Source organism: Agrobacterium sp. SORGH_AS_0745, from assembly GCF_030818995.1.
GTDB lineage: Bacteria > Pseudomonadota > Alphaproteobacteria > Rhizobiales > Rhizobiaceae > Agrobacterium > Agrobacterium tumefaciens.
Genome location: NZ_JAUTBI010000001.1, coordinates 2017767 through 2075437, shown reverse-complemented (window position 1 = coordinate 2075437; position 57671 = coordinate 2017767). Strand labels below are relative to the sequence as shown.

35 protein-coding genes and 2 pseudogenes (2 of these 37 cut by a window edge) are annotated in these 57671 nt (G+C 56.5%); 30 read left to right on the top strand and 7 right to left on the bottom strand.

Annotated features, from left to right (window positions below; translation table 11 throughout):
* Together QE432_RS09325 and QE432_RS09320 are read right to left on the bottom strand one after the other, a co-directional pair.
* Positions 1–175, bottom strand: the 5' portion of a protein-coding gene (locus tag QE432_RS09325) for a nucleotidyltransferase and HEPN domain-containing protein (protein WP_112192225.1). The gene continues 752 nt to the left of window position 1, outside the view; the window shows 175 of its 927 coding nt (coding positions 1–175); the start codon lies at positions 173–175; the stop codon falls past the left edge of the window.
* A gap of 677 nt (positions 176–852) precedes the next feature.
* Entirely contained in the window at positions 853–1884 is a 1032-nt protein-coding gene (locus QE432_RS09320; RefSeq protein ID WP_174065808.1) for an IS110 family transposase, read from the bottom strand.
* A 376-nt stretch (positions 1885–2260) separates the two neighbouring features.
* Between QE432_RS09320 and traA the strand changes: the two genes are divergently transcribed.
* Entirely contained in the window at positions 2261–6052 is a 3792-nt protein-coding gene (gene traA / locus QE432_RS09315) for a Ti-type conjugative transfer relaxase TraA (RefSeq protein WP_306623910.1), read from the top strand.
* A gap of 336 nt (positions 6053–6388) precedes the next feature.
* Here traA and QE432_RS09310 read toward each other — a convergent pair whose 3' ends face one another.
* Together QE432_RS09310 and QE432_RS09305 are read right to left on the bottom strand one after the other, a co-directional pair.
* Positions 6389–6601 carry a hypothetical protein gene (locus tag QE432_RS09310; protein WP_306623908.1) on the bottom strand — a complete coding sequence of 71 codons (213 nt, stop codon included), beginning with the start codon at positions 6599–6601 and terminating at the stop codon, positions 6389–6391.
* Between the two features lie 60 nt (positions 6602–6661).
* Positions 6662–7030: a hypothetical protein gene (locus tag QE432_RS09305; RefSeq protein ID WP_306623906.1), complete on the bottom strand. Its 369-nt coding sequence runs from the start codon at positions 7028–7030 to the stop codon at positions 6662–6664.
* Positions 7031–7582: 552 nt separating this feature from the next.
* Here QE432_RS09305 and QE432_RS09300 point away from each other — a divergent pair.
* The 14 genes and pseudogenes from QE432_RS09300 (at position 7583) to QE432_RS09235 (ending at position 34610) form a co-directional block, all read left to right on the top strand.
* Positions 7583–9046, top strand: coding sequence for a hypothetical protein (locus QE432_RS09300; RefSeq protein ID WP_306623904.1), 1464 nt, complete (start codon positions 7583–7585; stop codon positions 9044–9046).
* Positions 8943–11150, top strand: a complete 2208-nt coding sequence (locus tag QE432_RS09295) for a DEAD/DEAH box helicase (protein WP_306623902.1) — start codon at positions 8943–8945, stop codon at positions 11148–11150. Before QE432_RS09300 ends, QE432_RS09295 begins: the two co-directional genes overlap by 104 nt.
* On the top strand, positions 11147–12898 hold the full coding sequence (locus tag QE432_RS09290) for a phospholipase D-like domain-containing protein (RefSeq protein WP_306623900.1): 1752 nt from the start codon (positions 11147–11149) through the stop codon (positions 12896–12898). The genes QE432_RS09295 and QE432_RS09290 overlap by 4 nt, the downstream gene beginning before the upstream one ends.
* Before the next feature lie 15 nt (positions 12899–12913).
* The gene (locus QE432_RS09285) at positions 12914–14092 is read left to right on the top strand and encodes an AlbA family DNA-binding domain-containing protein (RefSeq protein ID WP_306623899.1); all 1179 of its coding nucleotides are present in this window, start codon (positions 12914–12916) and stop codon (positions 14090–14092) included.
* Positions 14093–14255: 163 nt separating this feature from the next.
* The gene (locus QE432_RS09280; RefSeq protein ID WP_306623897.1) at positions 14256–18554 is read left to right on the top strand and encodes an NACHT domain-containing protein; all 4299 of its coding nucleotides are present in this window, start codon (positions 14256–14258) and stop codon (positions 18552–18554) included.
* 1017 nt (positions 18555–19571) lie between these two features.
* Positions 19572–21788: an ATP-binding protein gene (locus QE432_RS09275; protein WP_306623895.1), complete on the top strand. Its 2217-nt coding sequence runs from the start codon at positions 19572–19574 to the stop codon at positions 21786–21788.
* Positions 21785–22765, top strand: a complete 981-nt coding sequence (locus tag QE432_RS09270) for a hypothetical protein (RefSeq protein ID WP_306623893.1) — start codon at positions 21785–21787, stop codon at positions 22763–22765. The genes QE432_RS09275 and QE432_RS09270 overlap by 4 nt, the downstream gene beginning before the upstream one ends.
* Complete coding sequence (locus QE432_RS09265) at positions 22762–23205, top strand: phosphatase domain-containing protein (protein WP_306623891.1); 444 nt, start codon at positions 22762–22764, stop codon at positions 23203–23205. Before QE432_RS09270 ends, QE432_RS09265 begins: the two co-directional genes overlap by 4 nt.
* A 528-nt stretch (positions 23206–23733) precedes the next feature.
* Positions 23734–25059, top strand: a complete 1326-nt coding sequence (locus QE432_RS09260; RefSeq protein WP_306623889.1) for a DNA cytosine methyltransferase — start codon at positions 23734–23736, stop codon at positions 25057–25059.
* 3 nt (positions 25060–25062) lie between these two features.
* On the top strand, positions 25063–27174 hold the full coding sequence (locus tag QE432_RS09255; protein WP_306623887.1) for a hypothetical protein: 2112 nt from the start codon (positions 25063–25065) through the stop codon (positions 27172–27174).
* Entirely contained in the window at positions 27171–28682 is a 1512-nt protein-coding gene (locus QE432_RS09250; protein WP_306623885.1) for a hypothetical protein, read from the top strand. The genes QE432_RS09255 and QE432_RS09250 overlap by 4 nt, the downstream gene beginning before the upstream one ends.
* Complete coding sequence (locus QE432_RS09245; RefSeq protein WP_306623883.1) at positions 28679–34153, top strand: ATP-binding protein; 5475 nt, start codon at positions 28679–28681, stop codon at positions 34151–34153. Before QE432_RS09250 ends, QE432_RS09245 begins: the two co-directional genes overlap by 4 nt.
* Positions 34146–34439, top strand: a pseudogene (locus QE432_RS09240) (very short patch repair endonuclease); the annotation flags it as partial. The gene QE432_RS09245 and the pseudogene QE432_RS09240, both read left to right, overlap by 8 nt.
* Positions 34440–34445: 6 nt before the next feature.
* Complete coding sequence (locus tag QE432_RS09235) at positions 34446–34610, top strand: hypothetical protein (protein ID WP_306623957.1); 165 nt, start codon at positions 34446–34448, stop codon at positions 34608–34610.
* A gap of 158 nt (positions 34611–34768) precedes the next feature.
* On the opposite strand, the pseudogene QE432_RS09230 reads toward QE432_RS09235, so the two are convergent.
* Positions 34769–35192 (bottom strand): annotated as a pseudogene (locus QE432_RS09230) (DUF1612 domain-containing protein); the annotation flags it as partial.
* A gap of 777 nt (positions 35193–35969) precedes the next feature.
* Between QE432_RS09230 and QE432_RS09225 the strand changes: the two are divergent.
* The gene (locus QE432_RS09225) at positions 35970–37178 is read left to right on the top strand and encodes an MFS transporter (protein WP_306623881.1); all 1209 of its coding nucleotides are present in this window, start codon (positions 35970–35972) and stop codon (positions 37176–37178) included.
* Positions 37179–37278: 100 nt separating this feature from the next.
* Here the strand turns inward: QE432_RS09225 and QE432_RS09220 are convergent, their stop codons facing one another.
* On the bottom strand, positions 37279–38367 hold the full coding sequence (locus QE432_RS09220) for a hypothetical protein (RefSeq protein ID WP_035199154.1): 1089 nt from the start codon (positions 38365–38367) through the stop codon (positions 37279–37281).
* A 347-nt stretch (positions 38368–38714) separates the two neighbouring features.
* Here QE432_RS09220 and QE432_RS09215 point away from each other — a divergent pair, with 347 nt between their 5' ends.
* The 8 genes from QE432_RS09215 (at position 38715) to QE432_RS09180 (ending at position 47330) form a co-directional block, all read left to right on the top strand.
* On the top strand, positions 38715–39158 hold the full coding sequence (locus tag QE432_RS09215; RefSeq protein ID WP_306623879.1) for a hypothetical protein: 444 nt from the start codon (positions 38715–38717) through the stop codon (positions 39156–39158).
* Between the two features lie 123 nt (positions 39159–39281).
* A complete protein-coding gene (locus QE432_RS09210) occupies positions 39282–39791 on the top strand; it encodes a cytochrome P460 family protein (RefSeq protein WP_306623877.1) in 510 nt (169 codons plus the stop codon).
* Positions 39792–39974: 183 nt separating this feature from the next.
* Complete coding sequence (locus tag QE432_RS09205; RefSeq protein ID WP_306623875.1) at positions 39975–41729, top strand: cytochrome c biogenesis protein DipZ; 1755 nt, start codon at positions 39975–39977, stop codon at positions 41727–41729.
* Between the two features lie 46 nt (positions 41730–41775).
* Entirely contained in the window at positions 41776–42534 is a 759-nt protein-coding gene (locus QE432_RS09200) for an alpha/beta hydrolase (protein WP_306623873.1), read from the top strand.
* A gap of 201 nt (positions 42535–42735) precedes the next feature.
* Positions 42736–43782 (top strand): alpha/beta fold hydrolase, encoded by a 1047-nt coding sequence (locus QE432_RS09195; RefSeq protein WP_306623871.1) that lies wholly within the window; start codon positions 42736–42738, stop codon positions 43780–43782.
* A gap of 95 nt (positions 43783–43877) precedes the next feature.
* Positions 43878–44618, top strand: coding sequence for a response regulator (locus tag QE432_RS09190; RefSeq protein WP_003508322.1), 741 nt, complete (start codon positions 43878–43880; stop codon positions 44616–44618).
* Positions 44615–45931: an ATP-binding protein gene (locus QE432_RS09185; protein ID WP_306623868.1), complete on the top strand. Its 1317-nt coding sequence runs from the start codon at positions 44615–44617 to the stop codon at positions 45929–45931. Before QE432_RS09190 ends, QE432_RS09185 begins: the two co-directional genes overlap by 4 nt.
* A gap of 185 nt (positions 45932–46116) precedes the next feature.
* Positions 46117–47330, top strand: a protein-coding gene (locus tag QE432_RS09180; RefSeq protein ID WP_112354636.1) for an IS3-like element IS426 family transposase whose coding sequence is annotated in 2 segments (ribosomal slippage) — positions 46117–46453 and positions 46453–47330 — 1215 coding nt in all. Because the reading frame shifts where the segments join, the coding sequence is not laid out codon by codon here.
* A 479-nt stretch (positions 47331–47809) separates the two neighbouring features.
* On the opposite strand, the gene QE432_RS09170 is transcribed toward QE432_RS09180, so the two are convergent.
* A complete protein-coding gene (locus QE432_RS09170) occupies positions 47810–50173 on the bottom strand; it encodes a hypothetical protein (protein ID WP_306623866.1) in 2364 nt (787 codons plus the stop codon).
* 620 nt (positions 50174–50793) lie between these two features.
* On the opposite strand from QE432_RS09170, the gene QE432_RS09165 reads away from it, so the two are divergent.
* The 6 genes from QE432_RS09165 to QE432_RS09140 all read left to right on the top strand — a co-directional run.
* Positions 50794–51210 carry an organic hydroperoxide resistance protein gene (locus QE432_RS09165; RefSeq protein WP_035199171.1) on the top strand — a complete coding sequence of 139 codons (417 nt, stop codon included), beginning with the start codon at positions 50794–50796 and terminating at the stop codon, positions 51208–51210.
* Between the two features lie 435 nt (positions 51211–51645).
* Positions 51646–52455 (top strand): cyclase family protein, encoded by an 810-nt coding sequence (locus tag QE432_RS09160; RefSeq protein ID WP_035199174.1) that lies wholly within the window; start codon positions 51646–51648, stop codon positions 52453–52455.
* A 754-nt stretch (positions 52456–53209) separates the two neighbouring features.
* The gene (locus QE432_RS09155) at positions 53210–55087 is read left to right on the top strand and encodes a TRAP transporter large permease (protein WP_065663143.1); all 1878 of its coding nucleotides are present in this window, start codon (positions 53210–53212) and stop codon (positions 55085–55087) included.
* A 65-nt stretch (positions 55088–55152) separates the two neighbouring features.
* A complete protein-coding gene (locus QE432_RS09150) occupies positions 55153–56163 on the top strand; it encodes a TRAP transporter substrate-binding protein (RefSeq protein ID WP_003517515.1) in 1011 nt (336 codons plus the stop codon).
* Between the two features lie 76 nt (positions 56164–56239).
* A complete protein-coding gene (locus QE432_RS09145; protein WP_306623864.1) occupies positions 56240–57043 on the top strand; it encodes an SDR family NAD(P)-dependent oxidoreductase in 804 nt (267 codons plus the stop codon).
* Between the two features lies 1 nt (position 57044).
* Positions 57045–57671, top strand: partial view of an IclR family transcriptional regulator gene (locus QE432_RS09140; RefSeq protein ID WP_306623862.1) — the 5' portion only. 237 nt of this gene lie beyond the right edge of the window; the window shows 627 of its 864 coding nt (coding positions 1–627); the start codon lies at positions 57045–57047; its stop codon lies off the right edge, out of view.

Below are 57671 nucleotides of genomic sequence, written 5' to 3'. Positions count from 1 at the left end.
CCCAGGTGCCACGCGCGTAAGAACCGAACAGAATGATTTTGAAAATCCGTCCATCCTTCTTGGCGTCAGACTTGGAGCGGTCCACCAGATCAGCAAACTCTTCCTGAATAATTCCGACGACACGCGCGAGCTCGCGTTGCTTTCGTTCTGGCAAATGTTCAAGGCTGGTCTTCATGTCTGCTCCGCTTATCGACGGTGTCCTGTATGGGCCATTCCAGAGGCCTTTGAAACTCCGATTTTTGGTAGCCACCAAACGAATGCCTGTCTTCCTGGACGATGCACATTCGATCTTGAGGCAACCGGCTCTGATTTGTGCAAATGGTATTGGAATACCCTCATTCCTCAATAGCGAACATTCAATGGTACTTTATCCTAGGTTGTATATCGCGTCCCGGTTTTTCCCAATCGCAGGCGCTCCGGGCGCCATACGGTGGCCGACTGAGTGGAGCGCAGAGGTTACGAAGGACCGTTAACGACGCACCCTTTTGAACCGCTGCAGCCAGATGCCCGCCTGCACTGCCGCTCACTTCGACGCAATTTTGGTAACGCAGTCACGTCAAGAAAGGCACGGTCATGGAGGCGGCCATCACCATCCAGACAGGAGTGCGGGCCGCCCCCTAATTGGAAGCGACCCGCTAGATGGATGATCGAGGGCAAGGCAATTGGAAGCGCTGCATGAGTCTTGACGGCATTACCTTTAAAGATCGCCATTATGCGAAACGCAGAGCAAACGCCTGTATAAAGAACGTATTCTAAATACAACAATATCCTCGGCCTATTCGCTCTCTAGTGCGCTACCCGTTAGCTTACCGCCGACCACCACCTATTCAAACGCCCAAGATTATCGCTGCGTCACGCTGAGGCTTCTCGGCCGTGCGTCAGATCGTAAACTCCCCCATTTGTCAAAAGAGCCCAAATGATGCGCGCGAGACGGTTTGCCACCGCGATAGCGGCAACTTTGTACGGTCGTCTCGCGCGCAATCGAGCGGCCCAACGACCGATTGGAGTTTTCTTATCTCGCATCATGATTACTGTGCCCCCGAGATAAAGCATCGTTCGGAGTTCGCTATTCCCCATTTTCGTAATGCGCCTCAGAACCGAACGACCTCCGCTTGAATGCGTGCGAGGAGTAAGACCCAGCCATGAAGAGAAATGGCGGCCAGACGGAAACCGATGGATATCAGGAATTGTCGCAATAACGCACATTGCAGTTTTCGGGCCAACACCAGGTATCGTCAGAAGCCTACACGCGTTCTCATCGTGTTGGACACGTCGCTCAATCTCTTTGTCTAGTTTCGTGACCAAATCATTCAATCGATGTATCTGGTCGCAAATGTCGGTGAGAGCCTGTTTCATAACTGTCGGCAGGACGGTATCTGCTGCACTTTCCATCAGTTTGAGTAATTTAGAATAATTTTGAATGCCCTTTGCCGCTACCAGGCCGGCCTCCGCTAGGTGCCCCCGCAGCGCGTTTACGAGTTGAGTCCGTTGTGAAACAAAAAGGCTGCGAGTTCGAAAAATCGTAATCGCCGCTTGTTGGTTCAGGGTTTTGACTGGAACGAAGCGCATTGTCTTTTGCGTAAGCGCAACATTGATCGCCTCCGCATCGTTGGCATCGGTCTTGCCCCGTTTCACGAAGGGCTTCACGTAACTGGTATGGATCAACCGCACGTCATGCCCAAATTCTAGTAACTGGCGTGCCCAGTAATAACTTGTAGCGCAGGACTCCATTCCGATCAGGCATGGTTTGAGCTTGCTGAAAAACTCCAGAACGTTCTCGCGTTTGATCTTCGTGTTGAAAAGGGTTTCTCCGCTCGCATCTGCTCCATGCGCCTGGAAAACCTGCTTGGCTATATCAAGCCCTACCGTCGCCACGTCCTGCATCGGCCGCTCCCTTGAAACCCTGGGGATCAATGCCACGATATCATCGCTCGATTTCAGATTGATGATGTGAAGCACATAACGCCGTCTTCGGTGCTCGTTCAGGCCTCGGAGAGCCCGCTGAACACAGTCTCGATGTCCGCTGACATCGACCTGACTGAATGCCCCATTTTTCAGCGCGGAAATTCACCTCTTCAAACTGAGGCGTTTGGCGCCTATTCAAAAACGCGAGATTGTCTTTATTCGACTACTACTTTTAGTAGTCGAAATCACCGTTCGTTGTTGCTAGCGTCGCCACCGGTAAACAGACAAGGGCGCACTTACGACTTGCGGCACGTTTGAGCGTTTGGTCTCCCCGTTTGCGTATCGGAGATTTCGTTTGGCGATTTATCATCTCAGCACCAAACCTGTCTCGCGGTCATCCGGTCGCAGCGCTGTCGCATCCGCCGCCTACCGTTGCGCGGTTCTTCTCGTCAATCATCGCGATGGCCTTGTGCATGACTTCACCCGCAAAGAGGGTGTCGAGCACAGTGAGATCGTGCTGCCGCAAGGCGTGTCTGCCGACTGGGCTTTGGATCGCTCGAAATTGTGGAATGCTGCCGAGTTTGCAGAAAAGCGCAAGGACGCCCGCGTCGCCCGCGAATTCGAAATCGCGCTTCCGCATGAGCTTTCGCCAGAGGGGCGACTGAAGGCTGCACGCGCCTTTGCCCAAGATCTGGCAAACCGCTATGGCGCGGCCGTGGATTTTGCAATCCATTCGCCAAGTGAGCATGGTGATATCAGGAACTACCATGCGCATGTGCTGATGACGACGCGACAGGTTGGCAAAGCCGGCCTTGGCGAGAAGACTGTTCTTGAGCATAAGAACGCACGGCTGTTGGCAAATGGCATGGCGACAACCGACATGCAGCTTCGCGATATCCGGCAGTCATGGGAAGGCATCGCCAACCGTCAGCTGCAACGCGAAGGCCTGGATGTTCGCATCGATCATCGCTCGCATGCGCAGCGCGGTCTTGAGTTGTCGCCGACCGAGCATATGGGCGTGCATGCGTCGCAGATGCAGCAGCAAGGAATGGCAGTCGAGCGCGGGCGACTGGATGACGAGGCAGCACGGCAAAATGCCGCGCTGATCCGCCAAAAACCGGAACAGGTTTTGACGCTGATCAGCCATGAGAAGAGCGTGTTCGATCGCCACGATATCGCCAAAACCTTGCATCGCTACATCAACGATGACGCGCAAACGTTCCAGAACGCCTTTGCGGCTGTTTTGGCATCACCAGCGCTCGTGGCGCTTCAGCCTGAGCGCACCGATGCCGAGACAGGCGAAGTGTCCAAAGCGCGCTATTCGACGCGGGACATGATCGATCTGGAACTTGGCATGGCGCGATCGGCGGAGCGGTTGCACCAAGCGCATTCCCATGGTGTCGATCCTCGCCATGTCGATCGAGCCATGGAGAGGCAGGATAACGCTATTCGGAAAAGCTCCGGCGGAATGTTAGCTGCGAGCGATCCCTCAGCGGGATTGTCGGACCAACAGCGTCACGCGATTGCGCATATTACAGGTCCAGAACGCATCGCCGCTGTGGTCGGGTTTGCCGGCGCTGGAAAGTCCACCATGCTGGCAGCCGCTCGCGAGGCGTGGGAGGCGCAAGGCTATCAGGTCCATGGTGCTGCGCTTAGCGGAAAGGCAGCCGAGGGTCTTGAGGAAAGTTCCGGTATCCAGAGCCGCACGCTTGCGTCATGGTCTTACAGTTGGGACCATGGTCGGGATCTGATCGGTCGCGGTGACGTGTTCGTCATTGACGAGGCCGGCATGGTCGGGAGCCGTCAGCTTGCCCGCTTTATCGGAGAAGCAAAAGAGCGCGGCGCAAAGATCGTTCTTGTCGGGGACCATGAGCAGCTACAGGCGATCGGGGCTGGTGCACCCTTCAGGGCGATTGCCGAGCAGATCGGCCATGTCGAACTTTCAAATATTCGCCGCCAGCGCCATGATTGGCAAAGGCAAGCATCGGTTGCCTTTGCGACCCACAAGACGGCCGAGGGGCTCGCCGCCTATCGCGATCACGGCGCCATCCACTTTGCGGAAAGCCGCGACAAGGCGATGGCGCAGATCGTGCGTGATTATCTTGCCGATAGCGAAGAGCATCCGCACGGCACCCGGGTTGCCATGGCGCATCGCCGAGCCGACGTGCGAGCCCTCAATGCCGCCATCCGCTCCGAGCTTCAGAACAGACAAAAGCTGGAGCGTGGCCCGGGGCTGAGCGACGGTACGGACCGTGGAGACCGTGGGGATGTTGGGGTCGGCAAGGACGGCGGAGAACGCGTGTTCCAGACCAATAACGGCAAACGCGCTTTCGCCGCCGGTGACCGGATCATCTTCCTCGAAAACAACCGAGACCTCCGCGTCAAAAACGGCATGCTTGGCACCGTCGAGCATGTGGAGCCGGGCAAGATCATCGCCCGGCTCGATGGTCGAGGCGGCGACAGTGTCAGCATTCCGACAGACAGCTATCAGGCGATCGACCACGGCTATGCGACGACGATCCACAAAAACCAGGGGGCGACAGTCGATCGCGCTTTTGTGCTGGCGTCGAGCACCATGGACCGGCATCTGACCTATGTTGCCATGACCAGGCATCGCGACGGCGTGCAGCTCTATGCGGACATCCAGGAGTTCACCAATGCGGGCCGGCTGGTTGATCACGGCATTGCGCCCTACGAGCATCATCGCCAGGCGCGAGAAAACTATTTTGTGACGCTGGAGAATGACAAGGGCGATCAGCGCACGGTGTGGGGCGTCGATCTCAAGCGGGCCATGCGAGATGCATCGCCAAAGATCGGGGACAGGATTGGACTGCAGCATGAAGGCGCCACGCCTGTCACGCTTCCGGATGGCACGCAGGCCGAGCGCAATGCATGGCGTGTCGTCAAGGGTGACGCGTTGGCGTACCAGCAGCTGACAAGCCGCCTGTCGCGTTCCGGCGCGAAGGAAACCACACTGGATTACGTCTGGGACTTTGCCGAGCGGCGCGGGATCGCCGGCGACCCGTGGATCGTGAGCAACCGATGGATCGGGCACGAGTTTGGGGTGAGAAGCAAGATTGAACTTGCTTCCGCCAAAGATGAGCGTCATGAGGTCTTGTCCCGTGCGGCCCATCTGCAACGGGAGCAGCAGGGCCGGCCATCAGAACGTCAGCAGGTTTACGAGGAACGTGCCGGCGATCTGGCCGGCCCTGTTCACCGCGAAGATCCTCGCAATCAGTTCGCCCGAACAATCGATGACGGTCGGCGCGACGACCGAATAGAGGACAGCAAAGGATACCGCCGCATCCGGTGGTCCGACCTCATGTCGCAAGACGGCGCCGTCCCTGCCCCCACAGAAACTGTAGTCCAACAATCGCTGATCGAAACCGGTAAGCCAGCTCCGCTGGTGCCAGCGATCACGCGTCATGACCGCAGCATCGAAGAGGTGGCCCGCGAAAGGGCGATGTCCGTCATCGATCACAGATTCGATACGGTGGAGTCAGTTGCGCGGCGCGTGTTCCGTGATCCGGTCGAGGTCGCCGCAAGACTGCGCACCGCGATGACCGAGAAGGAAGGCAATGGAAAAATCATGGCAAAGGCCATGGCCGAGCAGCCTGAGCGCTTCGGAGAGCTCCGCGGCAAGTCAGGTCTGTTCGGAAACAACAAGGAGAGGAAAGAGGCGCTGCAATATGCCAGGCCTTTGTCTGCCCATATTGGCTACGTCTCCGAGGCATGGGAGCGCCGGCTTGGCGAAGAACGTCAAAGCGAACAATGGCAGCGTGAGCAGCGCGATATCCTCGCGGTTCCCGGCCTCACGCCGCGTAGCGCCGAGATCATTGCCAAGGTGGAGAAGATGCCGGTCGAGAAGCGGAGCCAGTTTATCGCGGAGCTGCGATCGACATCTGACGGCCAGGCCGCGCTCGGTGAGGCCAAGCTGGTGGCCGAAGCACTCACACGGCGGTTCGGTAGTTCCGATCCTCGCAGGTTCGCCGAGGAGCTTGCGGCGCGCCCGGAGCTCGCAAAGCAGGCCGAGCAGATCAACACAATCGCCCGCATGGTGCATCGTACACGCCATGCCGAGCTCAGCCATGACCATGCGCTGAAACAGCAGATCAACCGGTCTCAGGGGCTTGGACTGAGCCGATAGTAGGCCAGTCTTCGTGCCCGATCGAATTGCCGTGATGGCTTAACTTGCCAGTCCGACGCTCTTGAGCGGCATCGAACCGCTGACATGCGCTCAAATTTCGCTACATCTCTGAAATATAGGGAACTTCGCGAGAGCTCGGCACTCCCTCGGGCGTAAGCTTCATTCGGGAAGTACGGGGATGCCGTACCGCTGATTAAAGTGCGACTCTGATGCGTCAACAATTCCAAGCTAAATCCAACCGTATCCGAGGATGATCGACAACAGGAGAAGTGCGCTTCTGGTCCAACTATGACACCGACCGCGTGCCGCAATCAGCCCAGCTTAGCGAAAGGTTTTTCACTCGTTGGACTCCACCGAGCGGTAATAGGAGCCAGCAAACTTAGCGCCGGTTCCATAAGGGGTATTTTTGGTATTTTCAGTTACAACGAGGTGGCCATCGCATGTAAATGTCAGTTCAAGCGCCACATCGCCCTCGGGCATGTATCTGAGAAAGTCCCCATTACCGGTGAAGTCGTAGGAAAGCGTCGCGTAGAAATCGAACTCGCCCACGCTGCCTATCCCTTCATTGATGCCTCGGAATCCTAGGCCGGAGACGGTTGTCGTCGCTGTTTATCCGAAGCCATAATCCGGAATATGAATCGTCGTGGCCTGCTTCTTCGGGCTTAGGCGGCTCCTCGGCCGACAGCTCCGGACCAGGAACACGTTGACCCACTCAAGCAGCTCCTTCTTGTACAGTTTCACTTCCTGCATCGTGAAGTTCTTGCTTTGTGACGTCTTACCGTCATACTCGTCGTGATGACCGACGCAGAGCCACGCTAGATTGCCTTTGTTGCGATTGGAATTGTCTTGGTCGAGATGGGCGATTTGGCCCTTTCGAACCTTGCTGTTGCGTTCGAGGGCATAGCAAATGCAGCAGCGCCTGCGGCTTTCGATCAGTGTCGCCTTTACATTGTCCGTCGGCATGTGTTTCCGAGCCATTTGTCTTCTCCTGTCCAATCGTGAGCGCGATATCCGCAAAGGCTCAGGATTTTACCAACAGAATTGAAGCGTGAAACGAGTGGCGGTCGTACAGCTATCGAGCAAAGCGGAATCTGGGTGGCACCCGTTTCGGGTTTTCATTTACAGAGAATGATGAGCAGAAGGTCGGCCCACCTCGTCCGGCGGGAGATCTTCCGCGAGTATTCCAAATGAACCTGCATCGCTTCTACACGCGTGTCGTAGCGCCGACCATAAATGTCTTGGAGTGTTCCTCTGCCTATCGCTTTCGACCTGAACAGGCCTGCTGACCATCAGGCCTATGTGTTCCTAGTCTCCCAGGGTTGACAAGACGAGCTCGGATAAAGACTTGCACTGCACGAAAAGGTTCGTGTCGGGCAGCAATAGGAGATCAGCTATCAAAGGAGTCACCCCCTGATCCTCGTGGAAGCACGGCGAGTAAGTCGACTAGAACCCTACTTGGGATTTTGAATAAATCGCCTTGCACACTCATCCCCACGTTGTACTAGTAGAAGTAAATTCAAGGGGAAGAAGATGTCGAGTCGTAAATCAAAGGCCGGATATCTGTCAGAATACACGCTTGACGACAAATATCTTCTCAAGCCAGATCGAAAACAGGGTAGAGCGGGAATCGACGCCGCTCGGACACGCGATTCTCGAGAGGTGCTTATTAAAACGTGGCCCCGCACCAAGGGAGTTGACGATCAGGATCTGGAAATAATCTGGCGAAGCGAAATCCGTCAACTACAGCGTCTTTCCGCTGTCCCACGTGCCGACGACCTATTTGTTCCGATGGTGACGAGCGCCAAGGACAAGGTGGGATTCTACCTGGTCTTGGATCCCGGTCAGGGAAGTCCTCTCAACGTCTTCATCAATGCCAGTCGAAAGCCGCCGCTGCTGGCACAAGCCCGGCAGCCGCGCACGCGTCGTCTACTCTGGGCAAACATTCTGCGGCTCGCAAATGGTGTCGAGCTCCTGCACTCTCAGGGTACTATCCACAGGAACATTGATCCTTGGTCGGTCGTAACCGCGCTGAGTGAAGAACCAGACTTCAGACTGACAGGTTTCGAATGGTCTATGCGGATCGTCGCGATTGATGCCAGCGACGGCAAAAATAGAAAGGCGCCCCGCGAGGAGCGAACATTTTCCTTCGCTCACGACTGGCGTGATCTGGCCCATCTAGCTGCTGTCGTCCTAGACATACCTCTCGGGCCGCTCAACGATCTCAGGATCGTCGCATCGCGTGTTGCCGAGCATGTCCCAGCGGCGGAGGTGAGGCTCCTGAGGGCCATGTTGGGCCTTGAGTATGTAGAACGACTGGACGGCAACTATATTGCAAGTCGGATACAGGCAATCGTCGACGATATTGCCGCGGAGGTCGCCGGAAAGGATGCAGCACTTTGTCTCGCTGTAAGGTTGGGATCTGGAAGTCCCCTCTCGGAGGCTATCAGAAAAGCCTCCGATAGTGAGATCGAAATCGCAGATGACATACAGCAGCTGCGTTTCCTACGCGACGATCTCGGTGAGCAGGTGCAGTTGATTGCCATTCGAGATGGTGGATCAGCAAGGTATGTCCTTCTTGGTCAGCATCTGACGTATAGGCTAACACCCTATCGCCGTCCGAATTCACCCGATGCGGCAAGCTGGGAATTTGCATTTTCCGAGAGGGTCGATCTCGATCCACCGCCAAAGTCACTGATCATTGGCGAGACCCTCATCAATGCCGCTGCTCTGGATCTCGTCAAAACCGGTGATGCGCTTCAATCCTTTCCACGCAGGAGAGGAAAGGTCCAGCATTGGGAAGATTACATAAGCCGTACGGTTGAGCACGCGGCGCAGAAATCGGACGTAGGGCGAATGCATCAGGCTTGTTGCCCTGCTGCTCATTTTGGAGATGGCATATGCGGCGGCCGACATATTTCCGATCGAGATAATCTCAAAGCGGAGCGGCGACAGCGTAGATCAAAAGATCATGCACGTTGTTTCTCGCGTCGATAAAGATCGCGCCGAACTTTCTTCACACCTCGGGTTGGAGGCGCCTGCGATCAGATTGCGCAAACTGCTGAGTTCCGAAACACCTCGCGACGAGGGTGGATGGATGTTCTCTGAGCCGGGCACACTTGGTGACCGTTCTCCGACGAGCACGGCATGGCGCTTTCTCGATTTTGAAGAATTGAACGACGTAGAGTGCATGAAGTTTGAGGGTCCACTACTACCTCATGCGCGCTCGTTTGGATTTCTTGTACCTGCCGATATGGCGGGCCGGATCGCACAGTTCAAGCGTCGCCTTAAGGCTTTGGCAGCTCTTAAGAACCATGGCGAACTGCTGCGAATGTTCGTCGATCCCCGTCTTAGGATCGATGACAGCCAGGATCCCCTCGATGAGAACGCGGAGGCCTTCAAAAAGCTCGATCGATCGAAGCAAAGCGCGCTGCGCGAGATTCTCTCCACCATCCCGCTCTTTCTTCTGCAGGGCCCTCCGGGTGTTGGTAAGACCTATTTAGTTGGCGATCTTGTGACGCGCCGAATGGACGAAGATCCGACTGCGCGAATCCTGCTCTCGGCACAAAGTAATTCCGCAATTGATCACCTGATGAAGGAAGTGCAAACGAGCTTCAAATCATCTGATGAGGACAGCGGACCATTAATGGTGCGTGCGCGGGCCGCGGATGACGATGAAGCCGCCGGTGAATTGGAGATCGACTTCCAGGCCGACAAGCTTCTGCAAGATCTCGCGACAAGCCCGCTGATGCACGAGGCCGCACCACGACTTGCGGCAAGGGTGAACGCTCTTGCATCCGCTAAAACAGTGGTTGGAGTGCGGCGAACCGGCGTGAACGGGGCTGGTAGGCGGATAGCTGCCGAGCTTAGAGCTTTCGAAGGAATGATTCTCAGAGCTGCCAATCTGGTATTTGCAACCACAAACTCGGCCGCGGTGGAGCGATTGATCGAGGAGCAAGGCCTGTTCGACTGGACCGTGGTCGAGGAAGCAGGCAAGGCGACCGGCGGGGAGCTCCTGTCCCCGCTTCTTCTTTCGCACCGGCGCTTAATGATAGGGGATCACAAGCAGCTCCCGCCGTTCGATGTCGATAAAATAGCAAAACTGCTGTCTTCGACTGTTGCGGTTCAGGATGTCGTCAAGCTGGCAGATAGTTTGGTCTCAAGATACTTGAAAGATCCCGGTATCGACGAAACCTTCGAAGAAGTATCAAAGGCAGGTGACGATTTCGGAAGCACATGCGCGGAGGCTTTGTCCTTGCTCACGTTGTTTGAGACATTCGTCGAGCGGGAACTGTCACGCCAAAAAAAGAGGGACATCGGCCCACGCATCGCGCGACGCCTGACCGAACAGTATCGAATGCATCCCGCTATCGCGCGCATCGTTTCGAAATGCTTTTACGAGCGGGAACTGGAAACAAATGCCAGACAGGCTGCAAGATTCGCGACCGAACCGTCTCCCGTGAAAAGCACCAATCCGGCTCTCCTGCCAGATAAACCGATTGTCTTCATTGACATGCCTTACGCACAGGAGGAGGGACCGGGCGGGCGAGGAGGCGAGAGAGCTCCGCCTTGGTCAAACCCAGATGAAGCAGCGGCCGTCATTCAGGCGCTCAAGCATCTTGCGCCAAATGGATCTGGCAAGAGCCCATCACTCGCCGTGCTTTCTCCTTATTGGCAGCAAGTTCGGCGAATAGAGCGGTTGATTGATCAAAGCCGATCTGCCGCGCTCATAAATCTATCTGGGTTCACGCCCGCGGTTGAAGGAAGCGGGTTCTGCGGCACTGTCGATTCCTTCCAGGGCGGTGAGGCGGATGCCGTAATTGTTTCTATGGTACGCAACAACCATCACGCGACAGCCGCGAGAGCTCTCGGCTTCTTAAGGGATAATCGTAGAATGAATGTCATTCTCAGCCGTGCAAAATGGCGCCTAGTCATAGTCGGCAGCCTCTCTTTCTACCGGCATGTCGTCTCGGTTGCGCAGAGTTTGTCTGAGCAGGACATAGGGTTCCTGGCAGACTTCCTCGCCGCTCTCGACGAGGAGAAATCCGCGGGGAACGCATCAATCGTTCCGTGGCACGTGTTGAAGGGAGCGAAGACATGACCTCGGTACAGGTGACTTTCCCCGTGTTGAAGGGCAGCAGGCGATTCATAATCGAGCGGGGCCGTAAGTGGAGCATTATCGAACATCTGCTCCTCGACGCAGTTTCGCGCGGAGCGGCGTCCGCAGCAGACCTGGCCGAACGTTCGACCCTGCCCCGACGCGTGGTGGTCGAGGCATTCATCAGGTTGATGCGTGCTGGATGGGTGGAGATCGTGGCAACGTCCAAAGGCTCTCTATTTCAAATTACCCTGTCCGGCGCGTCACGCGTTCATCAGGAGCAGCTGCCTTCAGCAACGGTAACGGAACCTCGATGGCGAGCATTCACAGTCGAGCAGGTGACCGGAAGCGTCTACCGTGGTAGGGAGCTCGAAATCTACCACAAGAACCAACTTCCTTCTCATACCGAGGAAAGCCCTGTTGTCCATCTCAGTGCTTCGCCCGCGCATCACCTTGAGGACATGAGCGAAGTTTTCACGGCTATCGAAGGCGACGATGAACTTATCGTCGGCGTGGATCGGGGCTCAGAAAAATTAGCCGAGCGATATGCAGTTGTAACTGTTCGAGAGGGCACGATTGAGGGCCTGCCTGCACGTGCGCCGGCACTGTTAAGGCACACGATTTTGCATGCCGCCCTCGAAATTTTGGGACGAGATTCACCTGTCCCGTCTGAAACAGCTGGGTCCACGATAGTGATAAAGGAGACCACCGAGGAACCTCCGAAGTCAACAGCCGCCGCCTATGATCCATCAGACGTGATTCTTGATGGAGAGGAGCATTGGCGCTCATTCGAGCGCATCATCACTGCGGCAACCGAGAGAGTCATCATCCATTCAACATTCATCAGCGACGACCGGGCAACGGCCGTTCTACCATTGCTTCTGCGAGCCGCCGAGCGAGGTGTAAAGGTGGATGTTCTTTGGGGACAGGATGATCTCGGTTCGTCGACGCGTTCATCACAATTCGCCGCAGCCAAGATGCAAACCGCTGTCGACTCGGCTGGGAGGACAGGTGCAATCACCGTGCACCCGTTTTCGACCAATTCCCATGCAAAGGTGGTTTTCGCCGATTCCGCGAAAGGATGGAATGCGCTGATCGGTTCGTGCAACTGGCTCGCTTCAGAGTACACAAGCTTCGAAACATCGCTGCGGCTGCGAGAACCAATCTTGATCGGACAACTTATCCGTAAGCTTGCGGGCCTCGCACAAGGACGGCCGGGCGTCTGGAATGACCTTTCAGTTGAATTGGCGGTGCTCGGACGTCGGGTGATGGATACACCTGGTCCTCGCGGGAGAACCGTTCCGATGCGACTCGTTTATGGGGCAGATCATGCAAAGCTGGTTCTGGAAGCGCGCGACTCGGCTACAAAGCGAATCTTCGCACTCAGTCATCGCATCGGAATCGCCGCCGAATCCCTCGCGCTCTTTCCCGCCCTTGCGGCGGTGAAAGCGCGCGATATCGATGCGTCATTTTTCTATGGAAGGACAACAGGGCCACTTTCAGGAGAGGCTGGCGCAGAACTTGTCCGGACATTCGCGAAGGCCGGCCTACAAGTCAAGCCGGTTCATCGCCCACGAATCCACGCCAAAGTCCTCGGATGGGATGACGACCACTTAGCGATTTCGAGCCTCAATTGGTTATCGGCGGACCCGTCCGAGGCAACGCCGTTTCGCGAAATAGGAGTTCTCGTGAACGCTCCAAAGATCGCGGATAATTTCCTGTGCCGATTCGATTCGGCGATGATTGCCTAGCCAACGAGTTAGTCCATGGCCATATCGGAAATTCCTTTTGATGACTTAACCTTGCAACATATTCGGGACCTAGTAGATGACGGGGTCCCGGAAGGCCGACGGCTTGAATTCAAACGAGACCACTACGGCCGAACGGACGATGCGAAAAAGGAGTTTGCTGCTGACGTGTCCGCATTGGCAAACGCCAGCGGTGGTGACCTAATCATCGGAGTCTCCGAGGAACGAGGCCTTGCATCGGGACTTCCGGGTGTCGAAGCAAAGAATTCCGATGTTCTGACATTGGCGATTTCAGAGTCACTTCGGTCTTCTGTTGAGCCGCAAATATTTGGTCTGCGTGTTCGTTGGCTCGAAATCGGCCCCGAACATGGGGTCATTGTTATTCGCGTACCAAGAAGCTGGGCAGCCCCGCACCGCGTCACAGTCGCAAAAGACGGTCGCTTCTTCATTCGCGACGAAAACGGGAAACATGCGATGAGTGTCGATGAGCTAAGGCGAGCTTTCCTCTATGCTACCGACATAGAGAGCAGAATTCGAGAATTCCGCAGTCAAAGGCTTAACGCTCTTGTGGCGAACGAAGGCCCGCTTGCTCTGGATGACGATACCCCATGTCTCGTTGTGCACATTATTCCTCTAGCAGGGTTTTCAGAGGGATTGCAGATTGAGTTTGACGACAATAGACCCGGTGTGCCTCCAATTGGCGCGAGTGGGTGGAACTCGATGTACTCAATTGATGGGCTGGTTTCTTATTCTGGGCCGGAGGAATCTGGTGGAAGTGTACGTGCGTTCACGACACTTTTCCGAAATGGAGTGGTTGAAGCGGTTGCGCGGTTGCATACTACAGAGGTCAGTGGAACACGAGCAGTCCATCTTGAACCGATTGAAGAGGAAGTTGTTTCTATTGTTTCCAGGGCATTTCGCGAGCTGGACTTTTACCGAGTACCGGCGCCATTTTACATTCTAGTTTCAATCTTGGGAACCAAAGGAATTACGGCTCCCAGAGATCATTGGCGGCAACCAGTTGCTTACCCTTATCGCTCCGAGAAAATCCTACTGCCAGATTTGAGGATTGAAAACGCGCTCCCTGAGCCGTTGGACACGCTAATGCGCCCTCTGTTTGATATTTTGTGGAATGCGTTCGGCCACCGGCGGTCGCCAAGCTATGATGAAGCCGGGATTCGACGGCGTCGCCGCTGAAGCGGCTTAACAGCGTGGTCGCCGTAGGTCGTATCAGCTAATCATATGGATCAGGACGAAGGTGAGAGACGACTTTTCCAAAGAAACAATTTCGCAACTCGCCCGAGGCGTCGGCTTTCGGTGCTCAAATCCCGAGTGTCGTAAACCGACCGTCGCAGCGGATATGAATCAGCAGGGGATAGTCACGATCGGCGTAGCAGCTCACATATGTGCCGCGTCGATGGGCGGCCCCCGCTATGACCTCGCGCAGTCCAAAGAAGAGCGCCGCGGAAAAGAAAACGGAATTTGGCTGTGCCAAAACTGCGGAAGGCTTATTGACGCCGATCCGCTCCAGTTTTCGAAGGAGAGACTTCATGAGTGGAAACGCACCGCCCAGGAGCGGGCTTTGCGCGACCTATTGGGAGGCGTTTTACCCCATTCAACGCCCATCGATGCCGAAAATTCAACGACGGCAGGCGCGATTGGCCAAAGATTTGCACGTCTGCAAGACGCCGCGCGAAGCGATATTCGGGGGTACAGTGGCGACCATATTTTGTCCGGTAGCTTGGTAGAGCTGACGCTCACACTATGGGATCGACAGGAAAAGCTATCCTTCAATATCAGCAAGCTGCCCTCTGCACTGGAGATTGAGCGAGAGGTTGCAATTATAGCTCCACCGGGGACGGGTAAGACAACAACGCTCCTACAGCTTGCCGACTATGCCTTGGCAGAAAACGAGCTCGTTCCACTCTACTTTGCGCTCGGGGATTGGTCGGCGAGTTCTTTGAAGCTCTTAGACAGTCTCCGAGGACGTCTTTCCTATAAGGACGTTCTCGAAGACGATATTCGTTTCGTGGCTCAACAGGGAAAGCTGTTGCTCTTGCTAGATGGTTGGAATGAGCTTGAGCCAACGGTGCGAAAGACGCTGCGTGCAGAACTGAAGGAGATTCGCGGCCACTATCCATCCATCTTCGTGGTCGTTGCTACGCGTCAGCATGCTCTCGATGTACCGATTTCAGGCGTCCGCGTTGTCGTCGAACAATTATCGGCTGATCAACAAATGGAAATCGCTCGCGCTCGATCGGGCATTGCCGGCGAGAAAATAGTAGATGAGGCGTGGCGCACGCCCGGAGTGCGCGAACTGATTGCCATTCCACTTTACCTAGCAGCACTCTTATCGGCTGGCTCTCAGATCTCGGCAGTCTCCAATAAAGAGAGCGTCCTGCGGCTGTTTGTACAAGAGCACGAAAATGCAAATCAGCACGCCGAAGCTCTCCATGCGATGCTCTTCGGCTGCCATTCCGATGTTCTCCGGTCTTTTGCGTCTTACCTAAATTCGTCGAGAGCAAGCGCTGCCACCAATCATGACGCTCGTCGGATCATTGGCCGCGCCCTCGAACGGCTTCGAAGCGACAAGCAGCTGGTAGGTCCCATTGAACCGGGCGCCGTGCTTGATCTGTTAGTGAGCCACCACGTCCTGATGCGGCATGGCGGCAGTGATGGTTCAGTCGCGTTTCAGCATCAGCAGTTTCAAGAATGGTATGCAAGCCATGATGTCGTCGATCTGATCCGCGCGAGCGCCAAGAACGACGTTGGTGCCCGCAAAAAGTTGCGCGGTGAAATCTTGGATCAGCCAGCCTGGGAAGAATCGGTTCTTTTCGCAATCGATAGACTGTCGATCGACCGCAAGGATGCTCACGCAGTAGCACATGCTGTGCGCGTGGCCTTGCCGATCGACCCCATGCTGGCGGGTGAAATGATTTATCGCGCATCGTCAGATGTGTGGAACATCGTCAGCCCCGACATATTGGCGTTCGTCGATCGGTGGCACGTTCCCGGCACAGTCGATCGTGCCGTACGCTTCATGATTGTGACTGGTAGGTCGGAATTTGCGACGTTGATTTGGCCTCTGGCGACCAGCTCTGACCCACAGATCCAATTACCCACTTTGCGTTCGGCACCACGATTCCGCCCCACAGTCCTTGGCGGAGGCATTGCTGCGCGTGTGGCACACCTTTCAGAAACCGTCCGCGAACACCTACTCTCGTTGATAGCCTCCGAGAGCGGCGTCGATGGATTGGATCTTGCAACAGCGCTTGCGGCCGAGGATCCCAGTCCACAGGTTCAGGCAGACGTCCTGCAACACCTTGATTTCCGGGGGGCCGACAGACACGTAGCGATGCTTTTAGGCAAAGCAAATGAAGAAGTATGGGATCTGGTAGCGCGGCGAAGTTTTGTCACCCAAGTTCGCGACCCTTTACTGGCAGCTATGCTGGAGCGCGCAAGACAAAGAGTTTTGGAAGCAACGACCAGTCCGGTTGCACGTCTTGACCATTTCGTCGAGCATCCTGATACCTCTTTGACCAGGGACGTTGAGATCGCCAATGCTATCGCTGATCCTGATTTTCCCGTGAGAGACCACGTTCGTTCATTTTATGAGGCGCAACAGATTGCGCCAGCGGCAGTTCTGAACGGTCTACGCCGCCGTCTTGAAGACGGATTGGATTTGCCTGTTGGCTCCGACGACCTTCTAGTTGGCGCCGAACTTGTAGATGGTGGCCCACTTGTTGACGCCGTAATGAGCGACGACGAGGTCCCGAATGAAGGCGCTATCGCACATCTTGTGGGATCCAAAACGATCGGGTTCCTCATCGAAAAATATAATGATTGCCTGGGTGCGCTAGACGCCACAACCGAATCCAAGCAGATGCGCGACCTTTGCAACCGACTACATAGTCGCCTGTTAAGAACCGACGCATCCGCGTTCATCTCGGCGGTCATTTCGCACGAGCTCGCGCGTGACAGCGCGTCGTCCATTTCAATGCTCTCTTCCCTTATTTCACTGCATGGGGGCGGCGGCTCCAACAGACCTCTCATTCCGGTTAGCGCGGCCGTTCAGTCTCAAGTAATCTCGCTACTGTCAGATTGGACGAGGAAAATCATTGAATCTCCCGAAGCCACACGCGGTGACCTCTGCAATGTCGCCAATGCAATCGGACGGTTTGGCTTTCCCGAGCTCCTCCCCCAGTTGCAGCGGCTTTTGGACGAAGATTTGGCGCGCCTGAAGACGGCCAAAGCAGGATATCGGTCGGCGCGGCAGCGTGGCGACATTCGGGCGGCATCAGATGCCAGCATGCGATATGGAAATCAGTATCGGGTTGCCTTCGCCAACTTGGGAACAGATGAAGCTGCAAGGATCGTCGCGACCTACCTTGAGGATCTAGACTTTGGCTTTGATGCTTCTCTCGTGCTCAAGTCGATCAACGATAGCCGCCAAAATCGTCCGTTGAAGGGACAATTCGCGCGCTGGCCATGGTTGGAGGATATCGCAGAAGCACGCAAGAGCCGCGCCATACGGCCAGCTCAACCTGCCGAGGACAAGCTAGCAGAAACGATTTTCGATGCGATCGAAAATCTAATTGCCCAAGAGGTAGACCCTGACGCACATTCGCTGGCGATCCAACTTACTCGGATCGCCCTTTCAATGCCCCATGGAAATCACGACGATCTAGTGGCGCGGGTTGCGTCTCTTCCAAAGGAGATTTCCACGAAATGCGAACTGTTGGCAGCGATGGCGCTGGATGGACAGGTGCTCGATGCAAGCCTCTTGCTGGAAGGCATAGCAGCTTGGCGCGAAAAGGCGGGGAGAGACGCCTGGCAGAGCCGGCAAAATACGTGGGCGATCGAACCGTGGCTAGAACTGCTCCCGTTTTCCGAGAGGCCTGAACTCATTATCCCGGCTCTCGTCGATGTCAGGGCATTTTATGGAACATATCGGCATAGGTTCGAACGCGTTTTGTTTTCCGTCCGTGAGGTGCCCGGTCAGAAGGGTGATGAGTTGTTGAGGGAACTCGCCCGCTCCCACCCTGACATTGCAAATGGCTACGATTGGATGAAGACAATGTTCGCAAGGGGGCCTTCGGGGGTCACGTTGTTTTTAGATCTATTTGCCGATGGCGCCCTCGAAGCCAGCGTTGGGGATCTTAGCCGCTGGAACATTGCTCGCGAGTTTTCGGAGGTCTCGAAAAAATTTCCCGTCGTGAAAGCAGAAATTAGACGTCGTTACATGGGAGCTCAAGGGCTAGAAAGGAAAGTGTACGAACAGATTTTTGCGGAAATAGGCGAAAGCGGAGATCTTATGGCTATCGTCCGAAGTTACGCTGAGCTAGGCAAGCCATTTGACGACACCCTACGAAGAGTCGTCCATTCGGTTGCGTTGCGACATCAACCGATTGATGGGAGCTCAACTCATTTCGAGATTTATCCCAGCTCGGTTGCCGGCGTTCGAGCATTCTTGTTTGGAATTGCCTCCAATTTGGGAGTGGGTTCGGACCTCGCCAAGCATTGTCTTGTTGAGCTTGACGAACTGCGAGATGAGCATGGATTTGCGGACGAGGACCCGCGGCATCCGGATATCGCCTCAGATTTGCCTTGGCCCCCCGAGGCCAGACTGTACTTCCTGACTGGTGAGCCGATAAACTAACTTGTCCAGAGCGTACCGTGAGCATCTCTTAACTTGAGAATGCCGAGCCGATTTTGGCACTTAACCTGACACTCTCCCGCCGACGAACTCATGATGTAAAGCGATTACTTCTTGATCAACTGTAGCAATACTGAAGTAACTTACAACTTTTTTTCAATGGCTTGGCGGCCACGCAAGCGCACGAGGAAATGCTGGTAGACTTTGACGAAGTCTCAAAATAAATGCCGAACTGCGGCTCTCACCGAACAGGAAATTGAAATTCTCGATCAAATGATCAGCAATGCAGGTAACCGGCAGGTAACGCCGGGATCGTTCAATTTCTATCTCACCAAACTCGCTCGTTTGGGTGGTTACCTTGCAAGAGCTTTCGATCCGCCTCCAGGAAATAGGGTCGTCTGTCGCGGTCTCAGCCGGCTGACGGACATTCGCCTCGGAACCGAAATTGCAATGACACTCAGATGTGGGTAATTGCAAGCTTCAACGGAGGCTTACGTTCTTGCGATTAGGTGCCAAACGACACGTGGCTTCCGTTCCGGCTAGCGGACGCCTTTTTCCCGAAGACCGGATGTCGAGCTCGTAAGATGCGATATAGCGCTAATGCCAAAGCCCGAAGTCGGATATCGGGTCGAAAAATTCGACTGTATCGCTCGTCGCAACGCCGACGCAGTTGCAGAAGCAAAGCACTAGACTGAGGCGTGCGCGACGCCGGGAATGTAAAGCCATTTTTGCCCGAAAAGCAGAGGATAAAGCAGATCGGATCCGCCAGCGGCACTGAAAAAAAGGCCAACTATGAGTTGTTCGATAGTGCCAATTTAAGAAATTACTGGTATCAGGCGTGCTTGTTCTTCGCACCTAGCGAGCGCCTACCGGGAAAAGGCAAGAAATGAAAGCGTCAAAACCGCGACAGGTTCGCCAAACGGCTGATCGGAACAGGCACCCGGCGAAAGGGCAAGTCAATCTGTCCGAAGGCGATTTTGCATGACTCCAGCGAGGTACAGCTTCAGAGCCAACATACGATTGAAAGACATCATCGGACAGGGCCTCATACAAAACAGCAACATCGCGATCATTGAGCTTATTAAAAACGCGAAGGATGCGGGTTCCAAGAAGGTTGAGATCGTATTCCGGGGCGCAAATGCCGGCGGGCCGAATTCGGTATTGGTTGTCCGCGACTACGGCGTCGGGATGACCCCTGCAGACATCTCGGGCAAGTGGTTGAACATTGCGTACTCAGAAAAGCGTAATTCCCGACGCAGCAGTGGAGCATATTATGCGGGGGAAAAGGGGATCGGCCGTTTTTCGTGCGATAGGCTCGGCAGGGCGTTAGACCTATATACCAAAACTTACAACGGCGTCTGGACAGCGCTGCGGATTAACTGGCCTGAGTTTGAAAAAGACGACCCGGACAGCGAAATATCTGACGTCCAACTGTTCCCAAGAACGTTCAGTGCGATTGGATCTGGAGAGCATCCCGATGCCCTTGAGAGCGCCTCCGGAACAACGCTTATTATCAGTGATCTAAGAGAGACATGGGGCGAAACGGAACTCGAACGGCTGAAAAAGGAACTTGAGCGCTTCATTATTGATCCAGAAGGTGAGTTTTCAATCCACCTGAAGTCGGAGGACCTTCGGGACGGAAAAGGCAAGTTGATCTTCGATGGTCTGATCGAAAACAAGCTTCTTTCACGCATTGATGAAAAGACAATTGCAATTCATTCTGAAATTCCGGCGGACGGATCGCTTATCCATACAGAGATTCGCCACTTCGGTGATGTGATCCTTAGCTTTGAAAGCGATAATCCTTATTCCGAACTCCGGGGCATCAAGGCGCAGATTCATTACCTAAGTCAAGGAGCAAAGGTGTCCTTCAAGGTAATAACAGGTTACACCTCTACGGACTACGGCTCGGTCATGCTTTTCCTCAATGGCTTTCGAGTAATGCCATACGGAGAGCCGAAAGATGACTGGCTCCGCTTGAACTCGCGGAAAGCACAAGGAAACTCGCGCTTTCTTGGAACCCGCGAGCTTTTTGGCTTAGTTGAAATCCGTGACGAAGACCGTGTCTTCCTGCCAGTTACTAGCCGAGAGGGTGTTGCGCGAAATCTGGCTTTCATGCAGCTCAGCGATCAGGACGTCGCTGGCGGATATGGTGAAAATTCCTTCCTCACGTCACTCGTTCGCACGCTGGAAAAATACGTCGTCGAAGGCATGGATTGGGACCGTATTTCTCCTGAAAACGCGGATTTCTCTTACGATGAGATCATGGCAGCGATCAACGGGATAATCAAAGCCGGATCCCGCAATGGTGGGTATCGCAACGTATTCGTCGATGAAGCAAAGTTACAACGGATTGCCAAGCGAAAGGTCGAGGAACTCAAGGAATTCGTGGCCGGCCTTTTGGAGAGAGTGACGGACAAGGACGCATATGACCTCACTAAGGGGGAAAAGCGCGATATAAAACGCTACGTGGAACGGCACGAGGCTGCTCTTGCTGCTAAAACTGAAGTTGCCGATGCTTACCGTGATCGCGCAAAAACCGAAACCAAGCGTCGTTTGTTCGCCGAGTCCAGAACATCGCCGGGTGACAAGCGTCTTGAGGACATGCAGCATCTGGTCGGGCTTTGGTCGCAGGAGATCGAAGAGGACCTCGAGAGTGTTCTGGCGGATATGGGCGCCTCCGGATTCGATGTTGCCGATATCAAGGCGCGCCTGAGGTCAATCCACAGTCTAACGAAAAAGATCAATAAGCTCTCAGCAATGATCACACGCGCAAACTTCAATTTCATTAGCGACAACATTAGTCATGACATCTTCGATTATATTGAGGACTATATCCACGATTACTCCGAAAATGGGCTGGTAACGATCCGGAAAATGCCAATCATTTTCTCAAATGAAGATGGTGTCAGGCACCGTCTCAACTTCAGCCCACTTGAGTTCTCAATGCTTCTCGATAATGCGTTCGCAAACTCGCGAAAGTCTAACTCGAAGAAGGTTTGGGTCAAGGCTCATTCCGATTCAAAGTTTAAGTATCTTGATATCGTTGACGACGGCAGCCCGCTAACTGACAAACATGCGGCTGACGAGCTTTTCATTGCTGGCATTACTACGACTAGTGGCTCGGGAATTGGCCTCAGTCACATAAAGGAGATCGCAAACAACAGGAATGCCCAGGTGTCAATTTTCTCCAATGAAATTGGTGGTACAACTCTAAGGTTGAGCTGGACGAAATGAAACTCTCTTATAACGTTTTGTGCATTGACGATCGATTGAGCACGCTCCGCAGGAACAAGAACCGGTTTAGCGAATTGAATGAAGAGGTCGGGATCGAAGTGGTCTATCAGGACATCGATGCTGCTGCCGGCCCAGACGAAACCGAAAAGCCTGAATACCTCGCACGTTTGAAGCAAGATATTGACGCTGCCTACGCCACGAAGGTATTCGACCTCATTCTTATAGATCTGCACCTAAATAACGATGTTGAGGGGCACGAACTTATCGAATTCATCCGCGACAAGCATTCTATCTACAGGCCAGTTATCTTCTATTCCGCGGGACAAAACCCCACAGGCGAGGCACAGGCTCGATTTCAGCTCGAACAAGCTGCAACAAAAAGCGGTGTTTATGGCAAGAACGTATTACTGACCCCGAGGCAGGGCATTGATGATCTCCTCGGCGAAATCGCACGGGAAATGCACAAGGAAGAGCATAAGATCAATCAGGTCCGCGGTCTCTTAATGGATCGCGTCAGCGAGCTTGAAGCTAACATTATCAAGGTGTTGGCGAACGACGCCAGCTGGGACGCCCTCGGGGTCGCAGGGCAAGAAAAACTGCTGCAATATATTCGCAAGAGCATGCTCAAGAAAAAGTTTGACGATGCCAAGAAGCATCACGATTCTATGATCGTGATGGATATCAAGGAAATACGGGAGCGGCTGCGCGAAAAGCCACAAACATTCGATTCCTATAATCGGGCCCGGTTATTGAAATCCATGTTGGAGTACATTGGGGGCATGGACGATCAGGTGACTGCTCTCGGCGCATTCATTGATGCGAGTGGCCTCAATGACATCAGGAACCACTACGCACATAAAACGGCAACCGAGCTCGTCGGAAGCCATGATGACGACAGGTGCATTGCGATACGCCGCGGTGCGCGCTACCAGTTGGAAAACGTCGGCAAAGTCATGGCTGCGTTAAAAATCACATGAAGAAGATCGTGATTTTCGACATCGATGGCACGATTGCCAACGTCGAGCATCGCAGGACTTGGTTGCAACTTTCTCCGCCGGATTGGGAACGATTCCATGCTGAAATGGGCGACGACATACCTAATCCTGCGATAGTCGAACTTTACAAATTACTGTGGAAAACAGACCAGTACGAAATGGTACTCACCTCGGGCCGGTTCGAGCGCTCTCGCCGGCTGACCGAAACGTGGCTGACGTGGAACGAGATACCGTTCGGCAGGATCTACATGCGCGGTGACGATGACGGTCGAGCCGACCATTTGGTTAAGGAAGAGATGCTCCGCCAAATTCTTGCTGACCAGCGGGAAATTGCATTTGCGGTCGACGATCGCGATCAGGTTGTGTCAATGTGGCGACGTAATGGAGTTACCTGTCTACAGTGCGCATATGGTGACTTCTAACCCTCCTCGCAAGGAAATTGAGGTTTGATGTCATCTGGTTCTTTGGGTGGACGGCAAGGCGAAGGCGCCATGCAGCAGTTATGGACAGGTTCAATCGAAAATAAAATTAAGTCCGATCCTGACTGCCGATTTTGGTACGATGTTCAACGTCAAAGATGTCGGCGTATAGATCACGCCTAAGCCGATATGACAAAATCACTCCTTGCGCCACCGGTCATAAGCAAAATAGATCGGCTATGGTTCCAAAACGGAGTTCCGAGGCGCAATGGTAGGTGCCCTTTCAAAGAATTGTGGAAAGCCCGACCGTCATCTACCGGAACTTCTCATCTAGGCCACACAAGCCAAAAAGAGCCGCGGACCGTGCGACTAAGTTTCCGAGCGCGAATCACTGCTTTAATTTGCTACGCTGGGGCCAGGTTAATCAGTTTTGTTAGGACCGTGGCGATCAAACTTCTAATTTCGGAAAATTACCCCTCGGGGAATAGTTCCGCGATTTCGCGAGATCTTCCGACAGCATGAGGGCGCTCAATGACTGAATTCACGTTCGTAGACCTCTTCTCCGGCTGTGGCGGGCTCTCGCTTGGCTTAACACTATCGGGCCTCAAAGGACATTTCGCCATTGAACGTGATGATATGGCATTCCAGACATTTGCAGCTAACATGCTGCAACGGAAGGGAGCTCGACGGTTCGATTGGCCTCGCTGGCTTGAAAAGAAAGCCTGGGACATCGAGGAACTTTTGGACCAGCATCTAAGCGGCTTAAGGTCGCTGAGGGGACAAATCGATATCTTGGCTGGGGGGCCGCCGTGCCAGGGCTTCAGTTTCGCTGGGCGCCGCAACGAAGATGACCCGCGCAACCTGCTTTTCAAGAAATATGTCGAGATGGTGCAAGCGTTGCAGCCACAGGCAATCGTGATCGAAAATGTTCCAGGCATGAAAGTAGTTCATGCACGCCGGAACGTAATTGACCTGCAAAATCCAATTCGAAAGGAAAAAAAGCTTTCGTTCTACGACAAGCTAGCCGAAAGCCTTTCGGATGCTGGCTATGCTGTGGAAGCCAAGCTTGTCGACTCATCGACGTTCGGAGTGCCCCAAAAGAGATCGAGGTTGATTGTCATTGGCGTCAGGAAGGATCTTTGCGAATGGCTTGATGGCGGTATCAAGCACGTCTTCGACCTCCTGGAACTGGCGAGGATGGCACAGCTCCGCGAGCTTGGCCTGGGAGAAGTCGTCACCGCCTCTGATGCCTTATCGGATCTGGAAATCAACGGACGTACTCTTAGCCCGACGAGCGACCCGCAGTGCCCTCCTCGCTACCTCGAAGCAAGCTACCACGGCCCGAAGACCGCTTACCAGGAACTGATGCATTTTGGCCATGAAGGCCCCATGGATAGCATGCGGCTCGCGCGACACCGAGACGACGTGCGCGAGCGGTTCGGCAAGATCCTCGCGGAATGCAGACGGGGGGTCCGAATGAGCGACGCCGACCGCAAGAGTTATAACCTAAAGAAGCACCGGATATTTCCGATGGCAAGCGACGACCCTGCTCCGACCGTGACGACGTTGCCTGATGATATCTTGCATTATTCCGAGCCTCGGATCCTAACTGTCAGGGAATACGCACGACTTCAATCCTTCCCGGATTGGTTTCACTTCAAGGGGAAATATACCACGGGCGGGAAGCTCAGGACGAAGGAATGCCCGCGATATACTCAGGTTGGTAATGCCGTTCCGCCGTTGCTTGCCCGCGCCATTGGCAAGGCACTTCAAGAGATACTGGCCGAGGTATCGGTAGCTCGTGATCAGTTCACAAAGACGGCGAATACCAAGGCGCCGGCACTCGCGGTAGGATGACGGATGGAAACGATGGTGTATGGAGAAACTAAGCGGCCGTTTCCCGCAGAGCTTCTAAATTGGGCTGGCAACAGGTCGGGAGGCGTCCGCCGCTTGTTTGATGAAGCGAGTGGCCGCCCAGGCGGGACTGTATTCGAAACAAACCTCCTGCACCGGCTGCAAGGCTGGGCAGATGCACTTAGCACGGGTGATCCCGATGCTCCACGCATCCTTCTCTTGGTAGGGGGTCCAGGCAATGGTAAAACCGAGGCAATCGAATCCACGGTCGGGTGGCTCGACGATGCCTTGTCCGCTGGGAAGAAACTCAAAGCTGAACTTAAAAAACGCTTTACCCCGGATAACGAAGAGTTTGTCCCACGGTTGATCCGCGTCGACGCTGGATCCATGGCGACACCTCCCCGAAATCTGCAAATCTCGATCGTCCAAGACGCCTCAACCGTGGTAGGCACAGGAAAGCCTCACCGGCTCCTGCTCGAAGAACTGGAAAGAATGCAGTCACTTCCCTTGGGCGAGGCTTATCTTTGTTGCGTTAATCGCGGCATCCTTGATGACGCACTCATCGAGGCGATCGATAACGGCACGGCTGAACAGCGAAAACTTCTCGAGTCGATCACGCGATCGGTAAGCGTCGTTCCCGATGCACCATCTTGTTGGCCTCTCCAGGGATACCCGCAGGTAGCTGTGTGGCCGATGGACGTCGAATCCCTCCTGATCGCCCCGTCTCGCGGCGGCGATGCCCCCGCCCGGGCGGTGCTCCTTCGTGCCTTGGACGAGCAGAAATGGCCGGAGGCAGAGCGCTGCCCAGCGGGACCCCGATGCCCATTTTGCACCAGCCGACTCAGGTTGTCGCGTGACCGTGAAGAAGAGTCGTTCCTCAAGATCCTGCGATGGCATGAAGTCGGTAGTGGAAAGCGGTGGAACTTCCGTGACCTTTTTTCGCTAATGTCCTATCTTCTCGCAGGACATCGAGTTGATCCAGCATATGCAAACCTCGATCCATGCGATTGGGCGGCCGCACTCCTATCGCTCCATGAGGGCGCTCGTCCCGGTTCCAAGCCTCTACCGGGACCATCCGCGGCCATATTTCATCTGGTTTCCGCACAATACCAGCATGCGATCTTCCACAAATGGGAAAATTCCGCTGCGTCGTCCCTTCAAAAGGACATCAAGGAACTTGACCTTGAAGACGATATGACCGCAATGGGCCTTTACCATTTCTTGTCAGCAAGAAAGTCGGCTTACCTGCCATCCATGATTGCCGATGCAATTGACGGCATCGCAGATACCCTCGATCCTGCACTGGCTCTGCCAGACACGGTCGTACAAACGAGCCGCAACACTAGCTTTGCGTTGCGGGAATTGGACGTCAGGTTCAGCCGATCCGTTTCCGAAGGTTTCGATTTCATCCGGAAGCTGCAGATCGTAAGTCGACTGGAGGCCGACCTGCTAGATCGGCTCGCGAAGCTGGATGACTTGCTTTCGACCGGTGGGATCCGGCGTCGCCGCCCGGCTTCGGCTACAAACGTCCAACGATTCATTCGTGATTTTGCTTGCAGGCTAGTAAGACGGTCGCTGGGGACTCGGACAGGCGTTGTGCAGGATGCGCAAACGCTGGGTGAATTCCAACGCGTAGTCGAGGACGTTGGCGGCGAGGATCTTTACGATGTCGCGCACGAGGTGGAGCAACTCCTCAATAAGAACCAAGACTTCGAAATATCGCTGACAACCACATTCGGTCAACCGCTCCTTCCACCCATCAGGCAGGCGACACTCGTCGTAACCGCCCGCACCGTCCGGCCCAGGGAGGCCCGGCAGGACGGTCGTCCGATATCGCCATTCTGCTACCTGACGGTTGGCGAAGGGAGATCGAGCAAAACTATCGTTCTCACCTACGACCTCTTCAAGGCAGTGAAGGAGCTGGAGTCTGGAATGTCAGCGGCCTCTCTTCCGGCCAGCGTCCGCGCTTTGCTGGATACTACCCGTGCCCGCCTCTCCGGTCCAACTGTACGAGACGAGATAGCACTTGAACGCGCACGGATCCGTATCGGCACGAGCGGAATATCCGTTGTGCAGAAACGCGATCGGTTTGGCGTTCGTAAGGAGACAGTTCGATGAACCTTGCAAAGTTCAAGGATGAGCCGTGGAAGACCTCCCATCCGGCCTACGAGAACTGCAATCTCGCAATGTCGCCCGCGCCGGAATACGCTAGCTCCGAGGTAATCCTGTCGTCGCTTTACCGTCAAATTGGACTGAAGGGTGCAAGTGAAGGAAGCGTGCCGCAATCGGGAAGGCATCTTGAGAAGGAAGTTCAGCGGTCTCGAAACAAAGTAACCGCACCTGTAATGGCGGTTCTTGATGCGAATACGTTCAACGGCTTGCTTCACTCAGTCTTGGAGAGCCCGAAGCTCCCGAACCAATCCGCTAAGCGCTTCGTGCAGGTCACTCCACTTGTGCCACAAGCCGCGATCTTTTCAGGTTCTGCGCGTCTCAGCAGCAATTCGTGGCCGGCTGGTGCCCTTGTAAAGCGCATGGTCAGGATCGGAAGCCCTGAACAAGCATCTGCGAACAAACTCTGGGAGCGGCTCTTCGATGCACTTTCAGTCTCTTCAAACGATGATATCTTTGCTCGGTTTTTGCAGGAAGAGATTGGTGCTTGGTCGCCCGAGCCGAGCTGGGAATTTATCCCGCTAGAAGCGGAACCAGGCATCGATGAAGCAGACTTGCACCAACTCAACTACCCGGCAAAGCGTTTTGTCCGCGACCTCGAAGCCATCATTTCCGCAAAGGACGCGATGACCCGTCGCCAGTGGACGAGCCTCCTCGAGGCAATCATTCGCATCGCGACGGTCGCCCATATCACCTGGATTTGCGATGTCCACGCCGGTATTTGGGATTGCGTCCGTCAGGCGATCGCAGGAAACGGTCCAAGCAATCCGGAAGAGGTGCGAGCGCGACTGTTCCCTGCTTCCTTCCACTACTTCGCTTACGGTGACAAGGCACTCCTTGGTATCAAGGACAAGACATCGGCATTTCTCCGTGCTCGAATAGGGTTGAACGCGGTTCTTTGGGCAGCACAAGATGCTGACTATCAATACGCCTCACTGTCGTCGTCCCAATCAATCCTTGACCTTTGCGCATTCCTACAAGGAAACGCCGAGAAAGTTCAGCAGGCGGGTCTAAACGAGGCACTCATCGAAGTCACTGAAAGAGAGACCAGAACCCTGCTGTGCAAGAAGGGGATCGGCTCCAACATAATGGAGTTCGCTCGTCACGTGCTTGGCCAGCGCCAGGCCGCGAATCCAGTTCTCCGAGGGTACGACCAGGGCTTTGCGCTGCGGAAGAAGGGTACAAGCAACAGTAGTCCGTGGGTCGTTGGGCTCGGACCCGTGGCGACCCTCGCGCTAGTTCACTGTGCGCTTTACGGGACGAATGGCCCTCGATCGGTGAAAAGACTTACCCAGCATCTGGCTGGCTACGGAATGATTATCGACTACCACGATATCGCGAAAAACGAGCTTGGAAACCAACTGCGACTTCTTGGCCTAGTGCTAGACAGTCCCGACGCGGAAAGCGGAATGCTGCTCAGCCCTCCGTTTGCCACAGGGCAGGAGAATATTGCGTGAGCCGCCTTGCAATACATATAGCTGAGATCATCTTTGAGAAACTGTCCTCGGTAGCGCAATCCAGCGAGACTGAAGTTCGCCTTGTTTTCCATGGCCCGCCATTGGAACTCATGAAGCAAGTGTTCGAGATCCTACAAGCACAGTCGCTGCCTGGGAACGTCCCGCTATTGCTTCTCCTTCCAGAACTTCCTTCTGGGACGGATAACCCGCCACTAGGGGCTTCGGGTTATTGCAACGACACCCATCTGCTAAACCTCAGGAATTCACCCTCGCGGCCTGCATTTCTGGGTTTGGTTCCGCCCGGACAACACAGCATGCGATCCGTTACGTCCACCACCGACGAATTCGGCCTGGCTGCTGCCAACAACGGGGGCAACGTACCTTTCGATGACTGGTGGGCGGATGAGTTTATTCAGAAGCTAGTCAATGTCGCTATCGCGAACGCAGGAATAGTTGAAGCGAGCCATATCGATGACGCTCGGTTCCTCGTGAACAAGGCAGGATCTGCTGCCGACGGCATGGATGGCAGCCGGACACATCGTACGGCTGCTTGGAACCTTCTTTCTCGTGTGTACGCTGCCGGGACCGGTGCACATGGTCTGACCTCATTCCAAGCAATTACTCTTGCATGCGGCTTTCCTCCGCTTCGCAACGCCAATTCCCTCTCGCGAACACAAGCCGCGGTCCTCGACAAGGTGGCCGAGGCGATGGCTGATGGTTTTGGCGAAGGCATCAAGCGGGCCAAGGAAACGGCGTCCGCTGAGGAGGCCAATTATCTAGACGATTTCCTTGCCCACCTAAGAAGTGTTTGCGAGTTGCCAACTCCGTTCGAGCGTGCCACACCAGCATTTTATGCTCCAGAGAAGGGCTTGGAACTGCCCCATCCTCCCGCCTGGTGGACACATCTGACCGCTGAACGTTGGTCTGAGCTATTGACCGAGGATGCGCCCGCGCAGGGCGATATAACAATGACCTGCGCCAACATCCTGCTCCAGCTCCGCAAGGGCATGCCGTTAATCGTCAAGGACGAGGTGGTGCTTTCATTCGCTGTCGAAGCGATTGATGCCGCCGGCACCATTGTGAACCTCACTCGAGGTCGCAGCGTCCCGGTAGGCTCGGTTGCGGTGAAGGTGAACGAGGAGACCCTGTTAAGAGACCAGCCTCCATCTCACAAGTCGCCCATTCGTTACTCTGCCGCTGCGGAAAATTTCAATCCAGGTGCAGTCAAGATCATTTCCTTGGCTAGTTGGGCGCCGGGTCTAGTAGTCGCGTGCCGGCAAGCCAAGTCGATGGTTCCTCCCCGCAAGCCATCGAGGCGTGGACGGTCGGGGCCGGAATACGAGACATCCCTCTCTATTCCGGGTGGCGGTCGTCATGAGCTCCTCGTGCTTACAGCGCCGGGGATCGTCCTCGACCCAACCGCGTTGGGGATGTCAGACGACGACCAGGATCAAGTCGGAGGCTCGGATAGCCTCAAGGTGCACTGCGTACCGCTCGGATACCACCAGATCGAAGTGGAAGCAGACAGCAACTATCAGGTTGATATTGGATATACGCGGACAGATATCGACGGCACGGCAACGCACGAAACGTGCCGCGTCCTGATTACAGTCGAAGATGTCGCCGAGCAGGGTTGCCGCAGCGAATTCGAGCGGCTAATTCGGGTGAACCGGTCTGCCATCGAGCCCTCTGAGGCAAAGGCTGTCGTCCAGCTCAACCGAAGCTCTCGTTCCTCTGGCCTGCAAGAATGGATGCTGCTTGAGGAAACCGTCGAGTCCTCGTACCTCCCACTCGTGCTCGCTGATGACTACGCGGACCACTGGGTGCAGCCATCTTGGAGCACCGGACTGGGTACGGTGTTTTCAGATGGTCGCTTCATTCACGACCCTCGGCCGCAGATATCCGAGTTCCAACCGCCTCCAGGTTTCATAGAGGCTCGCAAGGCGATCGCCGCAAAGGTAAGAGGTGCCAGCGACGAGACCGGCTTGATGGAGTCAGCGACGCTAGGGAAATGGCTAGCTGACGATGAGGGGTTTCGCGATATCATCGAACGCTACCTCGACAGCTATACGTCGTGGCTGGCAGCAGAGCCCGATGTGGCTTGCTGGGTTGACGTGGCCATGGTCACGTCTCTCGAAGACGACCAAATTACGATATCGCGTACTCCTGACGCCATTATTCTCTCCCCGCTTCACCCGGTACGCGTCGCATGGCACGCGCTGGCACAGAGAATTTTGGTGGAGACAGAAAATGGCGCCCCCTGCCCTGCCGCCAGCGTACTGGATCCAGATTGCATCCCCGATGTTCTCACCCTGACGCTACGCTCGCCTGATGGGATTGAGAAGATCGAGTTCCTAGCCGTGGAGAATGGGACTGACTATTGGTCAGTTCTCTGGAACGGCACGCGGCTGAAAAGCCTCCCGGCTCGGTCCCGGGTCGCCCCATTTGGAGACGCGTTCGGGATATCTGTCGGCGGCATATCCGTGGGCTTTAGTTCTGCCCAAGTCGGACGCGCTCTGGAGGATGTCTCCGGACTACTGGCCGCAAAGCCGGTCGTCGGGCTCGTTGTCGCTAGCGCAGGCGGGACGACCGATGCCTGCAACGAAGGCCTGATAAACTGGTGCTCGAATCGGTACAAGGATACCAATGGGCGGACACCTCGCCATGCAGCCGGTCCTCGCTTCATTGAAGTATATGATCACCGGGATCCGGCTTTGCAACCCGATGATGCTACAATCGCAAACCTCGCCGAAGATACGAGCAATAGCGTCAAGTGGTTTTCAAGACAACCCAAGAACGCTAAGCCAGACCTTGGTATCTTGGCACAGCTGGACATGTCGGAACCGAGCGCGACAGTGGTCAATGAGCGTTCGCCACTTGGCTATGGAGGCCTGCTGCGACACCGCGTCAGGCGTCAGCTTGCGGGACGCGGGGCGTTTCTCAGCGAAACTCGCCAATCAGTTCTTAGCGCAGCATCAGGTGATGTTTTTGCTGACAAGGTCGCGGCCGGCATCGGGCAGATCGAGAGTTTGGGTGATCGTCGCGTAGGCATGCGCTTCGCACCAAATGTGAACGCCATCGGCGATATGCTCGAGCGACGAAATGCCGACTTCGTCGCAGTCTCGTCTTCCGCAATTGACCCTGCATGTTTCCTGGGCGGTTGGCTCGAAGGGGCCTACCTTTGGGACTACGACATGCCGTCGTATTCCCACCGTGCCGGTGACACGAATGGCTACTACCTGTTGTCGAAGGTTAAGGATGCCGACCGCGAGGCACTCGGCAAGGCCCTTGCCCGTTTGCCGGGTTGTACCGCTGTCCAGAGCGAAAAAGTGCAGGATGTTCTGTTGGAGATCGCTCGTCGCGGCATTCCAACCATTCGGGGTCTCGCAGGTGACAACAATGGCGCGACAGGTGATCTGGGACTATTTGTTGCGGTCCGGCTCCTGCAAGATCGATTCCGACTCGAAAATGTCGGAGACTCCCTTCTTCCAGTAATTTCTAAGGACGGCGAGGATACGAACGTCTGCATTATCGTTCCCGTGGATCCCTTCAGAGGGTATTTCGCGGACATTTCCCGGTCACTCGGTCGCGACAAGAAGGAAACCTCCTTATCGCGACCGGACTTCATGGTCGTCGGGATCCGGCTTTCGGGGGAACGTGTCGACATTCATCTCACGCCTATCGAGGTCAAGTGTCGCCCAGGCTCGGTATTCCCACTAGCGGACGTAGAGGGCGCACTCGAGCAAGCTCGTACGTTCTCTCGGCTCCTGACAAAGTTGCTTCCCCACGATGGCCAAAAGGCGGCATGGGCAATGTGCTTCCAGCACCTGCTCCTTTCTATCATTGGCTTCGGCATGCGAGTTTACAGCCAACACGAAGACGTCGTTGGCCGCGAAGGCTTGTGGTCCTCAATTCATGAGCGAGTGGCGGCTGCAATCCTCGGTCCGGAGCGATGTGTCTCCGTCGACCAGCGCGGACGCTTGATTATCGTTGACGAGAGCCCACAGAGCGTCGTCAGGGATAGGGACGACGACGGCTTCGAGGAGACAGTTACGATTGGTACGCAGGACGCAGGCAAGATCGTTGCTGGCGACCCGCTGGATTTCTATGACATTGTCCGGAATCGAGTGAATGATTGGGGCTTGTTTCCAGACCCTCACCGGACACCAGCCCCCGTAACCGCGATGCGACCTTCCGCGACGCCGCCCGCCGAAGATCCACTAGGATTGCCACACGAGGACCAAAATGATGTCACCAATGCAACTCCTGTGACGATCATCGAGGCGAATGAAAAACAGGAAGAACATCCAGTGGAAGAGCGGTATGGCGGCGTAGTCCTTGACATTGGCAAGGCTATTGACAGCCTGCGCCCAACGGAGCTGACGCTTAACATCTCCGACACACGCTTGAACAACCTCAATATGGGCGTGGTAGGGGACCTTGGAACTGGAAAGACGCAATTGCTCAAGTCCTTGATCCTGCAGATCTCCAACTCTGCTTCCAGCAACAGGGGGATCAAGCCGCGAATGCTGATATTCGACTACAAGCGCGATTACAGTAGCGCCGAGTTCGTGCAGGCCACTGGCGCAAAGGTGGTAAAGCCATACAGGCTTCCCCTGAACTTGTTCGATACCTCCACCCTGGATGACGTCCCCGCACCGTGGCTGGACAGATTCAGATTCTTCGCGGACGTTCTGGACAAGATCTATTCCGGCATTGGTCCCGTTCAACGCGACAAGCTGAAGAAGGCGGTGAAGTCATCGTACGAGGGACGCCTGACCAACGATCCGCCGACACTTAATGACGTCCACACTGCATATTCGGAACTGCTGGACGGGAAGGCTGACACGCCAATGGCGATTATCGACGACCTAATCGACATGGAGATATTCGCGACGAAGCCTAGCGAGACCGTCCCGTTCGACCAGTTCCTAGACGGGATCGTTGTTATCTCCCTGGACTCGCTTGGCGCTGACGATAGAAGCAAGAACATGCTGGTGGCCATCATGTTGAACATGTTCTACGAGAACATGTTGCGGACGCCTAAGCGGTCATTTTTGGGAAGCGACCCACAGCTTCGCGCTATCGACTCGTACTTGCTTGTCGACGAGGCGGACAACATCATGAGGTACGAGTTCGATGTACTGCGCAAGTTGCTGCTTCAGGGCCGCGAGTTCGGTATTGGCGTTATCTTGGCATCGCAGTATCTCCGACACTTCAAGGCGAACGCAACCGACTATCGAGACCCGCTGCTAAGCTGGTTCATCCACAAAGTTCCGAACATTACCGCAGGGGAACTTTCCGCCCTTGGATTGGTTGGTAGTGCAGCTGAGCAAGCTGAGCGAATTAAGTCATTGAAGGTTCACGAATGCCTCTACAAGTCATTCGATGCACCCGGCGACATCGTTCGAGGCTTGCCCTTCTTCGAACTAGTCGCACACAAGGGCGACGGCCCTGTAAGCGATGGTTGATAGCCTAACCCCAGCACAGAGATCAGAGCGTATGTCACGCATCCGCTCGTCCAACACGAAGCCCGAGGTTTACTTCCGAAAGGCGCTCCATCGCCTTGGATTTCGTTTTCGGCTGCATGGAAGGGACCTCCACGGTAAGCCGGATATCATCCTGCCCAGATACAACGCCGTTGTCTTCGTTCACGGCTGCTTTTGGCATCGTCATGCAGGGTGCAAGGTAGAAAGCGTTCCCAAGTCCAACACGGAGTTTTGGCTATCAAAGTTCGCGAGGAACGTTGAGCGGGACGTCGTCGTGAGACAGAAACTGCAGGATCAAGGTTGGCGAGTCTTCGTCATCTGGGAGTGCAAGACCGACAGTCCAAAGAAAGCAGAGTTGGCAGCCAAGGAGCTGGCTTGCCTGCTTCTCAACAAAACCACGAAGTTCTGGGTGCAGGACGTCAGTAGCGCCTCGCAATAACAGGTTCAATTTGGCCTGCCTAACAGCACTTTTCAGGAACAGGACCGTGTGCGGTCTGTTTGATGGCAATGCTAAAAAAAACGAGGCGGGCAATCTGGCGGTTTGGCCCTACCCGATCGGGCCAGTACGCCGGCAAACACGCAGACGTGTTTCAGCCCTCACGTCCAAATCCTTCCCCGCCCGGTCACCTTCCTGAGCCCGAGCTCCATCACCATCCGCCGCACCGCCTGATGCTAGACGACCAGCGTCTCCGCCACCATCCCGGCAGACACCAATGGCTTCACCATGATCAACTCAATGAGATCCGGTAACCTTGACGACGTTCGTCGTCCCACGATTTTCCGCTCCATCATCGTCCGGGCCAGCGCCAGCCGGTCGTGCTCTTTAAAGCCGATTTCGTCGGCCGCCAGCAGTCCATGGGCGATCGCCAGCAGCCGTGTGTGTCGCGGTTGCGATGCAGACGGCGATCGACCGGAATGATCTTGAAGCCAACATTGACCGCCACCAAGTGAGCACCGGTGACAGTGCCTCTCTGGCACAACAGTGCCGCGGCCAGCAGCGGCCGAGCCAGAGGGCGTGTTGTGACCCAGGGGCAATATTTACGTTGAAAAACTGTCCGGTATCAAATTGGAATCGCGTCCGGTTAATTCTCGGAATTTACACTACACGCCCATTTACGAGACCCAGCTCTGGGAACCGAGGCATTCTCCGATAGAATGGTGTGGAGAAGACCTCAGTTTTATGCCATCGCTGTGGGCCGCGCGCTACGGTTCTATCGGCGATTTCAATTCGATTGTTTCGGATCAGCCTGCACCATTGAGGTTGAACCGGACCGACGGTGTGCTACGCAGTTTGCGGTACGAGGATTGAGCGCACCGTATACCCGGCCGGACAAGGTCGGTGTTGCCTCGTATTGCTCCATCAACTTCATTCGTGTGATCCGAGGAGATACGGCTATCGCGCTTCTGAGGAACTTTTTGCCGTATCAGTCTTTGCGCTGTCTGCCTGCCAACAGGCGCCGCTGGCGAAATCGCAGCCGCTTGATGTTGAAAAGGTGGTTTCCCATAGCGGCAAGCCGCGCTGCCATGATCAGAATGTCACCGCGCTTTATGCGATGTGTTTTGACCGCGAAATAGCCATGGGCAGACGATGTGAAAATGATCGAGGCCGCATTTAGGGCCCGAAAGCGGTAATCCGCGCTAAAACTTCTCCTGATCTCAGCTCAAAAACTGCGCACATGCGCCGCCGGACATTGTGCAACGCACAATTTTCGGAGGAATAGGTATGAAATTCGGATTTTTAGATACATATCATCCGAAAAAATTCGGTTAAAACTCTCCCAACGCAAGGAGAGACACCATGACGGACACGACATCAGAATTTGATGGGTCAACGATTGGCCTGGAGGCCGCAGAGGAACCCGCTTGGACCGCCGCAACCTGGTTTGCGGTTCTTTCGATGGCGGCCACCAGCTTTGCGCTCGTATCGGCCGAGTTTCTGCCAGCGGGATTGTTGACGCCCATGGCGCGCGATCTCGGTATTACCGAGGGTACGGCGGGACAGGTTGTCACCGCGACGGCCTCAGTAGGTGCTGTGACCGCGTTGCTGAGCAATGTTCTCATCGGCAAACTGAACCGCAAGACCGTGCTTGTTGGGCTTAGTGCGCTGGCGATCGGCTCCAACATTCTGGCATCAGTTGCTGCCGATTTCTGGCTATTGCTGGTGGGCCGGGCTGGACTGGGTATCGCGCTCAGCGGTTTCTGGGCACTTTCGGTTGCTGTCGTGGCGCGGCTCGTTGGCGCGAATTCGACCGGGCGCGGCATGGCTATCGTCACACTCGGCGTTTCACTCGCCACCATTGCGGCTCCCTCCATGGGCGCCTTGATCAGCGACTGGGTGGGATGGCGCATTGCCATGTCGATGACGGCGGGGCTTGCCGTCATTGCCATGCTGCTACAAATATTCAGCCTGCCCTCGCTGCCGGCAAGTACAAGCAACAGTCTTTCCGATGTTTTCCGGTTGACGCGGCGGCGCAGCGTTCAGCTGGGGATGCTGGCAATCCTGTTGCTGATGACGGGGCATTTTGCCGGTTCGGTCTATGTGCGTCCCTTCCTCGAACAGGTGACGCTGCTTGGGACCACGCCGATTGCTCTCGCCCTGCTCGGCTTTGGCGTCGCGTCCGTGATAGGCAATGTGCTGGGGGGCCGCATGGCGGACACCAGCATCCGCCTCGCACTCATCGTTACCGCCGCCCTGATGGCATTTGCAACAATCGCCCTCGTCCTATGGGGTGTTGATAGCAGCGCCGCATTCGCGCTCGTCGCGCTCTGGGGCCTTGCCTTTGGCATGGCGCCCGTGGTGCTGCCGACCAACCTTTCCCGCGGCGCACCCGATGCGCTGGAAGCGGCAGGCAGCCTGATGGTTGTTTCTTTCCAGGTGGCTATCAGTATCGGGGCGGTTGTCGGCGGCTATATCGTAGATTCCTACGGTGCCACTGCGCCGCTGGCGCTGACCGCGATCCTGGCTGCATCCACGGTAGCACTTGCCTTGCTGCAGCGTCGCGATTGACCCTGTCCGTGACGGCAGATACCTAAAACGAAAGTCCTGCCCGGAATTTGGTCCGGGCAGGACATTTGTGAAAAGCAGATTTATCTTGCCGTCGCTCTGGTTACTTGCGGTAGGAAAGACCACCCCAGATACGGCCTTCGTCTCTGTGTCGGCCACCGTGTACTGCGCCGATATAAGCAGCGGCAGCGGAAACGAGTGCGGAAGCGGCCAGCAGGAAAGCGGTCAGAATGCCTGCGACGCGCGCTTTTTCTGCGGCATCCGCAGCCTTGGCCTTGGCATCGTCCAACGCCTTCTGCGCCTCAGCCTTCAGGGTTTCGACCTGCTTCTGCGCTTCATCGACCTTCTTCTGCGCTTCCGCCCTGACGGCCTGCACGCGTTCAACCGTCTGGTTTACGCGCGTTTGCGCGTCCGTCTGGCTGATGTTTGTGCGGGCAGCGACCTGGTTGGCAAGCCATGTCTTATCGGCATCAGATATCTCGCCGGTTGCAAGAAGATTGCCGAGGATGCCGCTGATCTGGCGCTGATAATCGCCGGCGCTCTGGTCACCCGTCAGAGGGGCGGCGGGCGCATCGGTTCTCAAAAGACTATCCGTGAAATAGTCGATTGGATTGGCTTTCAGGCCCTGCGGAAGCATCTGCTCGATGCTGGGCGCTGCAGCCTGACCGGCGCCTTGCGCCAGACCACCGGCCGCACTGCCAGCTCCGGAAATAATGCCACCCGCCAGTTGACCGGCACCCTGAACGGCGCCGCCGACCGCCGAACCCGTTGCCTCAACCGCGGTCTGCGCCACGCTGCCGACAGCCTTGGCACCACCGGACAGCACGCCGAGCGCGAGGAACGCCGAGACGACCGTGCCGAGACCCCACACGACCAGGCCATTCACACCATCGCGGACGGTCAGTTCGTTCCTGTCGGCAGCGCCGGCAGGCCGACGCATGCGGCCGGCAATATAGCCACCCAGCATGTAGGAGCCGACCATGGAAATGATGACGAAGAGCGCGGTTATGATGAGCCAGACTGTGCTGACCTCACCACCATTGTCCGCCGAGATTGAACTCAGGCCCAGGCCGCCCGCAAATGCGGTGAGAATGGCCATGGCGCCCGAGGAAATGACTGCACCGGCGAAAATCGCTGGCCAATCCACATAGCTGCGGTTTGGATTCGTTTCGATACCCGTTGGATCAACCATCAGCGTAGCCCCAACAATGAGAGGATGAACAGGACGACGACGACGAGGCCGACTAGATAGATGATGGAATTCATGCGATCTCCTCCGAATGGACGATCAATCCTCCGCGTAGCGGCGATTATATGCAGTGAGACATGCGAGCTGATTGCTCCTTCACCAAACTCGCCGCGCTCCAAAAAGTTTCACGACTTCTCGTCGCTTCGGAATGATTTTGCGCAATTCCGCCGGCGAGGTGACGAAAGAAATGTGCTCGTGGTCGGCAAAGAGAGGTCGCCGAACGCAGGCAAGCAGCATGACCAGCCAGACACAAGCCACCCGAACCAGATTGCGACGGAAGGAGATATACAATGTCTGCAATCGATCGAATTGGCTCCACCGCCTCACTTTACATACGCCCGCGGCCACAGGAGGTTTCCCAGGCCGTGCCCGATCCCACACCCGAACGGTCGGCATCGTTGATCGGAGGGGGCGCCGCGCCTTCGCTCTCCTCCAATCTTGCCAACGCGCTCTGGTCACTCCGGGGGCAAGAGGGCGGAATAGAAGAGACGCCGCTTGAGGGCGGCGGCACAGGCTCCGATGAGGACGAGCTAAGCCGCTGGGCAAATATGAGCCTTGGCGAGAAAATCCGGGCCCAATATCTGGAGGCTCGGGGATTGTCCGAAGGCGACCTTGCCGCCATGCCGCCCGACGAAAGGAAGGCCATAGAGGACGAGATCCAGAAGGCGATAAGGGTCGCGATGGAAGCTCCAAAAGAGGATGACGTGAGCGTGCTCGCGGGCCTTCAAGCGTGACATGCCTCCGGGGGCACTGCGCAGCGCTACGATTTGATACATAAATGCGGGTTTCAGGAAACATGCCGGATACCTGCGGGACAGATCATTGCCTGATCTATTTCGGATCAGGCAGGATTTCCCATGAAGAGGCAGATTTTCTTCGCCGTCGCCCTATCGGGTGCGGCAGCAGGTTTTGGAACCGTTTATTCGAGCTCAGCGGACACGCCGCCGGAGCTTGCCTCTCCCATCTATGGCGTCACGCTTCCTGAAGGATATCGTGACTGGAAGTTCATCGCGCCCGCGCAGGAAGCGCCGCCGCTGGACGAGCTTCGCGCTGTTCTGGCAAACGATGTCGCCGTCGACGCCTACAAGAGCGGAACCCTGCCCTTTCCCGACGGCTCGATACTGGTGAAGCTCGCCTATAAGCGGCAGCAATCCACGGAGTTTCCGCCGGCCACGGTTCCGGGCGCGGCGACCACAGTGCAGGTGATGGTGAAAGACTCCATGAAATATGCCGCCAGCCACGGCTGGGGCTTCGGGCGGTTTGTCAACGGCAAGCCGGTGGACGCCGCCCAGCATGAGACGTGCCTCTCCTGCCACGAGGGCAACGTCAAGGACCATGATTTCGTCTTCACGCGATATGCACCGTAACCGATGCCGGGGCTTGGGCGATTTCGCTTTCACGACTGTTCGCCGAACGGCGGCCTCTACACTCGATTACAAATTCACCGAAGCCCCGACACATCAGGGATACGTGGGGCCGGGAGATTGGCGCCATCGCCGGGTCGCCTTCGCCGCCCGGAGCCCCGAACTCCTGCCTGAAAGGACACGATGATGACGTTTCTGGTCATTGCCTATCTCGGAGGGGCGCTGACAATTCTCAGCCCCTGTATCCTGCCCATCCTTCCCTTCGTTTTTGCGCGGGCGGGGCAACCGTTTCTGCGCAGCACGCTGCCCCTGCTTACGGGAATGGCGGCAACCTTTTGCGCCGTCGCGACGCTGGCGGCGGTGGGCGGTAGCTGGGCAATCAGCGCCAATGAATATGGCCGACTCGTGGCTCTTGCGCTGCTTGCGATCTTCGGTGTCGGCCTGATTTCGCCCCGCGCGGCCAGCATCATCACCCGCCCGGTCGTTGAACTCGGTAACCGGCTCGCCAATGCCGCCGGCAAGCCCGGGTCAGTACCGACGATTGCGGGCTCGCTGATACTCGGCATCGCCACCGGCCTTTTATGGGCACCCTGCGCGGGACCAATCCTCGGGCTTGTCCTGACGGGGGCGGCCCTGAAGGGGGCCAATCTGGAAACGAGCCTGCTGCTTGCCGCCTATGCCGCCGGGGCTGCTACCTCCCTTGCCGTCGCCATTCTCGTCGGCGGCAGGGTATTTGCGGGTATGAAGCGGTCTCTGGGTTTCAGCGAGCGGGTCCGCCAAGTGCTTGGCGCGGCGGTGCTTGCCGGCGTCACGGTCATCGCGCTCGGTCTGGATACAGGTCTCCTGTCGCAGATTTCCTATGCGAGCACGGCATCCTTCGAACAGCAGGTGGTCGATCGGCTCCACACCGCCAAAGCGCCTGAAGCGGCGACCGCGGCAGGCGCCAGCGCCAGCGCTGCCGCGGCCCGGTCAGAGCTGCCGGTTGAGGGCAAGGCTCCATCCCTCGACGGCGCCGTCGAGTGGCTCAATTCGCCGCCGCTCACGCTCGAGCAATTGCGTGGCAAGGTCGTCCTCATCGACTTCTGGACCTATTCCTGCATCAACTGCATCCGCACCATTCCCTATGTGCGGGCCTGGGCAGACAAATACCGCGATCAGGGCCTCGTCGTCATCGGTGTCCACGCCCCCGAATTCGCCTTTGAAAAGAAGATCGACAATGTCAGGCAGGCCGTCGCCGGCTTCAAGATCGATTACCCGGTGGCAATCGATAATGATTACAAGATCTGGCGCGCCTTTGATAACAGCTATTGGCCGGCGCATTACCTGATCGATGCCAAGGGCCAGATCCGCTACCACCATTTCGGCGAGGGCAACTACCGGCAGACGGAAGAGGCGATCCAGGACCTGCTGCGTGAAGCCGGCAGTAGCGCTTCCTCCAGCGCACCGGTGAGTCCGGAGGCGACAGGGGCTGAAGCCGGTGCGGATATCAGGCACATGCGCTCCGGCGAAACCTATATCGGCTACCGACAGGCTGACAATTTCGCATCGAACGAGGCGGTGCGCGCGGACACGCCGCGCGACTACTCCATCACGACGCCTTCTCTCAACGAATGGGGACTTTCCGGTACCTGGACGGTTGGCGCGGAGGCGGCCACACTTGATGCGGCTGATGGCGGCATAACCTACCGCTTCAGCGCCCGTGACCTGCATCTGGTCCTTGGACCGGCAAGCGCCGGAAAACCGGTTCGTTTCCAGGTCACCGTCGACGGGCATCCGCCGGGCGCAGATCACGGCGCCGACACGGACGCCGAAGGCAACGGCGTTGTTACCTCAACCCGTCTTTACCAGCTCGTCCGCCAGTCCGGCACCGTCGAAGCGAAAACCTTTGCAATCCGCTTCCTCGACCCCGGCGTGCAGGCCTACGCCTTCACGTTCGGCTGAACCTGCATTTTCCTTCCCTTTCCCATCAAACCAAAGGAAAAACATGATGCACCCTCGTCTCATGCCAAAATTCGCGATTGCCGTCGCAACCGTACTGATCGCTTTTGCCGCACAGGCGGCAGAGGTGAAGAATATCGTCATAGTCCATGGCGCGCTGGCCGATGGTTCGGCCTGGCGCCGGGCGACAGAGGTCCTTCAAAGCCGCGGTTTCAACGTCACGATCGTGCAGGAGCCCATCACCTCGCTTGCCGATGATGTGGCGGCCACCAACCGTGTCCTCGATCTCCAGCAGGGCCCGAGCCTGCTCGTCGGACACAGCTACGGCGGCATGGTAATTTCGGAAGCCGGTAACCGGCCGGATGTGGCCGGGCTGGTCTATGTCGCCGCCTTCCAGCCGACGAAGGGAGAGAGCCTTCTCGACCTCGCCGGCTCCAAACCGCCGGCCGGCAACGGCATCAAACCGACGAAGGATGGCGCGTTCCTTTATCTCGATCCGGCCGTCTTTGGACAAGATTTCGCCGGCGATCTGCCGCGTGAGGAAGCGGCCTTCATGGCAAGAAGTCAGGTCTTCGCCGCCAAGGCCGCCTTTGCCGCCAAGGCCGACGAACCAGCTTGGAAAACAAAGAAAAGCTGGTCGATCGTCGCAACGCAGGACAGGTCGATCAACCCCGATCTCGAGCGTGACATGGCAAAGCGCGCCGGCAGCGCGGTGACCGAAATTGCGGCAAGCCATGCAGTCTTTGCCTCCCAGCCCGATAAGGTTGCAGACGTCATCGAACAGGCCGCCCGGCAATCCTCAAAGTAAGCGCACCTCCGTAAGATCAAATGCAGCCGCCCCGGATGTCGGGGCGGCTGTTTGCGTTGGAAGGGCGAGCCAAATGTATCAGTCTGTATCCGGAATGCGCCCTGCTACAAAACCATTCACAGTCGCCTCCCTTGGGACACATCGAGGATACACGCACCCTGTTACCTGCCCGGCATCCAACACGGACAGGAGAGACAGCAAATGACTTCCGAGATCAATTTCCAGCGCCGCCGCTTCTTTGGCATTGCCGCAATGACGGTTGCCGCCGTCGAAATCGGGGCCGCAGGCCTTGCTCATGCCAAGGGCGAAGCGCCTTCGCCTCAGCCGTCAACCGGACGCGACGGAGCCACCTCCTTTAGCGCCCTGAAGCAGGTCGAAGCAGGTGTACTCAGCGTCGGTTACGCAGAAGCTGGCCCCGCAGACGGCCCGGTCGTGCTGCTGTTGCACGGATGGCCCTATGACATCTACAGCTATGTCGATGTCGCGCCCATCCTTGCATCGGCTGGATATCGGGTACTCATCCCCTATCTGCGGGGATATGGCACGACCCGTTTTCTCTCGGACGACACGGCACGCAACGGACAGCAGGCGGCGCTTGCGGTCGACATGATTGCCTTTCTCGACGCACTCGGCGTCAAACAGGCCGTCGTGGCCGGTTATGACTGGGGCGCTCGCACCGCCGACATCATGGCCGCACTCTGGCCCGAGCGTTGCACCGGGCTCGTGTCGGTCAGCGGCTATCTCATCGGCAGTCAGGAAATCAATAGAAAACCACTTCCGCCCAAGGCGGAACTTTCGTGGTGGTATCAGTTCTATTTCGCGACGGAACGCGGCCGTGCGGGTTACGCAGCGAACACCCGCGACTTCGTGCGCCTGATCTGGCAGACGGCATCTCCGACCTGGAAATTCAGTGACGAGACCTTCAATCGTTCGGCCCCCGCATTCGACAATCCCGACCATGTGGCCATCACCATCCATAACTACCGCTGGCGGCTTGCACTGGCCGACGGGGAAGCCAAGTACGATAATTACGAGCGCCAGCTTGCGAAACTTCCCGTCATCACCGTGCCGACGATAACATTGGAAGGCGACGCCAACGGTGCTCCGCATCCAGACCCTTCCGCCTATGCATCGAAGTTTTCCGGCAAATACCAGCACCGCAACATCAGCGGCGGCATAGGCCATAACCTTCCGCAGGAAGCACCAGAGGCTTTTGCCAGGGCTGTTCTGGACGTCGAAAAGCTTTAAACTTGCCGAAGCCCGCGAACCGTTGTCTTACTGCATGTGACAGCGGGGCGCGCGGTAGCGGGCCACTCGAACCGTCCGGACGACGAAGGCATTCAATGGACCATATCGACCATATTCTCGTCGTGGACGACGACAGGGAAATCCGGGAGCTGGTCTCCAGCTACCTGAAGAAGAACGGCCTGCGTACGAGCGTGGCGGCCGATGGACGGCAGATGAGAAGTTTTCTCGACGGCAATACCGTCGATCTCATCGTGCTAGACGTGATGATGCCTGGCGATGACGGGCTAGTTTTATGCCGTGAGCTGCGGGCGGGGAAACACAAAGCCACGCCGGTGCTGATGCTGACGGCACGCGATGACGAGATGGATCGCATTATCGGGCTCGAAATGGGCGCTGACGACTATCTGTCGAAGCCCTTCGCTGCCCGTGAGCTTCTTGCGCGGATCAAAGCCATCCTGCGCCGCACGCGGATGCTACCTCCCAATCTGCAGATCAGCGAGGCCGGGCAGCTCCTGACCTTTGGTGAGTGGCGCCTCGACACGGTGGGCCGTCACCTGCTCGACAGGGAGGGCACGACCGTGGCCTTGAGCGGCGCTGAATACCGGCTCCTCAGGGTCTTCATCGATCATCCCCAGCGCGTCCTCAACCGGGATCAGCTGTTAAATCTCACTCAGGGCCGCGATGCCGAACTTTTCGACCGGTCGATCGATCTTCTCGTAAGCCGCGTGCGCCAAAGGCTGGGGGATGACGCGCGCGAACCCGTCTACATCAAGACGGTGCGGGCGGAAGGCTATGTCTTTGCGGTGCCCGTGGAGATTTCGGAGCCGAGGATATGAACGGCCCACGCCTGCTCGCCGGCTGGTGGCCGCGCTCGTTGCGGTCCAGACTTTTCATCATCCTGTTTGCGGGCCTCGCCATTGCCTACGGCCTGTCGTTCAGCATCCTCTTTGCCGAACGATATATGTCGGCAAAGGCGGTCATGCTCGGCACTCTGGAGCAAGATCTGGCGGTATCGATCGCCATCATCGACCGCCTGCCTGCGGAAGAGCGGGCGCAATGGGTCCATCGCCTGAGCCGCAGCAATTATCAGCTCGTCCTCGGCCCCGGTCTTCCCGGCGTTTCCGACATGACCGGCCGCGGTGCTGAAATTGCGCAGAGGATCGAGGAAGCCGCAGGACACCGTTTTCCCGTCAGGGTCGAGTCCATTCCCGGCGACGGCAAGCGGCTTCAGGCGCATCTGACGCTGTCGGACGGGTCGCCCCTGACAATCGACGTAACACCGCGCGGCGTGATGCCCCTGGCGGAATGGCTGCCTTATGTCTTCGCCGCGCAGATGGCGCTTCTCCTCCTCTGCACCTGGTTTGCAGTGCGACAGACGACCAGACCGCTCAGCGCGCTGGCTGCGGCAGCCGAAGCGCTGGATCCTGGGGAAAAGGGGTTGCCGATGAGTGAGAGTGGCCCAAGCGAAGTTGTCCACGCCGCCCGCGCGTTCAACGCCATGCGCGATCGCGTCGCGCAATATCTCGAGGAGCGTGTCCAGATTCTTGCGGCGATCTCGCACGACCTGCAGACGCCCATCACCCGGATGCGGTTGCGGGCCGATATGGCAGACGATACGCCGGAAAAGGAAAAGCTGGTCAGTGACCTGCGTGAAATCGAACGCCTGGTGCAGGATGGGATCGCTTACGCACGCAGCGCTCACGGCAATGGCGAGAAATCCTCCCGTATCGATCTGGCTTCTTTCATCGACAGCATCGCCTACGACTATCAGGATACCGGAAAAGCCGTAACAGTTGCCGGCATGGTGCGCGGCACCGCGTCGACAAAGCCACATGCATTGCGAAGAATCCTGACGAACTTCATAGATAACGCCCTCAAATTCGCCGGCAGCGCCGAAATTAAAGTGGACCGGCGTGGTGAAGGCACCGTGGTCATCACGGTGCTCGATCGGGGGCCGGGCATCCCCGACGAGATGCTGCAAAATGCCATGCAGCCCTTCTTCCGGATTGAAACATCGAGAAACCGCGACACAGGCGGAACAGGTCTCGGACTGGCGATCGCGCAGCAACTCGCCGGAACGATCGGCGGCTCGGTTCGCCTCTATAACAGGCAGGGCGGCGGGCTTGCGGCCGAGGTGGCCTTTCCCTGACAGGGATGCGGGTCGACGATAACTACTGGCGACCTGTAGCCGTATTCTTCTACGGCCGCGTGTTCGCAACGGTTTTATTTGGGTTGTGATGTTCGCGCCGCTATTTTACGGCTGAACTGCCCCCCATTTCGACCGGACAGTCGGCATAAGCAGAAAGGCTCAAGCACAGGCTTGGGTATAGGCTTATGTCTAACGACTATCGACACGTTGAATTGCTGACGGGTGATGTTCGCCGCAGGCGGTGGACAACCGAGCAAAAGCTGACAATCATTGAGCAGAGTTTCGAACCCGGCGAGACGGTATCTTCGACCGCTCGCCGTCATGGCGTCGCGCCCAATTTGCTTTATCGGTGGCGCAGGCTCTTGAGCGAGGGAGGTGCTGCAGCCGTGGATTCTGACGAGCCGGTTGTCGGAAATTCGGAAGTGAAGAAACTGGAGGATCGCGTCCGGGAGTTGGAGCGCATGCTCGGTCGCAAGACGATGGAGGTCGAAATCCTCCGCGAAGCCCTTTCCAAAGCGGACTCAAAAAAACGGATATCGCGGCCGATCTTGTTGCCGAAGGACGGTTCGCGATGAAGGCCGTCGCAGACACGCTGGGCGTCTCCCGTTCCAACCTCATCGAGCGGCTGAAAGGCAGATCAAAGCCGCGTGGGCCATACAACAAGGCCGAGGATGCAGAGCTTCTGCCCGCCATCCGCAGGCTGGTGGATCAAAGGCCAACCTATGGCTATCGGCGGATCGCCGCGCTCCTCAATCGCGAAAGGCGAGCCGCCGATCAGCCTGTCGTCAACGCCAAACGGGTCCATCGCATCATGGGTAACCACGCCATGCTACTGGAGAAGCACACAGCCGTTCGCAAGGGCCGCCTCCACGATGGCAAGGTCATGGTCATGCGCTCCAACCTGCGCTGGTGCTCGGACGGCCTGGAGTTCGCCTGCTGGAATGGCGAGGTCATTCGTCTCGCCTTCATCATCGACGCCTTCGACCGGGAGATCATCGCTTGGACGGCGCTCGCCAATGCCGGAATATCCGGCTCGGACGTCCGCGACATGATGCTGGAGGCGGTCGAGAAACGCTTCCATGCAACCCGAGCCCCGAATGCTATCGAGCATCTGTCTGACAATGGTTCAGCCTATACGGCGCGGGACACGAGGCTGTTTGCGCAAGCACTCAATCTAACGCCCTGCTTCACGCCGGTCGCCAGCCCGCAGTCGAACGGCATGTCGGAAGCCTTCGTCAAAACGTTGAAGCGGGACTATATTCGGATATCAGCTCTACCGGACGCCCAAACAGCGCTCCGGCTCATCGACGGATGGATTGAGGACTACAACGAAATCCATCCCCATTCCGCGCTCAAGATGGCTTCCCCTCGGCAGTTCATCAGGGCTAAATCAATCTAGCCGACTTGTCCGGTGAAATGGGGTGCACTCCAACGGCGCAACATGTTGGGCGATAATTCCTTAGGTTATAGCCGCCCTCGCCAGTCCTGCAAGGTTGTATTTATCTGCTATTTGACTGGAAATTCACGGTCGTCGCCGACTTCTTCGAAAGTGTGCAACTTCCAAAGTCAGCCGGGCGCTAGTGGCACATCATCTTGGACACTTGGAAAGCAAGCATTCCATAGAGGTGAAAAATCGCCTCGTCCAGCCTTCAACCGATTAGGGTTCGTTTGCGGAAGGGGGCGAAATCCTGCGCTAAGGCTTTGGCCAAAGATATTCGCAGGTGAGATTGATGTGTTCCCAACCGAGCGGGCGCGTCACGGGCCATTCGATCGGGTGATAACGGATTTCAGGCCCGTTTCTGCTTGGCGACGACTTCGCCGAGCTTCATGGTTTTCAAGAAGACGATGATGGCGGCGAGCAGGTTACCGCACAATCGCTCAGTTCAAATCTGCCGGCAACTCAAACCATCGGCCCAGTCCCTGTACCCAACTCACGGAGAAATCGTTGTGGCCAACGAGATGAAGGAGCCGGTTCGCATCAACCCAACTATCACCAAATTGTTTCGCCCATTCGTCGCCCCACCAGTTCATGACCTGCATAACTGGAATGCATTCGGTAGGTGCGTCTCTGGCGCAGGCGTTGGCCGTTGCTACAAAAGTCCAAGCATGGCCCAGTTTGCAGCGCCCGTAAGCAGCGGCCAAATCTGGACAAAACCCCAACGCGGGCATCAAATCCCTACGAATGAGCGATTGGAGAACGGGCACGAGCTTTCCTGGCTCTTTTAGATCCTTTACGTTACTTGGCCACGTATACGCATGTCGGCGATCAAATGCTCCGCCCGAGGAATTGCCTAGTGACGCCTCGGCACAACTTTCGTCGACGAGGATTCGAAAAAGAGCAACAGGGAATGTCAGAGATCGAACGGGATCCTCCCTAAAAACGTCTCTGACTTGATCGATCGAAATCGTTACCCCTAAAAGAGCTTTGATCTTCGATTGGAAGCTTTTCTCCGATTTGATCCTTTTTTCGCCCTTCGATGTCAAATGCTTGGCGAGGTTGGTCTCAAAATATTGTTGAAACTGTTCGAAGTTTTTCCGCTTGTTCGCAAATGTCGCAGGTGTCGCCGAAAGTATGTCAGATTGTCTGACGCAGGACGCTTTCAGCGTATTACCCCACTTCAACGCCTCAAAAGTCGCCTCAACCTGATCCCCGACCTCCTGCACCTTGCCATATCGCCATGCTGTGGGGGTCGCTATGACAGAGACCTGCTGTTCGATCGGAAGAGTTTGACAATTGCGAGTTCCCTTCTCCCAACAGGTCAGCTGGTCCAACTGCGCACTTGCGGCTGCCGAGTAGCAAATTCCAATTACGCCCTGGGTGCGAGCAGGCGGCACTGTTTTTAAGGAAAGGATAGATTCCCTGTCGATTTGGTACTTATCGAAGTCCACTTTCAAACCATTCAGAGTGCGGAGTGCATCAAGCGTTCTCACCGTTTCGGCCGCCAGTTGTTCTGGTGTAGATTGGCGCGGATCTTCGTGGATGCGTGCAAATTCAGCGGCAAGCGCCGATCGGTCGGGTGCGGTGCCGATCAAAGTCTCAGTATCGATATCATCGTTGACGCCCGGGACGTTTTCCCAACTTTTGCGCCCATATCCCTGAAACCAGGTTATGCTGTAATATGGAAGCGGTGCGAACTTAAGTTTAGCGGCGAGAGGCTCAAAATTGACCCATCCGTCGCGGTGGTCAGACTGCCATTGGTTACCGAAAGCATTCACAACGCGAATGGCTCTTACACACGTGGCGTTATCGCTCTCACAGAACCGACCCGTGCCGGTAATGGCAAAACTCGCTGTTTTGTCACACCCTCCTCGTCCGTCATGCTTTCCCAGGCAGAATTCAAGTGTAGGGACGAAATCGTCTTTCACGAGAGCCTCTATAAGAGGGAAAACTTTTTCATCTAGAGCGCCTGCCGGCATGGTCCGTGCGGGCCACTTCATTGAAAGTAGCTGCTGCTCTTCCAGCGCTACGAAATTCGCCATACCGGCATCTGAGCACTCCGATGTGAAGTCGATGTACATATCGGACATGGAAGACCAGTTGCGTGATGAAGAAGAATCCTGGGGGCTCCATTGAAACAAAGCTTCCGCAATTTCTAGTAAGGCAACTACTCTTTGCTGTTGCGGAATTTTTTCTCGGTCCCACCCCACTTTGGCTTCGTCAATCTTCTGTGTGTACTCTTCGAGCCGCATCCGCTGATCGATTGGAGTACCTTCGGGTCGGAAAACTGGGTTCGGCTTAACGCAAGCCCACGTCGGAACCGCAAGACTGGACCGGCTTGCCATCAAATGGGCGGGCCAAGCGGGTCTGTTTTCCGCTGGTAGCGCGAAAAACGAAAACATCGTTGCGTCATTGGCCTCTGTCTTCGCTGTTGTGTCGTAGTCTTGCAGCGATCCAGCAACTAGGAATGGGGGTACTTGCTTAGCGACAGGAAGATTGGAACAATCAACGTTGTTCAATATCTTACACCGCAGTTGATCGAGTTGGGCAGCTACCGCGACCGCACCCGAAATGTTAAACGCACCAGCTGGTTTGTTCGCTGGTGGAGCGGTCCGAAGCTGCATCAGCTCGCTAGGGCTCATACGATTGAGATCTATCCCGGGTGCCAAGTTGGAGAGCGACTGGTTCGTTTCCGAGAGTATTTCCTTAAGACTGACTCGGGACGATCCTGTCTCTGCCCCTGAGCCTTGAGAAGCCAACGAACAAATGGCCGTAGCCAGAAATATCTTCTTCACTCGGCCCATCAACGTACATCCTTCGACTTTTCTCTGACATCACGACATGGCCGCTTCTCGACGAAACCGTTTCAGCTTCGTCACTGCCAAACTTCTTCTGCGGCCATTCCGGCGAATGGAACTACGGAGGTTCTGAAGAATACTCTACGAAGACGCTTCCCGGTACTGGCTCAGGATTAGAGGATATAGGAACAGATCCTGGTATCAACGGTTGTGGTTCAAGAAAATGTGGTCCTGAAACACTGTGGAGTGATGAGGTGGACGGCCTCCACACACCTCCCCTGTTCATTGCACCGGTCCTGTTAATCCCCTTCTGATCCTCAAGCCGCTCGGCGCTCGTCTTTCTGGCTTGAAAAAGCCGCTTTTTAACCGTGACTGCGGCGATCGTCGCGGGTTTTGGTGTAATGCAGAACATGCTACGCTGGTCAACAGGTAAGCAGTTCAGGGCCGCCGACCTGCCCACCGCAGAACTCCCACCAAAATATCGAAAAGGTGGCGTCTGAAGGCCAGTAACAACGATACTTTTCGATACAGTTTTGCAGTTTCCGGAAACATGCCGGATACGCCGATCCGTCACAAAGCTCCTATCACGAAACGCCGCAGCAGCGGCACAATGAAAGGAGCCTCCCGTGGCCAAGATCGAGACTGTTCTTTATACCGGCAAGACCCACACGACCGGTGGGCGCGACGGATCGGCGCAAAGCGATGATGGCGCGCTTGGGATCAAGCTTTCCCCTCCGGGCAGCGGAAAGCCGGGCACGAACCCCGAGCAGCTCTTTGCGGCAGGTTGGTCGGCATGTTTCATCGGCGCCATGACAAAGGCGGCGGCAAAACACCAGCTCCGGCTTCCAGCCGACACCGCTGTCGATGCGGAGGTTGACCTCGGCACGACGGGTGGCGAATTCTTTCTGCAGGCTCGCCTGTTTGTCAGCCTGCCCGGTATCGATCGTCCCATCGCGCAGACGATAATAGAGGATGCCCACCAGATCTGCCCCTATTCGAAGGCAACCAGGGGGAACATCGATGTTACGCTCATGCTCGCTTAAGCCAATGGTTCCCGCCCGCGCGCTTGTCATCGCCATCGTGTTTGCGGCGATATTTGCAGTGCCATGCGTATATGACGCAACATCCGACGAGCCCTCGCCGCTTGCGGGACTTCTGGGCGCGGTTTCATCGATCTGACCTCAAGGAAACGGCTCGGCGCCCGCCGCGGCCGTTTTCGCCAACACTTCTTCCTTCCATCCCTTTTGACAACGCCATGGCGTTGCGCAACGCCCTGCTGCAAGCGGATAATCTGTCCACCACCCTTTCACGATATCGGAGACCGGCGTGCCGGCGGGCAAGCGAGTACTGCCTATGGACGGCGGGCTGCCGAAACCGCCATCTGAACACGGGTCAAAATTCAGGGAAGGTCATGTCTTGCGTCACTCCATCGTTGCGCTACGGTTGCGATCAGGGATTTTCACCGGAGGGACCAAAGTATGTGCAACCATTGCGTGATCGAGAACGTGAAAAAAAACATGCTGTCGCGACGCTTGTTGTTCAAGGGCGCCGTGGCCGGTGTGACGGCGATGACGGCTGGCAGCCTCGCGGCCCCGGTGCTTGCGCAAACACCCAGACAGGTCATCGATCTCACACATACATATGACTCCACGTTCCCTACATTCGATGGCAAACCGGGCATAGAATACCAATGGGCAGCTCAGATCGCCAAGGACGGTTATCAGCTCCATAAACTCACGATCTACGAACATACCGGAACGCATATTGACGCACCTTTCCACTTCAGCGCCGACGGGGCGAGTGTCGATCAGCTGGAACCGCAAAAACTTGTCGCGCCGTTGGTCATCATAGACATCACAGACCGCGCAAAAGAGGATGCCAATTCCACGATCGAGGCCGAAGACATCGAGCGCTGGATATCCGCAAATGGCGACATTCCGGCAGGTTCGATCGTCGCTCTGCGCTCCGGCTGGGCAACCAGAGTAAAGAGCCCCTCCTTCCGCAATGACGACGCCGGAAAATTTGCCTTCCCCGGTTTCGGCAAGTCGGCAACCGACCTTCTGCTCAAGCACGATACGGTCGCAATCGGTGTCGACACGCTCTCGCTTGATCCTGGCAACTCTGCCGATTTCGCGGTTCACAATTCCTGGCTCCCGGCAGGGCGCTACGGCATCGAAGGCCTCAACAACCTTGAGGCTTTACCGGTAAAGGGCGCGACAATCGTCGTCGGCGCGCCTGCACATCGAGGCGGAACGGGTGGTCCGGCCCGGATTCTGGCTCTGGTCTGAACGTAGTACGCCGGGCCGCCCCCGGACCCAGCAACCGCCTGCCTGCTGCATCAGATCAATCCGCTCAGCATCCGCCGCGGCCGCAAAGGAAAGGCTGGGCGACACGTCGCCCCGCGCTTGACAGGAAGAATTCCAAGCGGTGACGTCGCGAAGAACATATTTTCTTGCCGCATAACGTAAGGTCAAGAAACCACCGCAAGGGAAGGTTTCGATAGATAATCGACGCCTGTATTGCCGTTTAGGGAGCGCTCAGCCGCACCACCGTCATTTTCCCATAGCGCCCAGCGGTCGTCACGTCGCAACTCCTCCCACCCCCGCTAGTTAAGGCCAGGCAGATATGTTTTCCGGCTCTCTATAACGCGACGCAGGCGTCCCGGATGTCTGGCGACCTGCTCTAATCGGTAGGCACGATTTGCATTGACTGGCTTTTGAACGGGGTGCCGCGCTGCAAGGCGATCATGAGGAATGAGGGCTCTCATCAAGTATGATCCACTATATGGACCTTATAGATGCACAAATTAACTGCATAAATCCGTCTATTTACAGTTGATTTCATGAATTTTCCTGTGTATCCCGAATACATGATTTTGTAACGGTCCATATTGTGGAGGCAATATCCCGATACATTCAGACCTGTGGAGGGGTCTGGCCTGTCTGGCAACAACAGCTATCCTGATGTCGCGGTCGTGGCACGGACGTTCTGTTTTGCAGACATGTTCATTGCGAAGGTTGTTCTGTGGGAGAGGAGGCCCCGATGACCATGACCGCAAACGCGAATGACGACGTATTTGTACTCGATGGCGAACTGTTGCACACCGGACAGGTAACAGGCTCCTGGTTCATGCGCCCCATCGAGGCCGTGGCGGCGGTGCTGCTGGCGGTGATGATCGGCCTGCTTCTGCTGGGCGTGACGTCACGTTATGCGCTGCATCTGCCGATTGTCTGGATCGATGAAACGGCGTCCTTGTGTTTTCTGTGGTTTGCCATGCTGGGCGCGGCAATCGCCATCGATCGCAGTGAACACCTGCGCCTCACGCTGTTTCTCAACATGTTCCCGCAACGTGTTCTGGGCTATATCAATTCCCTGGCACTGGTTCTGGTGGCGACCTTTCTTGCGGCAATCATCAAGCCCGCCATGGAATACGCCATCGAGGAGTGGGTGGTCACGTCAGCGGCGCTGAATATTCCGATGTCGTTTCGCGCTGCGGCGCTGCCGGTCGGCGCCTGTCTTATGCTGCTTTTGGTGCTCAACAATCTCTTCCGACGAGAAAATCTGCGCGATATCATTGCGGCCCTTGTAACGGTCGCGGTTGCCTCAGGCCTGCTCTATCTGGCATCGCCGATGCTGGAATCCCTCGGCAATTTTAATCTGGCGATCTTCCTCGGCCTGTTCGTTGCGGTATTTCTGGTGCTGGGCGTTCCGATTGCCTTCTGCTTCGGCCTTGGAACCCTCACCTATCTGACCTTCACCACCTGGGTTCCGACCATTGTGATGATCGGGCGCATGGATGAGGGCATGTCCGGCATCATTCTGTTGTCAGTGCCAGTCTTCGTGCTACTGGGCTGCGTCCTCGATGCAACCGGCATGGGCAAGGCGATTGTCGAGCTTCTGTCCTCGATGTTTGGCCACATTCGCGCGGGCATGTCCTATGTTCTGCTCGGTTCTCTGTTTCTTGTCTCCGGTATTTCCGGCTCCAAGGTTTCTGATATGGCAACCGTCGCACCGGCGCTGTTTCCGGAAATGAAGCGCCGTGGCCACAAACCTAAGGAAATGATCGCGCTTCTGGCCACCGGCGCCGCCATGGCCGATACGGTTCCGCCCTCAATCGTGCTGATCGTTCTGGGTTCGGCGGCGGGTGTGTCTATTGCCGGCCTCTTCACCTCCGGTTTCATGATTGCAATGGTACTGCTTCTGGTGCTGGCCGTTCTGGCTCGCTGGAAGGCGCGGGATGAAAACATGGAAGGCGCAAAGCGCACGCCATGGCCGCAGGTCGGCAAGGCAGCCCTGATTGCCGCACCGGCGCTCGTTCTGCCCTTCCTCATCCGCAGCCTGGTGGGCGGCGGTGTCGCCACGGCAACCGAAGTATCCACTATTGCCGTGCTCTACGCCATGATCGTCGGCGCAGTGCTTTATGGCGGCATCAGCCTCAGGAAGCTTTATTCGATGCTGGTCGAGACGGCAGCACTTTCAGGGGCGATCCTGCTAATCCTCGGCTGTGCATCGGCCATGGCCTGGGGGCTGACACAGAGCGGCTTTGCTTTCCAGCTGACCGCGATGATTACCGATCTTCCGGGCGGCTGGATGACCTACATGGTCGTGTCGATCCTGATTTTCATGATCCTGGGCTGCGTCCTGGAAGGACTGCCAGCAATCGTTCTGCTCGCGCCGATCATGTTCCCGATCGCCCGCACGCTTGGCATCAATGACATCCATTATTCGATGGTCGTGGTGGTCGCCATGAATATCGGCCTGATGGCGCCGCCCATCGGTATCGGCTTTTACATCGCCTGCAAGATCGGCAACGTGTCGCCGGACGAAGCCATGGGTGCCATCTGGCCCTATCTCGCAGCCATGATCATCGGCCTGCTGCTGATTGCAGCAATCCCCGGATTTTCGACCATTCTGCTCTGAGACCGTGGCGGGTGCGCCCGCCACGCCGATGAATGATAACTGCTTTATTTTGGGAGGAGAAAGCAATGAATATCAACAGACGTACCATACTCGCCGGCGCCGGTTCCGCCGTACTGGCCACCGCCTTCGTGTCGCGCGCCCGCGCTGCCCAATACAATTATAAATATGCCAATAATCTGCCTGCGGCGCACCCGATGAACATTCGCGCCAAGGAGGCCGCCGAGCGTATCGCCAAAGAGACCGATGGGCAGGTCAATATCAGCATCTTCCCCAGCAGCCAGCTGGGTGCCGACACAGACGTTTTGAGCCAGGTGCGCTCTGGAGGCGTTGAATTCTTCACGCTTTCGCCGCTGATCCTGTCGACGCTGGTACCGAACGCCTCCATCAGCGGCATCGGTTTCGCCTTCCCGAACTACGAGTCCGTATGGGCGGCCATGGATGGCGATCTCGGTAAATATGTCCGTGGCGAAATTGCCAAACAGAATCTCGTTGCCATGGACACCATCTGGGATAACGGCTTCCGCCAGATCACCAGCGCTTCCAAGCCCATCGCCACGCCTGCCGATCTCGAAAGCTTCAAGATCCGCGTGCCAGTGAGCCCGCTCTGGACCTCTATGTTCAAGGCGTTCAAGTCTGCCCCTGCCTCGATCAATTTCGCCGAGGTCTATACTGCACTGCAGACCGGTGTGGTCGATGGCCAGGAAAATCCGCTGGCGATCATTTCCACCGCAAAGCTGTTCGAAGTGCAGAAATTCTGCTCGGTCACCAATCACATGTGGGACGGATTCTGGTTCCTGGCCAACAAGCGCGCCTGGGAGCGTTTGCCGGATGACCTGCGCGCCATCGTCGCCAAAAACCTCAACCAGTCGGGCAAGGATGAACGCGCCGATGTGGCGAAGCTCAATGCCTCGGTCAAGGAAGATCTGATTTCCAAGGGCATGACCTTCAACGACACGGATGCGACACTCTTCCGCGCCGCGCTGAAAGAGGCAGGCTTCTATTCCGAGTGGAAGGGCAAATACGGCGATGAAGCCTGGGCCATTCTTGAAAAGGCCGTTGGTGCAAGCCTGACCTGACCGGCCTGTTGAATAACTGGCCCCGCCCGTAGCGGGGCCAACCCGACTATGTCTGACGATTGGAATGGAGACTGCTTTGACAGGTCGCCTGACGGGAAAACGCGCGCTTGTGTTTGGCGCAGGATCATCGGGGCCGGGTTTTGGCAACGGCAAGGCTGCGGCCGTGCAATTTGCCCGCGAAGGCGCGCGCATAGCCTGTGTCGATCTCTCCGCTGACGCAGCCGAAGAGACGGCTGAGATCATTCGCGGAGAAGGCTTGGAGGCGATTGCGTTTGCCGCCGATGTCACTGAAATGCAGTCCGTATCGGCCACCGTTGCCCTCACCTGCGAGGCCTTTGGTGGCATCGATATTCTGCACAATAATGTCGGCGTGACCCATATGGGCGGGCCGGTTGAGCTGGATGAGGAAAGCTTTCGCGCCTCGGTCGATCTGAATATCGGATCCGTTTATCGTACCTCCAAGGCTGTGTTGCCGGTGATGTTGGCGCAGGGCGGCGGGGCCATCGTCAATATCTCGTCGCTCGCCTCCATTCGCTGGACCGGCTATCCCTATTTTGCCTATTACGCCATGAAGGCAGCTGTAAATCAGGCGACTGTGGCGCTGGCCATGCAATATGCCCGGCAGGGCATTCGCGCCAATTGCATTCTTCCGGGAATGATCGACACCCCACTGATCTACAAGCAGATCAGCAATCAATATGCGTCTGTCGAGGAGATGGTGGCGGCGCGCAATGCGGCTGTCCCGGTGGGTCACATGGGCGATGCCTTCGATATTGCCCGCGCCGCCGTTTTTCTCGCATCTGATGAGGCTAAGTTCATCACTGGCGTCTGTTTGCCGGTCGATGGCGGGCAAAGCTGTGCGGTGGGGGCGTTTTCCTGAGATGGCAGTAACAACAACGATCCCGGTTGAAAAAGATCTGACGGGCGCGCGCGCGGTGGACCGGGCTCTGGCGCTGCTCTCCATGGTCGGGAGGCACGCGGAACGCGGCGTGGCGCTTTCGGTCATCGTAACAGAAAGCGGACTGAACAAGCCCACGGCCCGCCGCCTGCTGCTGGCTCTGATCCGCGCCGGCCTTGTGGAGCAGGATGAGGAAACGCGGCGTTATTACCTCGGCGAAGAAACCTATGTGCTGGGCAGCCTGTCATCGCGCCGGTTTGGCCTTCTTCAAATGGCGCAGGACGGCCTGACGCGCATTTCCCGCCGCTCGGAGGATTCGAGCTTCCTTTCCGTGCGCCGTGATACATTTGCCCTGTGCCTTTACCGCGAAGAAGGCACCTGGCCGGTGCGCACCCATGCGCTTCAGGCCGGTTTCGAACACCCCTTGGGTATTGGTGCGGGTTCGCTCGCCATGCTGGCGGCGCTGCCAGACACCGAGGTGGAAAATATCATTGCGGCCAATAGCGGGCTGATTGCCGCTAATTATCCCGGCATTACGCTTGAGGGCCTGCGCCGTGATGTCGAGTTGACGAGAGCCAATGGCTATTCGCTCAACCCCGGCCTGATCCTT

What these genes read in the sequence shown, in the direction of transcription:
- QE432_RS09300 (WP_306623904.1), top strand. Translation starts at nt 7,583, where the DNA reads ATGTCGAGTCGTAAATCAAAGGCCGGATATCTGTCAGAATACACGCTT.
- QE432_RS09185 (WP_306623868.1), top strand. Translation starts at nt 44,615, where the DNA reads ATGAACGGCCCACGCCTGCTCGCCGGCTGGTGGCCGCGCTCGTTGCGG.
- QE432_RS09255 (WP_306623887.1), top strand. Translation starts at nt 25,063, where the DNA reads ATGGAAACGATGGTGTATGGAGAAACTAAGCGGCCGTTTCCCGCAGAG.
- QE432_RS09225 (WP_306623881.1), top strand. Translation starts at nt 35,970, where the DNA reads ATGACGGACACGACATCAGAATTTGATGGGTCAACGATTGGCCTGGAG.
- QE432_RS09200 (WP_306623873.1), top strand. Translation starts at nt 41,776, where the DNA reads ATGCACCCTCGTCTCATGCCAAAATTCGCGATTGCCGTCGCAACCGTA.
- QE432_RS09195 (WP_306623871.1), top strand. Translation starts at nt 42,736, where the DNA reads ATGACTTCCGAGATCAATTTCCAGCGCCGCCGCTTCTTTGGCATTGCC.
- QE432_RS09170 (WP_306623866.1), bottom strand. Translation starts at nt 50,173, where the DNA reads ATGGGCCGAGTGAAGAAGATATTTCTGGCTACGGCCATTTGTTCGTTG.
- QE432_RS09265 (WP_306623891.1), top strand. Translation starts at nt 22,762, where the DNA reads ATGAAGAAGATCGTGATTTTCGACATCGATGGCACGATTGCCAACGTC.
- QE432_RS09270 (WP_306623893.1), top strand. Translation starts at nt 21,785, where the DNA reads ATGAAACTCTCTTATAACGTTTTGTGCATTGACGATCGATTGAGCACG.
- QE432_RS09220 (WP_035199154.1), bottom strand. Translation starts at nt 38,367, where the DNA reads ATGGTTGATCCAACGGGTATCGAAACGAATCCAAACCGCAGCTATGTG.
- QE432_RS09305 (WP_306623906.1), bottom strand. Translation starts at nt 7,030, where the DNA reads ATGGCTCGGAAACACATGCCGACGGACAATGTAAAGGCGACACTGATC.
- QE432_RS09150 (WP_003517515.1), top strand. Translation starts at nt 55,153, where the DNA reads ATGAATATCAACAGACGTACCATACTCGCCGGCGCCGGTTCCGCCGTA.
- QE432_RS09260 (WP_306623889.1), top strand. Translation starts at nt 23,734, where the DNA reads ATGACTGAATTCACGTTCGTAGACCTCTTCTCCGGCTGTGGCGGGCTC.
- QE432_RS09160 (WP_035199174.1), top strand. Translation starts at nt 51,646, where the DNA reads ATGTGCAACCATTGCGTGATCGAGAACGTGAAAAAAAACATGCTGTCG.
- QE432_RS09290 (WP_306623900.1), top strand. Translation starts at nt 11,147, where the DNA reads ATGACCTCGGTACAGGTGACTTTCCCCGTGTTGAAGGGCAGCAGGCGA.
- QE432_RS09280 (WP_306623897.1), top strand. Translation starts at nt 14,256, where the DNA reads ATGAATCAGCAGGGGATAGTCACGATCGGCGTAGCAGCTCACATATGT.
- QE432_RS09190 (WP_003508322.1), top strand. Translation starts at nt 43,878, where the DNA reads ATGGACCATATCGACCATATTCTCGTCGTGGACGACGACAGGGAAATC.
- QE432_RS09250 (WP_306623885.1), top strand. Translation starts at nt 27,171, where the DNA reads ATGAACCTTGCAAAGTTCAAGGATGAGCCGTGGAAGACCTCCCATCCG.
- QE432_RS09210 (WP_306623877.1), top strand. Translation starts at nt 39,282, where the DNA reads ATGAAGAGGCAGATTTTCTTCGCCGTCGCCCTATCGGGTGCGGCAGCA.
- QE432_RS09215 (WP_306623879.1), top strand. Translation starts at nt 38,715, where the DNA reads ATGTCTGCAATCGATCGAATTGGCTCCACCGCCTCACTTTACATACGC.
- QE432_RS09285 (WP_306623899.1), top strand. Translation starts at nt 12,914, where the DNA reads ATGGCCATATCGGAAATTCCTTTTGATGACTTAACCTTGCAACATATT.
- QE432_RS09205 (WP_306623875.1), top strand. Translation starts at nt 39,975, where the DNA reads ATGACGTTTCTGGTCATTGCCTATCTCGGAGGGGCGCTGACAATTCTC.
- QE432_RS09155 (WP_065663143.1), top strand. Translation starts at nt 53,210, where the DNA reads ATGACCATGACCGCAAACGCGAATGACGACGTATTTGTACTCGATGGC.
- QE432_RS09295 (WP_306623902.1), top strand. Translation starts at nt 8,943, where the DNA reads ATGGCATATGCGGCGGCCGACATATTTCCGATCGAGATAATCTCAAAG.
- QE432_RS09320 (WP_174065808.1), bottom strand. Translation starts at nt 1,884, where the DNA reads ATGCAGGACGTGGCGACGGTAGGGCTTGATATAGCCAAGCAGGTTTTC.